The sequence below is a fragment of the Streptomyces sp. NPDC007084 genome, from assembly GCF_040703595.1.
Taxonomy (GTDB): Bacteria; Actinomycetota; Actinomycetes; order Streptomycetales; family Streptomycetaceae; genus Streptomyces.
In genome coordinates this window covers 1-55,931 of sequence record NZ_JBEYFY010000001.1, presented here as the reverse complement: position 1 = coordinate 55,931, position 55,931 = coordinate 1, and the positions used below count along the sequence as shown (strand labels likewise).

Below are 55,931 nucleotides of genomic sequence, written 5' to 3'. Positions count from 1 at the left end.
ACGTCGGAGGCGATCACGCGAGGGCCCCCTCAGCCTCCCTGGCGTCGGCGTCCTCGGCGTCCAGCTCGTCTCCGAAGTCGTCCTGGCCGTCGGGCGTCTTGAACGCCAGAGAGCGGGCGGCCCGGTCGGCGTCCTGCTCCAGCATCCGCTCCATGCGGTCGATCTGTGTGGGCGTGTATCCGGCGTCCTCCATGAGCTGGCGCCACGGCACGCCGAGCGCCTTCTTCTTCAGCACCGCGTCGATGTGCTGGGCTTCGGTGCGGTACTCGACGTCCCGCCAGATCGTCTCGGCCAGCGGGTTCTTGCCGCGCCGCTCGTCACCCTTGACCAGGAACGCGAGCCGCATGACCTCTTCCCAGTCCTCGCCCAGGAACAGCGTCTTGTCCCAACATTTCGAGGCCAGGGCCGCATCCGCCACGGTCAGACCGTCCGCTGAGACGTTCTGGACCTTGCCCATGAAATAGGTGGGCGGCGTCCTCGACAGGGCGCTGATGTGCTCGGTCAGCAGGGTGATCCCGGCGACGAAGTTGCGCAGGTCGGCGGCCTCGAAGTTCCCGAACCGGGCCTGAGGGTTGGAGGCCCGCAGCATCTTGTTGACCGCGAGGCGCCACAGCTCCGGGTCGTCCATCTCCTCGCCCGTGAGCGGGTTTTTCGGCAGGTCGATACCGGTTCCCCACCGGGCCGGGAACGCGCCGGCCTCCGAGGCGGTGAGCATGTCCGCGATCAACTTGTTCAGGGCGCCCTGAATCGGGATGACCTGCCGGTGCTCCGGGGTCGGATCGTCCGTCAGCCGCGCCTTGTTCACCAGCTCGACCATCGGCACCCGGCCGAGCGGGTTGTCGATACGCACCTGGTCCGGATCATCGCCGCGCGGCTGCCAGCTGGACAGGTCCAGCGAACTGGGCAGGAGCAAGCCGGACGGAGAACGCGAGCGGCGCCACTTCCACAGCTCATCCGGCAGGTAAAGGGTGGCGTACTCGTAGCCGTCGTCCCCGGCGAAGCGCTTCAGCGCCGCTTTGCGCTTGCGTCGCGAGCCAGGCTCGTAGGCCACGATGCACTGCGTCGCGTCCTCCACGGTGATCTCGGGCTCGACCTCGACGGCGTCCGGATCCTCGGCCCACACCAGGACGAAGGCGCGCGCTTTCACGGAGGCTTCCGTGTGCGCGACGCGCGACCACGCGTCCATGCTGGAGGCCTGCCAGATTCGCTGAGCGTCCTTGTCGGCCGCCGGCGGATCGTCCTCGTCACCCGTGCCGAACCGGAAACCGACTGGGGTCAGCCGCTCGGCCGGGGCGTCGCACACCACCTCGCACCAGTTGTCCGCGAACCGCTCGAAGAGGCCGCCGAAGGCCTGCCGGAACCGCTCGGAGGCAAAGCCGAGGTTGTGCTCACCCTTGTAGAAGTTGTTCCACAAGGTGATGTCCGCCTGGCGCCGGTCCAGTTCCTGCTCCAGCACGGTCGTCATCCGGACGGCTTCCTGCGCGGTCACCCCCACGGGCCCACCTCCTATCCGTAGCCGCTGAACGAACTGGACCCCGCACTCGCGGCCAGCTTCAGAGCGTCCGCGCGGGCCTCGACAGCGAGAGCCGCGGTCACTGCGGTATCGATCTTCCGGTCATGGGACGGCTTCGTGATCGCGATGCCCGAAGGCCTGCGCTCGGGCTTGGCATTGCCGACGTGCTCGGCCATCGTCGGATTGCCGTCGTGCGTCAGCTCCCCGGCCAGGACGCTCGTCTTGAGCCGGTCCAGGGCCGGGCACATGCGGGTGGCCACCCGGGTCTCGAAGATGAGGAACGTCTCCTCGCCGAACTCACCGGCCCAGTCGTCGCACTCGTCCCGCCAGTCCGGCGGGTCCGCATACGCGCGCTCGACCCGGTACGTCTTGAAGACGTGCGACATGCCGGCCCGGACCTCGGCGCGTGGCACGCGCCAGTTGTCCGGGTCGCCGTCGTCCCACTTCGTCCAGATCATCGGACGGCCGTCCGGGAATCTGGGCGTGAACACGTAGCCGTCGCTGAGCCTGCACGCGGTGATCGCCGTGCAGTCGTCGTGGTCGGAGCCGTCGAAGCCGACCGCGATCCGCTCCCCCGGCGCCACTTCCTGCGCCAGCTCGCAGCGCTCCCACAGGTGTTTGGACAGCCACGTCTCGGAGAGGCTCACCGGCAGGTTCAGAAAGTACCGGCGAAATTTGGCACGGTCCTGGGTGGGCTTGTGCGCGAGCGTGACCATGCGGTCCAGGTCCATGTGGACCGCGAACGGCCCGTAGGCCTGCATCAGCCCGCGCTTCAGCTCGCCCGGGTCCTCGTAGGCCTCGTCCTCCAGCAGCCGCGCCGGCGCCTGAACGTGGTCGAAGTACGACCGCGGCGCCTTCCCCGACTTGTGGTTGCGGTGCGTGCGCTCGGCGATGGAATCCTCGCCGATCGCGTACATGGTCGACGTCTGGAGGAACCACGGCTCGGCCTCCTTGCGTTTCATCGTGTTGCGCTCGACCGTCTCGTACATGTCCCGCAGCTCGGGCAGCACGTACAGGTGCGTCTCGTCCGCGACGCTGAAGCTCTCCTTGCCGCCGTCCTTTGCCGCCGAGCTGGCCGTCGACGGGCGGATCTCGCCGCCGTCCGGCAGGAACACGCGCGTGCTGGTCTGCCAGTCGTTGCCGATGTCGACGCCCGGGTAGTCCTCGGCGAGCAGGTCCGAGTGGCTGAGCATGAACGTGACGTTGGCGTAGGTGTTACCGGCCTGCGTCTCCTCGGTCGCCAGGCACCGGATGAACGGATACGTCACCGGGCGGCCAACCGGCTCGCCCTTCTCGTACTCGTACCCCCAGTCCGAGACCTCCCCGGCCTCGGCCCAGTGATCGAAGCGGACCGGTGCCAGCGCCTCGCCGCAGACCAGCATCCCGGCGATCTCCGATTTCGCGCGGCCCTTCGCGCGGGACAGCATGACCTCGTCGAAGCGCCGCCGGCCCTTCGCGTCGATCGCGTAGCAGCAGACGATGAACCGGAGGATCTCCTCGTCCAGCTCGATGGGCTGGCCTTGCACGTCGCCAGGGCCGTGCAGCAGGTAGAACTCGATCCAGTCCACCAGCGCGTACCCGAGCGACCGTCGGACGCCCGGGGTGCGCACTACTCCTCACCGACCGCCCGAAGGCGGGACCGCACGTCGCCGCTCCTGCGAGCCGGGCGGGCCGCACGCTGCTCGGCCACCTGGTCCGGAGAGACCTCCCACCGCAGCCGCAGCATCGACAGCGGGTTCAGGCCGAGCCGGTCGGCCAGCATGCGGGCCTCCTTCGAGGCGTCCAGGTCGCCCATCTCCGCCTGGACCTTCCAGCGCACGTACTGCGCCACCTCGCGGACCCAGCCGAGCCGCTCCCACATCACAGCCTGGGGAAGGTGCCACAGGCCGCCCCAGATCTCCGTCTCGATGCCCTGCTGTGCCTCCAGCTTCTTCTCCAGGATGTTCGCCTCGGTCAGCGCGGCGTCGTACTTCTTCTGGGACGCGGCCCGCTGGCGTCCGGTCAGCTCCGGTTCGAGCAGCTTCAACTCCAGATCGTCACGCAGGCGCCGGGCGGCATCGCACCGCGCCGTCATCGTGACGTCATCGAGGAGCGGCCAGGCCGGAGGGTCGCCCTCGCGTCCGTTGGCCGGCAGCATCGTCATCGGGAGCGTCGCGTTGCGGCGGCGCGAATTCGCACTCGGCGGCGGTCCGTTACCGGCCATGCCTCATCACTCCTTCGTGCCATCGCGGCACGTCAGCGCCCCTGCCGTCGCGGCGGGGCGGAGCTACTCAGGGTCACTCTTGACGCGTGGTCGCTGGCCCTCCAGACCCGTACACACAGCGAGTCACCTCCCCGGCGGTCCTCGTCGTGATCTTGGAGGGGGTCTCCCCCCGGGGGTTCGGTGACGGGGAGTGATCAGCTCCCGAACTGGCCGGCATCCAGACCGTGGGCCTCCAGGGGGCTGACCAACCGCGTGACGTGCCGGGCGGTCAGGACTCGGTCCGTGCCGTGGGGGTCGACCTGGCGCCGGCCCTCCTCGTCCAGGACGAAGGCCACGTATTCGATCTTGGGGCTGTCCACGGCGAAGCAGACGGTGATCGGCTCGACGGCGACGCCCTTCGGGTCGATGCCGTTGGCCTCGGCCCATGCGCACAGCGCCGGCCTGAGCCGCTCCATGTCCTTCGGTGTGATCACGATGTGCTTCACCTGTTCCACCCTCCTGGCTGCTCTGCTGCGGTGTGGCTGCTGTGGCAGGGCTGGCACAGGCCGCGTCCGTGGGCTGGGTCGTCCGGGTCGAGGCCGGCGGCGGCCAGCGCCCGGCGGTCCAGTGGCCAGTGGTCGGCGTGGACGCTGGCCCGCGCGCACCTGCCGGAGCCGGTGGGCGTGCAGCTCCCGCACCCCCCGCACATGCAGAGGGGATCGCGGGCCAGGACGCCGGGTCGGAAACGCTGCTCGTGCTCCCTGCCGTACCCGCGCTGCCGTGCGCTGCCGCGCTGCTGCTCCGCCTCGCTGCGGTGCTGGGGGCAGCGGCCCTGGGGAGTGAGGCGGGGGCAGCCGGGGACCGAGCAGACGGTGAGTGCGTGGCGTCTGGCCGTGGTGACCACCTCCGTGGGTGACGTGGCACGGCGGCGGCCCGGGGTTCAGGTCGCCGGGCCGCCGCCGTGAGTGTGTGTCAGCTCAGAGCCGGTTGATACCGATACTCAGCGACAGCCGGATGAGCCGCGCTCGCTCCCGCACGGTCGAGGGCAGTTCGACGGGCACGGGCCCGCACGCACCCTTCAGGCAGTGACTCTCGCCCTCGGAGACGAGGTGGACGTGGCGGCCCTCGCGGGCGAGCAGGTGGGCGGCCTCGTCGGCGCTCCGGGGCGCCTCGACGGTGGTTGGCATGACGCCTCCGGGTACGACAAAGGCCCCGCCATTGGCGGGGCCTCGGGTGTCTGTGGTGCCCGTGTGCGGGCATGGCTGTACGCGGAAAGCGTGACAGGTCGCTGACCTGCGGTCAAGCAGTGTTGGTGGTTCGGCGTTTGAGGACGAGTGCTGTGACGTCCTGGACGGCGTACCAGGGCTGTCCGGTGGTGCCGCCGGAGCGGGTCAAGTGGCCGCGTTGGACCAGTTTGCGGACGCCTCCGAGGCTGATGCCCAGGGCGCCCGCGGCCTGGTGGGCGGTGAGGTAGCCGGGGCGGATGATCTGCGACTCCATGGCCCTATGGTGCGGCATGGTCATGCAGCGTGTCGCCGGCCGCCTCGCTGGCTGATTCTCTGATGGCATGACAATGCCCCCGACCACATCGGTCGGGGGCATTGTCAGCGGCCCGGGGTGCATGTCGTCGTTCACGGCCGCCATTCCTCGCGGTAACCAGGGCGGTCCGCATAGGGGGCAGCCAGCAGGCGCAACAGGTCACCGTGTACCTCGTCCCACCCCATCATCGTGGCGTGGCTGTTGATCCTGCCGATCATGCGCCGCTTGGCGTCGATCTCGCGCAGTACCCGGGCCGGATCATGCTCGGCCACATGCGGCGCAAGCGCCGGCGCGCCCACCCTCGGATACCTCCACTCGATCGCCGTCACCGGGGTCGACTGCCGCCCGGATACGGTCAGGCGGCGGCAAAACACCACGTTTCTCGCCGCGTCCAGCCGCCATTCGGCATCGACGTGATCAAGGGCACGCGACACGATCCGCTGGTCTTCGTCGAGCTGCGCGCCGAGCCACTGCGCTAGGTCGTCCATGGGGTCATCCTCTCGTAGCGGTTTCGGATGTCGGACCGGTTCGGGGAGAGAGCCAGCGTCGGAGAGAAACGGGACCCGGACCCAGCCTGTGACGCGTCCTCGGCAAGATCAGGATTGATCACCATGTCCAATCAGGTGGTGAGGTCGGGCGCCATGCCCGCCGTGTAGGCGGGGAGGTCGGGGCGGATCTTCCGCAGGTCGGCCTCGGTGTACTCCAGGCGGCGGGTGGAGATGGCGACGAAGAGGGCGCCGCAGGGCCGGTCACTGCGCGGGCCAGGTGTGCTCCATCCGTCCGCGATGCGGTTGTGGTGGGTGTCCTGGGTGAAGGCGCCGCGGCGGCACCGGCTGCATGTGCTGGTGTAGTCATCAACCAGCAGGACGGCGGTGTGCTCGGTGGTCATGACGGTCATCCTCTCGTGGTGGTGTCGTCGCCGGGGGCAGTTCGGGTGATCTGTGCAGGGGGCGGATGCGGGGCGGTGCTGAAGGGGCCGAAACTCGAAACTGTGCAGCTCACGGCCGATATCGGGGGTGAAACCGGTTTCGGATCATGGTGAAACCGTGGGCGTGATCCGAAACCGGCTTCGGGGCCCTACTCGGCGTCGTCGGCGGGCGCGATGTCGGTCCAGCGCAGGCCCTTGGCGCCGCCGCAGCACTCGCGGATGGTGAGCTGGCGGGTGGACACCCTGAACGGCTTCAGGGCTGCGCTCAGCGCCGTGGACGCCCCGGCGGCGTCCATCTCGGTCCACGGCCGGTACAGGTCGGCCCGGTAGGCGGCGAGGGCCTCCACCAGGCGGTGCGAGTGGACCGTCTCGACTCCGTCCGGCCAGATGGCGTGCAGGTGGTCGAGGACGGTCTCGACGTCCTGCTCCTCGACCCGGGCGCCGACGGCCTGCCCGGTGAGGGTGCCGGCGGCCGTGCGGAGCGCGAGGGCACGCTTGCCGATCTCTTCGGCTTCGGTCTGCTTGATGAATGCGGCCCGCACGGTGAGACCCTCGCGGCCCCGGGCGAGGATGCCGGTTCCCTGCTCATCGATGCTGATGTCGGTGGCGCGCAGGCCTCGGTCGTAGGCGCCGGTGCCGAGCACGTTGTTGTTGGCCCGCCAGTCCATGACGGCCAGGCACAGGCGGGTGCCGACGCTGCTGGACACGGAGGACGGCAGGGAGGGGGCGTCGGGGTTCTGGGTGAGCAGGATGAGGATGATCCCGTAGGCGCGCCCTTTCTTGATGAGGCGGGTGGCCAGGGCGGCGGCCTCGTCCTTGTACTCGGGGTGGGTGAACAGCTCCTGCACCTCATCGATGACGATGACGCGGGGGCCGAGCTGCTGCTCCGGGTAGCGCTCGGCGAGGGTGCGGGTGACGCGCCGGCCGTCGGGGACCTCGGAGGCGGGCAGGTCCTTGATGAACTTCGCGCGCCGCTGGTACTCGGCGATCCCGGAGCGCATCCCGGCGAGGGCGGCCTCCAGGTCCTCGTCCTCGTCGCCGGACACGTAGCGGTGGCAGACGGGCTTGACCGAGTCGAGGTCGCCGGAGCCCTTGAGTTCGTAGATCCACAGTTCGGCGGTGGGGTCGAGGGCGACGCCGAGGACGATGGCGAGCGCGCACGAGGTCTTGCCGGAGCCGGGGATACCGCCGACCAGCAGGTTCGAGTACATGAGGGTGATCTCGATGAGGTTGCCGCGCGGGTCGAAGCCGTAGGGCAGCGGCTCGTACACGTCGGCGGTGCCCTGCTTCATGAGCGGCCATAGCTTGCGGCCCGCTTTTGCCGGGTCGCGCTGGGCGACCCACAGGACGAGGCGGCCGGGGTGGGCGGTGCGGTCGACGGAGGGCCACACGGTGCTGATGGGGCGGCGCATGGCGGCGGCGAGCGCGGCGCGCTTCTCCAGGACGGCGGTGGCCTCGACGCCGGGCGGGAGGTCGACCTCGGCGCGCCAGCCGGGGCCGTCGCGCATGACCTCGGAGGCGAATTCGGCGCCGCGCTTGCCCTTCTTGCCCTCGATGCCGATGGCGGCGAGGGCGTCGAGGACCTCGGTGGAGTCGAGGCGGCGCAGGATGTTGGTGGCGACGTAGCGGGTGACCAGCGGCTTCCCGTCGCTCTTCTTGCCGCCTAGGCCGATGAGGGTGGCGGCGGCGAGGGTGGCGGTGAGGGTCCAGCCGGGGGCGAGGAAGCAGCCGGCGAGGGTGGTGATGCCGGTCATCGTGGCGACGGCGAGGGAGGCGAGGCGGCGCGGGCGGACGCGGCGGGAGTGCTCGCGGGACAGGGTGAGCCAGGCGTCGATGTCGGCGTGCGCGGCGGCTCGGGCCTCGACGGGGCGGGCCTCGGTGTCGGCGACCCAGCGGCCCCAGCGCAGGACCATGCGGGCGAGGCCGCGGGGCGCGCGGGTGAGCAGGCGCAGGGCGTAGACGGGCAGGCGGATGGCGTGGAAGGCGGTGACGTGCCCGTAGTAGGACGCGGTCCAGCGGGCGGCCGTGGCGAACTCGGCGGCGTTACGCAGGAAGGTTGGCAGGACGGGCGGGGCGTCGGCGAGGTAGGCCTGACGTTCGGCGACCCAGGTGCCGGCGGGGGCCTGCTCGGCGGGCGGGTCGACGGGGCGCGGGGCGGCGTCCTGGACGACGTCGATCACGGTCTCGGTCAGGGTGTCCTTGGCCTCCTCGGTGAAGGCGTAGACGTCGGGCTGGGCGGGGTCCTTGTGGAGCTGGATCACGTTCTCGGTCATGCTGTTCGGGTCCTGCCTCTCGATGAGGTGTGGGATGCCCGGGACGGCCGTCGCCCGGCCAGGTTGAGCGGCCGTCCCGGGGCGTGGCTACTTGAGGCGGCGCAGCTCTCGTTCGAGGCGGCGGCCGGCCTGCTCGTGCTCCTGCATCTGCCGCCGGGCGGCGGCCCGTTCGGCGCCGGAGCTGGTGCGCATGGTGACCTTGGCGCTCGCCGCAGCCCGGCGGCTCTCGGCGAGGCGGCGCTCCAGCTCGGCGACCTCGGCCTTGCCGCGCTCCTCGGCGCGCTCCTGGATGCGGTCGACCTCGCGCTTCAGCCGGTCGTCGATCGTGTCCTGGTCGCGGTCCCCCGCGAGGGACTGCTTGCCGGCCTTGATGACGAGCCAGGCCATACGGCGCTTCTCGGCTGCGGTGTACGACGTGGGCATGGTGACCTCCTGGTCAGTTGCTACTGCGGACGCTGCGCCACATGGAGCGCAGGACGAGCAGGCAGGCGGTGGCGCAGCACGCGCCGATGGCGATGGCGATGGAGGCCAGGGCGAGAGCGAGCGAGCAGACGCACGCCACTCCGCCGATGACCAGCCACTTCTTCGCGTTGAACTCCGGGGCGGGCGGCGCCTGGTGCTGACAGGCCGGCCGATGCGGCTGGGCGCTGGCCACCTTGGCCAGTTCCACGGCGGCGAGGGCGACCTGTACGGCGGCGCTGTTGACCGCGGCCTCGGAGGCGGCGGCCTCCGCCTTGGCGAGGGCGTCGCTCACTTCGCCCACCGCCGGACGCGCCGGACGAGGTGGGGCCAGGCGACGACTCCGCCGGCGAAGGCGAGGAGCGGGGGCTGGGAGGCGACCGCGGTGGCGCCGAACAGGACGATGCCGAACAGGGGCGGCCAGATGACGAGGAGCGCCAGGACGATGCCGAACAGGATGCGCATCATGCGTATCCACCCTCCATCGGGTCGGGCTGCTGGGTGGGCGGGGCCTTCTTCGCGGCCCGCGACAGGGCGGTGCGGATGTACGGCTCACCGACGACGAGGCGGCGGTGCTCGGCGATGTGGGCGGCGATGTCGCGGGGTGATGCGCTCTCGCCGAGGGCGGATGCGGCCTCGGCGACGGCGCCCGCCACGTCGAGGGGCTCCAGCTCCCTGACCTGCGGCGCATCAGGTGCATCAGGTCGATGCGCTTCGTACTCGGGGGGCTTGTGGCCGAGGACCAGGGCGACCACCACGGCATCGACGTGCACGCCGTAGGTGCCGAGGATGGAGGCGAGTTCGGCGGGCGGCGCATCAGGTCGCGCATCAGCTGCGAGGCGCACGGCGTCGGCCGGGTCCATCTCGGCGAACCGGGCGCGCAGGGCCTCGGTCGCGGAGACGGGCCGGGGCGGTTTTGCTGCGGACGATCTGTCCGCAGCAACCGTGCCGCCGTACATGGATGCGAGGGCCGCATCAGCTCCGTCGCGGACGCGGGTCCGCTGGACGTCGACCAGGCCTGCGCCGAGTTCGGCGTCACCGACACCGACGTGCTTCGCGAGGCGCCAGTACCTGCGGACCGCGGCGTCCTTCTTGTCCTCGTCGGGGTGGCCGGCCGCGACGGCCCGGTTGAATGCGATCTTCCGAGCGACGTCCGCGTTGCGGCGCATCGTCTCGGCGTCCAGGCCCGAGCGGTAGACGACGATGCTGCGGGCGACGAACCCGAGGCCCTCGGCGGCGCCGGACATGGCGAGCGGGGTGACCGCGTACACGGCGGCCTCGCGGGGGCTGCCCGCGATGGAGATGCCGACCGAGCTGGCGGAGATGGGGGCGGCCCACATGCCGGCCCGGACGACGGCGGGCGAGGCCATGTTGAGCATGGTCCGGCCGAGCATCACCAGGGCGAGGATCAGGGTCAGGCCCTCGCCGGCGGCGACGACACCGGCCGCGGTCGCCTGCCGGTGGAACTCGGCGACGGCGTTGCTGTACGTGCCCCAGGCGCCGAACGATCCGACGACGACCATGGCGACGGCCGCGGTGCCGAGGACGAGGCCCTGGCCCCAGGTCAGTTCTCTGCGGGTGCTCACTGGGTCTCACCTCGCTCGGCGTCGAGGGAGGCGAGCAGGGCGCGGACGCGGCAGTCGAGCGCGACGGCGGCGCGCAGCATGTCCGTGTAGCTGTGGATGTTGAGGGGCGCGGTTTCGGCGAGGATTTTTCGGGTGACCGCGATCTCGATGTCGAGCGGGTACACGTCGGTGGTGACGTGGTCGGGCTCGCGGAGCGGGTCGAAGGGATGGTCTGCGGGGGTGGTGGGCGGGTTGGTGGTCATCGGCCCTCGCCCTGGTGTGCGGTGAAGTAGCGGAGGGTTGCGGCGGCCGTGAAGACGCGGGAGGCGGTGCCCTCGGGCGCGTCGGGGAGGGCGACGGGCCTGCCGTTCTTAATGACGGCGAGGAGCCGGGCGCCGTGGTGCTCGCAGGCCTCGGCGCCCCGGCTGTTCGGGTCGAGGATGAGGACGACGGGCGAGCCGTCGCACGGGGCCGCGTCGTCGGTGAACGCGGCCGGGCAGCGTTCACCCAGGTCGCTCAGCTTCTCCGATCGGGGGACCTCGGTGTCGAGTGCGCGGAGGATCAGGCGCAGCGCCTCGCGGAGGGCGACGGGGTTGCCGCTGCCGAGGACGCGGCGGCCGAGGTCGACGGCGACAGCCAGGTCGCTGGGCTCGGCGGCCGGAACGAACGCGGTGTAGGCGCCGACGGCGGCGGCGCGCTGCGCCTTGCCCTTGGCGTAGTCGGCGGCGGCGAGGCGGTGGAGTTCGGCGACGCGCTCGCGCCGCATGCTGCTGCCAGTGACGCCGGCCTCAGTGACGCGCACGGTGGTGACGCGGTCGGCGGTGTGGCGGATGGATCCCGCGGCGATGATGCGCCGGCCGGGGGCGATAGGGTTCCGCTGGGTCATGAGGAGCTTCCGTCTCTCTCGTGATCAAGTGGTGCCCCGGCGGCCGGTAGGGTCGGCTTGCCGGGGTTGCCCGCTTTCCGGGCCTATTCAGATGTGGTCGAGGTCCGACGCGGGCGTAGGGTGCCCGTTCCGTACCGGAGGATCGATCTTCGGACTGCGCTGGAGTCGATGCCGAGGTCTGAGGCGACTGCCTCCCTGGTTCCCAGCTCGCGCACCCCGTCTTCGAGCGCTGCCGCTCGTCTCCGGGCACTGGCTGAGATCTGGGTCAGCAGTCGCTTTTGCTCTCGGTCCTCGGCCGCAACTCGTTCGCGCCAATCAGGTGTTGGCACGTCCATCATTCTAGCGTGACCCTAGTGTCACGGCAAGTAGGTCACGTAAGTCGCGCGGACGTCCGGTCCTGGAAGTGCGCGAGCAGCAGCAACTGCGGCTCCGTCCCGTAGTCCGTGCCACACCACCGGCACCGCAGGCGCTCACCAGGCAGACGCGAGAGCACGGCCCCGCATACGCCTCCCTGTTCATCGACCTGAGCCACGCAGTTGCCGAGCCGCTGGGGCCGCGGGCGCGGGTCCCCAACCACGGAGCGGGCCTGAGTGTCGAGCGTCCACACCTCGCGGGCGAGGTCGCCGGCGGCCGGGTACGCAGTGGCAATCCAGTCGACCTGGCCGGCCAGCCAGGCACAGTCTTCTCCGAGGGTCCCGAGCGGCCCCGCCCCACGGTGCGGCCAGCGGACGCGCCGGACGTCGGTACGCCACAGGCGGATGACCTCGGCGGCACGCCCCCAGGTCACCGTGTCGATGACGTCCTCGTTCACGGGCGACCGCGGGCCAGCCGCGCTGCGGGTGGAGACGATCTCCCCCCAGGCGGCGCGGCTCGGCACCAGGTGCTCCCCGACCTCGGCGTACAGATCGGGCAGTTCTCGCAGCGCCTCGACCAGCTCCGCCGTGTGCCGGGTGCACAGGTAGAGGCTGGTTGAGGTGCCGCACAGTTCGCAGGTCACGGGGTGGTGCTCTCCTTCGGTCCGTCGAGTGCGGCGAGGATGGTTCGCACGTGCTTGCAGGGCAGGCCGTGGCAGGCCACCTGGACGCGCTCGGCAGCGGTCTCGGCCGCCAGCGCGCGCTTCTTCCACTCGTCGCCGCGCCGCCAGCCGCGCGAGGCGTTGTCGTACAGATCGTCAAGGTCGTCGTCGGTGATGCTGTCGGCGGTCTTCCGAGGCTTGCTCATGAGGCACCGCCCCGGTGCTTGAACTCCTTGCGCATGATCCGGTCGAACGCGATCAGTTCATCGGCGCTGATCGGCTCGCGGGTGCCCGCCGGGGAGATCAGGTCCGCCGGCCGAGCCGCGCGCTCCAGGAGCGCCCGGTACCGGCGGTCCTCGTCGGCACGGCTGCACTCCCGGAGCCCGGCGTCGACCGGCGCGAGCGACGCGGCGACCATCGTGATGCTGGTCCAGAGGGGAACGTGCCCCCAGGTCTGGACGGCACAGAAGGCGAGCCAGAGGAAGACGGCGCCGTACAGGGCGCACAGGATGCGGGCGAACCAGGTCATGAGACCTCCTTGGGCTTGGCGTGACGGCCGTGCTTCGGGGTGACGGTGTGGGGCGGGGGCGCGTGCCCGTGCCGGGCCCAGTGCGGGAGGTGCTGGCGCCTCAAGCGATGGGCGAGGTGGTCGAGCAGGTCGGGCAGGTCGAACGCCAGGAAGGCGAGGAACAGGGCACAGCAGACCGCGAACCAGAGGAGCCATTCGATGGGCGAGGCTGGCATCACAGGACCGCAGCGACGCGGGCGCCGAGCCACTGGGCGACGTTGACCGAGACAGCGTTCCCGGCCTGCATGGTCTGCTCGCCCTTGTTCCCGAGGACGATGTACTGCTCGGGGAAGCGCTGCGCGAGGAGCTGTTCACGCGGCTGGATCATCCGGTAGTGGCAGTCCTCCAGTGCGGGCGCCGGCGAGGCGATCGCGGCGGAGTCGACCGTGCCCAGGGTGTGCAGCGGCTCGGCCGTGGTCTTCGTGGCTGCGTTGCGGTACGGGATGACGAGCCAGTGGTGACGGCCCTTCGCCGTGACCGTGTCCACGGGGCGGGTGACGGGCTGCGCGGTGGAGTTGCGGCGCAGGGTGACGATGAACGAGTCGTCGGCCTGCGGGGGCACGGCGAGCGCGTGGCCGTCCCGTGCGGTGACGGTCCCAAAGGGCTCCGCGACGCTGCGCACCATGTCGACCGGGCGGGCGCCACCGCCGTAGTTCTTCACGTAGAACGCGCCGTTCGGCACCAGGACCGCGTCACCGATCTTCGCTGTGCGCGCGGCCAGCGGCGCCGCGTCCGCCGGGTACGCGCGGCCGTCGTGGCCGCCGTGATTGACGGTGAGGACCATGCGCTGGTCCCCGATGCGCTCCAGCCCAGCCTTGATCCGCTTGACCGTGTTCGCGGCCAGCGGCGGCAGCTTGTGCTGCGGACGGTCGGCGATGCGCACGCCGAGGTTCGACCAGTCGATGATCGACGCGGCCGGGCGCACGTAGGGCTCGACGATCGTGTGGCGGCAGCGGGACCCGTTGGGGCACCGGTACACGTACTGCTGGCCGTACTTGCCCAGCGGCCGGCCGCCCTGCTTCTTCCAGGACTGGACCGCGTTCACGGTCTCCTCGCACACCGGGCACCAGGCCCGCGGGCGGGGCTGCACGTCCGGCAGCGGGATGCCCACTCGGGTGCAGACGATGTAGATCCGGTCCCGCCACTGCGGCGCCGGGTCGTTGCCGTCCTCGTCCCCGGCGTGCGCCGAGGACAGAGACACGAATTGGATGTTGTAGCCCAGGGTCTTCATCCCGGCGAGCCACACGTCGAACAGCTCCCAGTCCGCGGCCTCCATCACGTTCTCCACGAGGACGGCCTTGTACCGGTGGACCTCGGTCGCGCGGATGACGTCCCAGAACGTGGCCCGGGTCCGCTCGAACGCGGCGCTGGCAACCGGCCCGAACTCCTCCAGGGCGAGCTGTCCGGCCCCGGGGGCGGTACGGCGGCGGCGCCCGCCGGCCGGGGACAACTCGGTGCAGATCGGGGAGGCCCACAGGATGTCCGTCTTGGGCAGGCGCCGCATGTCGTAGTTGTTGACGTCGGCGCACAGGTGGTCGGCGTCGGTGTGGTTCGCGGCATGGGTCTCGATGGCCCGCTGCCAGTGGTTCGCGGCCAGCTTGAGTTCCAGGCCCGCGGCGACGAGACCGGTGGACGAGCCGCCGGCGCCGCAGAAGATGTCGGTGAAGGTGAGGGACATGTCTGCCTCCGTGGTGTGATGGGTGGAGGGCCGGGCCTGATAGCGACAGGCCCGGCTCGTTACGCAGCGGGAGCGAGCAGGGAGTCGAGAACCGACGTCACGTGGTCGGTGTCGATCAGGTCGGCGATGTCCCCGGCGGTGGCCTGCCGAGGGACGGCGATCCCGCGGCGGCGGCAGAGTCCGATCTGCTTCGGGCTGGGCTTGCCCGAGCGCCAGCGGGCCCGGCGGTCGACGAACGCGCCCGGGGTCAGGACTCGTGCCTGCTGCTCCAGCCAGGCGAGGGCCTCGCCGAGCGGGCGGGCGGTGTCCTCGCGCGGCGGCTGCACGCCGGCCTCAGCTGTCCAGCGGCGCATCCGGTAGAGGCGTGAGCCCGGGTCCCGGACGAGGAACAGGACCATGGCGTTCGAGACGCGGATGAACCAGGTGCCAGCGGGCGTGCGCAGCCAGCGGATGGACGAGCCACCGAAGAGGTTGATCTCCTCGGCCGTGATCTGCGCGGCCAGCGCCCGGCGCTTCTCCGTGGCGGTGTGCTCCTCGGCGACCTGCCGCAGGCTCTTGCCCTCCTCCGCCTGGCCGATCTCCCGCTCGGTGAGGTCGACCATGCTGGCCAGCTTGTGGCGGGACGCGGCGCCCATGACGTCGAGCAGCAGAGCGTCCGTCTTGCCAGGCGCCGGGCGGAGACCGCGACCGACCATCTGCACGTACAGGCCGGGCGACTTGGTCGGGCGGGCGACGACGATGCACGACGTGTGCGGCGCGTCGAACCCCTCGGTCAGCACCATGCAGTTGGTGAGCACCTGGACGTCGCCAGCCACGTACCGGGCGAGGGTGGCGCGGCGCTCGTCACGGCCCATGTCGCCCCACACCGGGGCCGCGCTGATCCCGGCGACGGTGAGGGCGGCGGCGGCCTGCTGCGCGGTCGCCACGGTCGGCGTGAAGACGACACCCGCCCGATCGGCAGCGTGCTCGACGTACGCCTTGGCGATGGCGTCGAGCGCGCCCGAGTCCTCCAGCGCTTTGCCGAGCTGGCCGTCGACCAGATCGCCACCCCGGGTGCGCACCTTGTTCAGGTCGAGGGTGTCGACCGTGATGGCCTTGCCACGGACGTCGCAGAGGTAGCCGTCGCTGATCATGTCAAGGATGTCGAGGCGGAACACGACGTCCTGCCACACCTCAGCGAGGCCGCCGTCGGTACGCGTCATGGTCGCGGTGAAGCCGGCCACCGGGACCCCGTCGTAAGCCCCGAAGTGCCTGAGCACCTCCATGTAGCTCGCGGCGGCGGCGTGGTGGCACTCGTCCACGATGATCAGGCCGATGTCGCGGATGGCCTCGCGGCGCCGCTGTACGGCCAGGGTCTGGACGCTCGCCACGATCACGTCCGCGTCCTGGTGGTCGTTGCGCTTCGCCTTGACGATGCCGACCCGCAGCATCGGGTCGACTGCGAGCAGCTTGGAAGCGGCCTGCTCGATCAGCTCCTCACGGTGGGCGATGACGAGGACTCGTCGGCCGCCGAGGGCGTCGAGCATCTGGTGAGCCAGGTGGGAGAACACGACGGTTTTGCCAGCGCCGGTGGGCAGTACGACGGCCAACCGGTTCTGGCCGTCGGCCCATCCCTTGCGCAGGGCCTCGATGGCGTCGAGCTGGTAGGGGCGGGGGGTGAAGGACATGGAGCACCTCGATCCGGTGGAGAGGGGAGAGAGGGGGTACGCACTGCGTACCGGCTGCGTACCGGCTGCGTACCGGGGCAAAAGCGGGTCTGACCTGCCGTTATCTCTCTCTGGAGAGCTAGTGGTACGCAGGTACGCAGAAACAGACAGGGGTCTATGTGTGCGCGCTCGCACGCACGCGCCCGCACACACGCACACGCCTGAGGGGTGCCATTTCCGGGCGAGTGCGTACCGCCCCGAAAGCGGCATCCGGAATGCCTCTGACCTGCGGAGACTCGGGCAACGAGGTGGTACGCACTCGGTGCGTACCACCTCCGTGGCGGCCGTCATGCCGCCTCGTCCTCGTCGCCGAAGCTGACGCCCTTGGGCGTGAAGGCGAGGCACTTTGCGCGGACGCCGTCGAAACGGCGGGGCACGAGGTGCGCTGGCCGCTGGCTCTTCAGCGTCTTCAGGTACTCGGCATCGACCCAGCTACCGACCACCGCGTCGAGCGAGTAGCCGGCCGCTGCCAGGATCTGGCGGACCCGCTCAGGCAGGAGTGCGACCTCGGTGACGCTGTCCTTGGTGGACAGGACGCCGAGCCAACCGGAGTACGGGGGCTTGTCGTTCATAGCCGCGCGGGTGGCGCTGAACAGCTCGTGCGCGTGACCCGCCACGTACTCCCGCAGGACGTCGAGCGCCATGTCGGGCCGGTTGTCGGTCGGGCTGTGGGCGGTGAACAGGCTGCGCCACACGTCGTGTGAGAGCGGCTCGTACGGCAGGAGACCGGTTCGGCAGGCGAGCGTCTCGGCGAGCACCAGGGCGGCCACCATGGGCGCGCGCCGGTTGGTCATGTCGCCGCTGCCGCGGAACTCGTTGACCAGCGTGCGGTGGTGCTCCTTGAGCTTCTCCCTGCCGTTCGGCTGGGCGAGGCCGCTGAGGATGTACCGGATGAACTCCGGTCCTGCGTGCCCGTGGTTGGCGAGAACGCCCTCCCGGGCGGCTGCCGCCGTTGGGCCGCCTCCGTCACCGAATGGGGCGATCGTCGTCCCGAGGATGCGGGCCGCCGCGCCCTGGCTGGTGGTGAAGCTGAGCGCGGGCCGCTCGCCGGATGACAGGAGGATGGTCTCCCAGGGCAGCATGTTGCCGAACGCCCCGCCCGACCTGGCCTTGCCGTGGTTCATCGGGAGTTGGTAGAGCACCTCGTCAATGAGCGTGTCGTCGGTGACGGCCATCGTCTCGTCGAAGACCGTGAGCAGGCCACGCACGAGGTTGAGCCGTTTCTCGATCGCGTACAGCGTGGTGCGCCAGTTGGACATGGCGGAGGCGTGCTCGGACGGGTCGGCCCAGACGCTGAGCGCAACCTGGAGCGCGGTGGTCTTGCCCTTGGTCGAGCGGCTGGAGATGTCGAGGGTGAAGCTGTTGAGGCCGAGCGGCTTGAGCAGGGGGGCGGCGAGCGCGGCGGCGACGGCGACGCGCGGCACCGGGAATCCGGCGAGCGCGGCAACGGTGGCCTGCCAGTCCTCCAGCGTCCCTTTCCTGGCGTGTGCTCGGGCCGGGCCGCGCTGCTCCTCGAACGCGGTGTCGACCTTGATGCCGTCCTCGGGGGAGCTGACGAACGTGCCGTCGTCCTGCCAGCCGAGCCAGCGGGCCAACTGCTCGGACGGGATGCGGTGGACGTTCTCGGCCTCGAACTCGGCGAGCCACTTCTCGACGGCCCGAGCGTCGCCCTCGACTGCCGGGAGTCCGGCGGAGCCGAGGGTCTCGATCAGCTTCCGTCCGCGCTTGGCGGTCTCGCGGCTGACGATGCGGGAGATGCGGCGGGGCCGGCCGAGGCTGCGGTCGATCCAGGACAGCTCTACGTACTGGTCGCCCTCGGGGTCCTCGAAGGTGGCTGTCACCACCAGCGGGGCGAACGTCACGCGGTTCCAGTTCTCACCGCCCTGGCTGAGCACCTCGACGCCCCGCCCAGTGACCCGGTAGTCGTACGGCGTACGGACCGCGGGCGGGAGGCCGAACGTGTCGGCGTAGTCGAAGCCTTCTGAGTCACCAGCAGGCGCGTCGCCCTGCGGCCCCTGCTCCTCGTCCGCCCTGGCGTGCTCGTCCTCGGCCTCGTCCGGCGCCGAGGCAGGGGCAGGGTTCGCCGGGGCAGGGGCCGGACTCACGGCGTGCGCGGTGCTGGGCGCGCCGACGGTGGCCAGGTGCCGACTGCCGTAGCCCAGGCGGGCCAGCTCGCGGGCTGCGGCCTTGTGGTCGCCGCCGTGGTTGAGCAGGGCGTACGCGCCGAATTTCGAGTAGGGCGTCTCGCTCTGGAATTCAGAGCCGGTGGCGAAGACGAACAGGCGGTCGTGCTCGTCCTTGCCGGTCGTCGCCTTCACACCGCCTACGCCGTCCGCCCAACCCCAGTACGTCTCGCTGCCACGGGTGTGCATCGGCCGGAAGACGCCACGGAGGATGTCCTCCCAGGACCCGCGGACCTCGAAGTCGTCGCCGGGGCGCAGGCTTCCGTCGGGCCGGGGCGGCGCGGGGCGCGGCGCCGTCTTCGCCACCTCGGGCTGGGGGAGCTTGTCGACCATCCGGCAGACCTGCCGGATGGCGCCGACGGTCTCGGCGTCGAGGGTCGGGATGGAGCCGGGCCCGCCGGCCAGCCGGACGTACGGGCGCCCGGAGGCGTGGACCGTCCCGCCGGACGGTTCGACCAGGCCGTACCCGCCCTCACCGCGCGTCTCGATCAGGACGCGGACGATGCGAGCGTTCGGCTTCTCGCGGAGCCGCTGCCTCTCCTCGTCGGTGTACTCGTCCTCCTCGGCGAGCCGCGAAGCCAGCTTGGTGTTGCCGGGGACGTCGCCGCCCTCGACACGGAAGCGGAAGTGCCGGCCGCCGGACGGGGACTCGGTGACCCAGCCCGTGAGGATCGCCGCCCATGCCTCGCTGATCCGAGATCCGGACGCTTCCATGATCTCGGTGACGTCCTTGAGCAGGCCCTCGCGGATGGCGAGGCCCTCGAACTCGATCAGCTCCACGCCGCCGGACACCTGGCCGTAGACGACGGCGATGCCGCGGGGGCGGTCGCCTCCGAACCATCCGTCGTGCTGTTCGGGCGTGGTCCTGGTGACCTTGTGTTCGAGCCAGGAGACGGCCGGCTTCTTGGTGCCGTCCGCCTTGATGGGCAGGACGCAGAGGCCTGCGTCGTGCAGGTCGCGGGCAGCCGCCCGGAGTTCGGTGATCTGCGAGTCGGTCAAGGCTGCTCCCCCTGGTGGTACCGGGCGAGGTGCTCGGCCTTGACGGTCTTGGACCAGTCCGGGATAGCGGCGCCGTATACGGGGCCCTCGCGGCGCTGGAGGCAGTTGGGCCGGTGGCAGTCGTAGCGGGCGCGGCCGTGGTCCGCGTCGATGACGAGCAGGCCGACGACCTCGGGGGCGGCCGTGCGGCCCGGGGTGTCCCGGGCCTGCACGGCGGAGCTGGTCAACGTGCCACCGAGGAGGTGCGCGCGTGCCAGGCATCGACGGTCTCGACGTGTCCAGCAGTGGCGGAGGCTTGGAAGCTGGCGGCGAGCTGCTTCTCTTCCGCGCGCCGGGCAACGTCCTCGCGCATCTGAAGGAGGGAGACCGCGGGGTGCTGCCCCTCAGGGACGATCGCCATGGCGTCGCCGTTCGCGGCCCAGATGACGAAGGTCTTCGACGGCTGGTCCTCGGCCCCGGCGCGCGAGACGTGGAGTCGGATGTGCTGGAGCGCGGCGTACTGCCGCAGGGTCTCGCCGGCGAGGAGGTGCTGAACCCAGTCGAAGATGGACTCGGGCGCCCCGGTGATCCTGATCAGTTCGCCGATGGCGTCGAGGCACTCGGCGACGTCCGGCTCGGCGAGCAGCTTGCTCGCCTCGATGGCGGCCAGGGCGCGCGCGGCCTCGGGCGTGGTGGACGGCGTGACAGCCGTGGGAAGCTCAGCCATGAGCGGACCCCGTTCTCTACTTGCTGGCGCTTGTGGGTGCGGACTGCTCTGCTGACGGCGCCCCCGGCTGGACCCCGGGGGCGCCGTCGTTTTCGGTGGCGGGTGCCGACTGGACCTCGGCATCCGCGCGCTCGGTCAGTCCGAGGAAGGCGACGAGGTCGGCGCGGCGCACGCGGAACGCGCGGCCGAACGGGATGACCTCGATGGGGAACTGGCCGTCCTTGATGAGGGCGTAGCCGTTGGTTGGCCCGATGTTCATTGCGGCGAACGCGTCCTTCACGGACGGCATCGCGGGCAGGGCCAACACCTGCTCGGGGGAGTACGCGGCGGTCGTCATGCCGTCGCCTGTGCGGGGATGAACACGCGGCCATCCCGCTCCTGGCGGATCCACAGGACAAGCAACTTGACGCCGAGGGCGTCGGCGATGGCCTGTGCCTTGTGCTCCGGGACGATGCGCTGCGTCCCCGCCATCAGGCCGCCGATCGTGCCGTGTGCGACGCCAGCCTTGGCGGCGAGTTCGCGGCTCTTGATGGCCTCGCCATCGCCGGTGCGCTCCATGAGCGTCTTGAGTCGGTCACTGCTGACGACCGCGTACATCGTGGGTTCTTCGCTCACGTTCACTCCACGGGACAAAGCGTCCAGATTTCTGGACGACGTGAGTGTGAGCATCCCATTGCCTGAACGGATTGTCCAGCTTTCTGGATAGGGGGCGCGTGTCCGTAATCGGCCAATGACTCTTCGCTACCTAGCGGAGTCGTCCAGAATGCTGAACACTTCATCCAGGGGTTGCGATGGACGCCGCGCGTGACCTGCCCGTACGCCTACGTGAACCAGGTAAGGCCTGAACGACGCATGATTACCTCAGTCCACAGGAGTGGCAGGATGAGCCCCATGGCGGCCAATGACGACTCGGTCCAGAACCCTGAACGACGCACAGCGCTGGCGGATCTCATCCGCCGACGCCGGGAACAGTTGAAGCTGGGCATCGCGAGTTTCGCTGACAGGGCGGTCGACCCGGAGACCGGGACGGTCGTGAAGCGTGGCTGGATCCACCGCCTGGAGACCGGCGAGCCGGTGAAGAGTCCTGAGTTCGAGGAGCTGCGCGCCCTCGCGGTCGCCGCCGAGTTGCCGGTCGAACAGTTGCAGGACGCGGCCGGATCGCAGTTCCACGGACGTGACCCATTGAGGCACGGGACCGGCTCGTCCGCTTCGGTCGCGTACGTGAAGAAGATCGACCGGCTACCCGCAGAGCAGCGCGATCGACTGTTCGCCTTCATCGACAGCCTCGTGCCGCCGGACGACGCTGACGGATCGGTTCCGTCGAGCAAGGGTGAAGATCAATAACGCATGCGTTCCCCTCGGAATCACTCTGAGTGACTAATTCGTGCGGGGAGTACACAACCGGGTCGCGTGGTGCGATCATGTCCGAACACCCCGTACCTGGAGGGGTGCAGCTCTAAGTCCAAAATCGAACGCGCTTGCGGGAGATGGGGGAGACTGCATGGAGTCACCGGAGTCGCCTGAGGGCGAGCAGACCGATCCCAGCGGGCCGCAGGATGACGAACGGCCCGCTCGTCCCGCCCGAGCCTGGTACGTCTTCAGCGACGACCTCCCGGACGGCGAGATCCTCATGCCGATCTTCACTCAGCACGGAACGTTCATGGCCGTGCGACGAGGACACATGACTCAGGAACTCATGGACGAACTCAATGCGTCGTTGAGGCACCTGATCGGCACGGGTCTCTGGCAGCCTGGCGACGAGGGCAAGCCGCCCGAGCGAGAGGAGTAAGCGCCATGCCGTCTGCACGCCGGTCCGGAGGCATCACGAGACGATGCGAATGCCGCAATGCAGACGGAAAACTGCTGGGCAAGTCGTGCCCGCAGCTCAGCAAGAAGAACCACGGTTCCCTATCTCTGCGCCAGGAGTTGCCACCCGACGCAGACGGAAAGCGCCGCACCTTCCGGCGCACTGGCTACAGCAAGACGACGGACGCCTCGGCCGACCTCTCCCGGCTACAGGCGATCCTCGACCTCCCCAGCGACGACGACGCTGACGAGCAGCGTCGCGTCGGGGACTTCCTCGCGGACATCGCCCGCCGGCGCGAGAAGGTGCCCGACGTCGCCGAGGTGTCCCGCAAGTTGGGCATCGGCATCCCCCTGGACGGGCGGACAACGATCGGCGACTGGCTCGACAAGGTCATGGCCACCAAGGCGACCCGGGTCACGACGAACCACGGCTACGACAGCCACATCCGCGTCCACCTCAAGCCAGCCATCGGGCACCTCCGCCTGGACCGCTTGAACGTCGGCCACCTTGAGGACATGTTCGCGGCGATCGAGGATCGCAACGACGTGATCCGCGCTGAGAACGCGGCCCGCCGCGAGCAGGTCGAGCGCTGCAAGCGGGGCAAGCCTGGTGCGCCCAAGGCGGCCGAGCGCGCCCAGCTCGCGAAGGAGCGGGCCAAGCTCGCTGAGATGCCACCGTTCCGCCGGATCACCGGGCCGGCCACCAAGCAGGCCATCCGCCGCACGCTTCGCATGGCGCTGAACAAGGCCATGTCCAAGCAGCTCATCACCTTCAACGCGGCGGCCCACGTCGAGCTGGCCGCCGCCTCCCGCCCCAAGGGCAAGCTGTGGACCGAGGAGCGCGTAGAACGCTGGCGGGAGACCGGGGTCAAGCCCGGACCGGTCATGGTGTGGACGCCTGCCCAGCTTGGCGCCTTCCTCGACGCGGCCGAGACGGACCGGCTCTACGCCTTCTTCCATCTGATCTCCCACCACGGCCTGCGCCGCGGTGAAGGCGTAGGCCAGAGCTGGGCGGACTTCTCCCCGACGCGGAAGACCATCACCGTGGCGACCGAGATCGTGGTCGACGGATGGACGCCGATCGAGACGGAGCCCAAGACCGACGGGTCAGCCGGCGTGGTGAAGCTCGACGCGGGCACCGTGCGCGTTCTCCAGGAGCACCGCGAGCGGCAGCAGCGCGAGCGCGCGGCGTGGAACGCCCGGGCGGCGGAGCGCCGGGCCGCAGGCGAGGACGTCGCGGACTGGGCGGACACCGGGAAGATGTTCACGGCGGAGGACGGTTCCTGGCTGCACCCGGACGTCGTGTCCAAGGCGTTCCGTCGGATCGCGGATGGGGCCGGCCTTCCGCCCATCAACCTCCGCGACCTGCGCCACGGAGCGGCAGCCCTGGTGAAGGCTGGCGGCGGCGACATCGACGACGCGAGCAAGAAGCTGCGGCACTCCACGATCGTGCTCACGGCCGACACGTACATGGAGCTGTTCGAGGAGTACGAGGACGAGCTGACGGAGAAGGCGGCTGCTGTCGTGCCGCGCGCTCGGCGGGGACAGAGCGAGGCCCCGCCCTCGGTCGCTGTACCGGGGGCGGGGCCTGCCGCGTCGCAGCCAGCGAGCGCGGATGTGGATGGCTCCGACAGTACGGGCCAGCACTGACAACGGGGCCGCTGCCACGTAGACTTGGGCACCAGTGAAAGGGCTTCTGACCTGCGGGTCAGGGGCCCTTACTGCTGGCCCCGTGCTGGCCCGAAGGCCACGCAACGGCGCGATATGAGGCGATACGAGGCGACGTGAAGCCGTCGCGGTGAACGAACGCTAAACGCCTCTGACCAGCACGAAACGGCATGGCGCGAGTCTCGACAACACAGGGCGATACGGGGCGCGATGGGGAGACGGCAGACTTTTAATCCATTGGTTGTGGGTTCGAGTCCCACAGGGTCTACGGAAGGGCCCCCAGCTCAGAGGCGATCTGAGGTGGGGGCCTTGTTCGTTTTCGGGGTCAGAGTGATCGCGGGCTCGGCCAATGCTCGGCCGAAGTGCAGGCGATCAAGACATGGAGCGGCCCCGGCCAGGGACACGCTCCGGCCGGGGCCTGGTCCCGCTCACCCCCGATTCAGCCTGCGTACGGGGCGAGCGGGAACTGTCCTCCCGCTACCGATGATCCGCCGAACGCACCGGTAGCGGGAATCCTCAGCGGCGCCGGGGCTGTGAGTGGGTCGACCACCCGTAGGCGCTCGTGCCGCGCTCGGGCGCCGCCTGCACCGGCACGCGAACGCACGGGTTGCGGTGCAGGTAGGCGGTCTCTCCGGGGCCCGAGCCCGCGTGGATGGGCTCGGCGTCGTAGGGCTGGCCCGGGCGGATCGTCTTGTCGCAGCGTGCGCAGATCATCGGCGTCCGTCCTTCGCGGTAGGGGCCGGGGTGGCGAAGGCACCGTGGCAGCGGCACGTGCACGTCACGGTCAGGATCGGCGCCTCCCACGAGGGAGCGCCCTTCCGGCGGACGACTGCCGGGCCGCGACACCAGTCGTGCTCACCGAAGCCGCACTCCGGGGTCACGACAGCTCCGACAGCGGGATCAGGCCACGCTGCTCGCGGCACGGAGCGCACGCGTACAGAGCTATGGGCGGCGCACTGTTCCGCTCGATCGCGTCCACCAGGACCGCGGTCCCCGACGGGCCCTTGTGCCAGTGGCACCAGGTGGGGGCCTGCGGGCCGTCGGTGGGGCCTGCGGCTTGCGTAGGCTGCGGCATGTCGACTCCAACCAGTCGGCCGTCCCCGGGGCCGTTCGCGCGGTCGCCGGGCTTTTCTCTGCCTCCCGAGGCTAGGGACGCGGTGTACGCCACAGCCAGTAATGTTCACCAATGTTCATAGCAATCCGATCAACCAGTTCAGTGGCGCATTTGCTCTCTTGACCCCCTACCTCAGACGGCTGACTGTGGTGAACATCTGCGAACGCCCAGAGCGCCGGAGGAAGCGATGACGCTACGGTTCATCGGGATCGACCCCAACACGGGAACGGGCGAAAGCCCGACCGTCTGGGTCGACGACACCAAGAACGAGCTGGTCATCCAGGGATGGACGGCCGGCCCGGAACTCACGGCGGTATGTGCCGCGTTCGAGGTACCGGGTCACGCCGTCGGCATCCCCGAGCACGAGGCAGTAGTCCGCATCCCGGCCCGCATGGTGTCGATCCTGAGGAAGGCGTGCGATGACGCAGAGCGTGCCGAGCTTCGCTGATCTACTGGACAGCGCGGAGCGCACCGCCGTCCACCTGGAGATGCGCGACGCCTACGGAGTCGCGGGCGAGGCCGACGACTTCGAGCACTGGCGGCGCACGGGCGAGCGGGACACCGATCCAACCTCGCCGTACTGGGGGCCCTGGGTGGAACTCATCCGACGGACCGTCAGCCGCGGGGTCGTGGTCCGCCGGGCCCGCATCGTGTCCGAGCCCGTCAGCGACTACATCCGTTACGAGCACGCCGCTACCGAGGTCAACGTCCAGGCCGGCGAACAAGTCCGCTGGCTGCCCCGCCGCCGAGCCTCGGACATCGCGTTGCCCGGCAACGACTTCTGGCTCATCGACGGCCAGCTCATCCGGTGGAACCACTTCACCGGAGCCGGGGCATCGGGCGGTGGCGAGATGAGCAGTGATCCGGCCACGGCGAAGCTGTGCGCGGACGCATTCGAAACCGTGTGGGATCGGGCGATCCCGCACGAGCACTACGAGATCAGCTAGTACGAAAGGCGCCCTGGCCGGCTCATGCCTATCTCCCCGTCATCCTCCGCTCAGGCTGCGCGCGAGCGGGTCGCGGCACGGCTGCGTGACCTCCGCGCCGACGCGGGCATCACAGGTACTGAGCTGGCCAAGCGCTGCGGGTGGACGCACCCGAAGACGTCGCGCATCGAGAACGCGCGGACCCCGCCCACCCCGGAGGACATCCGCCGCTGGTGCCGTGCCTGCGACGCCGAGGGCGACGCCGCGGACATCATCGTCCAGTCGCGCGAGGCCGAGTCGCAGTACGTCGAGTGGCAGCGCAAGGTCCGGGCTGGGCTCGCCCGTCTCCAGGGCGGCTACGTGCAGCTGTACCAGTCGACCAGCCTGTTCCGGGTCTACTCGCCCACCCTCGTCCCCGGCCTGCTCCAGACCGAGGGCTACGCGCGGGCCCTGCTGTCCACGAACGCCCGCATCCTCGACATCCCCGACGATGCCGAGCAGGCTGCAGCTGCCCGACTTGAACGGTCGAAGATCATTCATGAGCCTGGGCGCCGGTTCGTCCTGCTGATCGAAGAGGGCGTCCTGCGCTTCCAGCTCGGCGACTCCGAGGCGATGGCCGCCCAGCTCGGGCACTTGTTGACTGCTGGCGCGCTGCCCGCCGTGTCGCTGGGCATCATCCCGAGCGCGACCCAGGAGCGCCGGCTGTGGCCGCAGGAGCTGTTCCACATGTACGACGACACCCTCGTCTCGGTGGAACTCCTCTCCGCTCAGGTCCGCGTCACCCAGCCCGGCGAGATCGCCCTGTACCTGAAGGCCTTCGAGGAACTCCGCGCCATGGCGGTGTACGGAGCCGACGCCCGGGCCCTGATCGTGAAGGCCATCGACGCCCTCCGCTGACCCGGGACGCGCCTGAGTTCGCGACGGGGTCAGCCCGCCGTCAGCTCGGTCAGTTCGGTCACGTCCGGCAGGGCCGGCAGGGGCAGGGTGTGCTGGGTCTGGAGGACCTTGGCTCGGAGGTAGTGGACGTTGTGGGCCGTGGTGAAGACGCCCGTCGGTACCCGGCGGGACACCGTGATGCCGAGGTCGCGGAGCTGCTCGGCCTTGTCGGGGTTGTTGGAGAGCAGGTCGAGCGTGCCGATGCCGAGCGCCCGGAGCATCTGCGCGGCGGCGGTGTAGTCACGGTCGTCCTCCGGCAGACCGAGCGCGGCGTTGGCGGCGTACGTGTCGAGCCCCTCGTCCTGGAGGGCGTACGCGTCGAGCTTGTTGTAGAGGCCGATGCCCCGCCCCTCCTGCCGCAGGTACAGCAGCACACCGCCCCGCTCGGCGATCCGCTCCACCGCCTCCCGGAGCTGCGGCCCGCAGTCACAGCGGGCCGAGCCGAAGACATCGCCGGTCAGGCACTCGGAGTGCAGCCGGACCAGCGGGTCGGTGCCCGGCTCGCCGATCACGACGGCCAGGTGTTCCCTGCCGTCGGCCAGCCCGTGGAAGGTGACGAGGTCCGCGTCGACGGAGTAACCGTCACCGAAGCGCAGGGGCACCCGGACGCGGGTGCGCACCGTGGCGATGGGGTGGTCGCGCATGTTGTCTCTCCGTCCGGCGGGGATGTGTGCGTACGGGACGGCGTCCCGGCCTGGGTGTGCCGAGGGTCTGCCTGCTTCAGATTTGAAGCAACCCGTCCGGAGTCAGACACTACATCCGCTTTAAAGTTCAAGCAATGGATTACAGGATGGGCGGCAGAGCAGCCCCCGACCCTGTCCCCGCCGCCCTCATGACGAGCAGGAACGCCGCCGCCACGGCAGATCCTCCCCGCCCGCCGCCGCGTCCTCGCCCTGGATGCCCCGCGTGATGACCCCGCAGATCTCCTCCAACTGGCCCACCTGCTCGGGGGTCAGTCGGTCGAAGACGGCGGCCCGGACCGTCGCGACGTGACCCGGCGCCACCTGCTCGACCAAGGCCAGCCCCGCGTCGGTGAGTACGGCCACGTGACCGCGCCGGTCGGTCGGACAGCCCTCACGGCGCACCGAGCCGTCCTTCTCCAGCCGCGTCACGGCGTACGTCAGCCGGCTGCGGGTGATCTTCAGCGTCTCGGCGAGGTCCGTCATCCGCAGCCGCCGCTCGGGCGCCTCGGACAGCCGGGCCAGGATGGAGTAGTAAAGGTGGGGCATGCCCGCCTCGGCCTGGAGCCCGCGGTCGATGGTGTCCTCCAGGAGGGAACTCGCGGAGACGTACGCGCGCCAGGCGCGCTGTTCGGCGGGGGAGAGCCAGCGGGTCGTCATGACCCCAGTCTAGGTATTGTTTAAAACTTGAACCACTGAACCACCGAGCCGCCGCATGAGCCGTCAGCGAATGTCCCCGGAGGAAACATCCCGATGCCCCGTCCCCACGTCCTGTTGTCCGCCGCCGTCTCCCTCGACGGCTTCCTGGACGACACCGGCCCCGAACGGCTGCTGCTCTCCGGCGCGGCCGACTTCGACCGGGTCGACGAGGTGCGGGCGTCCTGCGACGCGATCCTGATCGGCGCCGGCACCCTGCGCACCGACAACCCCCGCCTCCTGGTCAACTCCGCCGAGCGCCGCGCGGCCCGCGTCGCCGACGGGCGGCCCGCCTACCCGCTGAAGGTCACCGTCAGCGGCTCCGGCGACCTCGACCCCGAGGCGCTGTTCTGGCGCACGGGCGGGGAGAAGGTCCTCTACACGACCGACGAGGGCGCCCGGCGCGCCGCCGAACTGCTGAACGGCCTGCCCGGCGTCGACATCGTCCCGACCGGACCGGGACTCGACTGGCGGAAGCTGCTGGAACACCTGCGCGACGTGCGGGGTGTACGCCGGCTGATGGTCGAGGGCGGCGGACGCGTCCACACCCAGCTCGTCACGGAGGGCCTCGCCGACGAACTCCAGCTCGCCGTGGCGCCCCTGTTCGTCGGGCAGCCGGACGCGCCCCGGCTGTTCGGGCCCGGGGCCTATCCCCCCGGGCGGATGCGGCTCGTCGAGACCCGGCCGGTCGGGGACGTCGTCCTCATCCGCTACGTCCCCACCGCCCCCGGCACCGGCCGGACCGCCTCCGCCGCCGACGGCCGGTGGCTGGCCCTCGCCTGCGAGCTGGCGGCGGACTGCCCGCCCTCGGAGACCGCGTTCAGCGTGGGCGCGGTGGTGGTCGCGGCGGACGGCACCGAACTGGCCCGCGGCCACTCCCGCGAGGGCGCCGATCCCCTCGTACACGCCGAGGAGGCCGCCCTCGCCAAGATCGACCCGGCCGACCCGCGGCTGCCCGGTGCCACCGTCTACAGCAGCCTGGAGCCGTGCGCCCGCCGTGCCTCCCGGCCGGCCCCCTGCGCCCGGCTCATCCTCGACGCCGGTGTCCGCCGGGTCGTCACGGCCTGGCGCGAGCCCGACACCTTCGTCCCGGACGCCGACGGCAGCGCCCTCCTCACCTCCGCGGGCGCGGACGTCCTCCTCCTCCCCGAACACGAACACACCGCCAAGGCACCCAACCGGCACCTTCTGGCACCCCGGTAACCACGTGCGCCCCCCCGCCCCCGGGATGCCGTACACTGGTTCTTACGACGCGGGGTGGAGCAGCTCGGTAGCTCGCTGGGCTCATAACCCAGAGGTCGCAGGTTCAAATCCTGTCCCCGCTACTGAAGGCCAAGGGCCGGAACTCGGATTCACGAGTTCCGGCCCTTGGTGTTGGTACCTCTAGTCGGTCCCTCTAGTCGGTCCCTCTAGTCGGTCCCCCTTGTCGGTCCCCCTGCTGGTCCCCGCCGCCTGGTGGCCCGGAATCCCTCGGTCGGGCCACACCGGTCGCCCGGCGAGCGGGCTGCGGGTCTGCTGGACGGGTGGGTCAGCCAGGAGGTGAGGAGCGGGCCGGAGAACTCGACGACCGGGCCGACCGCCCGTCCCCCGGTGATCCGCGGGCGACGCGCGCATCCGCCCCCTCGGGCGACTCCGGGCACGGTCCGGCGGGCAGCCGCCCGGGCCGTATCTCCGTCGTGCGCGCGCTCGTCCGGGTGCTGCCCGTCCTGCTGGTCATCGCCGGGACCTGCTACGACTACTTCACCCCGGCCGGTTTCCCCGCCGCCCCCCTCTTCACCGCCGCCACACTGATCGCCGCACCCCTGTACTCGCTGCGCGGCACCGTCCTCACCGGCGTCGCCGCCGTCGGCGCGCTGCTCTTCGCGCACCTGCGGCTCGGCGTCGCCCTGCGCAGCGACGCGGTCACCGAGGTCGTCACCGTCGCCACCGCGGCCGCCCTCGCCGTCGTCGTCAACGTCCTCGTGCGGCGCAGCGACCAGCAGCTCGCCTCCGTCCGGGAGATCGCCGAGCTGGCGCAGCGGGCCGTGCTGCCCGAACCGCAGGCGCGCATCGACGGTCTCGACGTGGCCGCGCGCTACGAGGCGGCCCAGGCGGACGCGTTCATCGGCGGGGACCTGTACGCCGTGCAGGACACCCCGTACGGCGTGCGGCTGGTCGTCGGAGACGTGCGCGGCAAGGGGATGACGGCGGTCGCCGCCGTCGCCGTGGTCATCGGCGCGTTCCGCGAGGCGGCGGAGCAGGAGAGCACCCTGGAGGCGGTCGCGCAGCGGCTGGAGCGGGCGCTGAAGCGCGAGGGCGCCCGGCGCGCCAACCTCGACGCCGTCGAGGGGTTCACCACCGCCGTGCTCGTGGAGATCCCGCACGACGAGGAGGTCGTCCGCGTCGTCAACCGCGGGCATCCGCCGCCCCTGCTGCTGCACCCCGACGGCACGCTCCTCCCGCTCGCCGGCGGGCCCGCCGCGCTGCCGCTCGGGATGAGCGACCTGGCCGTCACCGCCGACCGGGCGGTCCCGGCCCGCTTCCCGCGCGGGGCGACCCTGCTGCTGCACACCGACGGCCTGTCCGAGGCCCGCAACGCGCGCGGCGAGTTCTACGACCCGGCCGCGCGGCTCGCCGGCCGGATCTTCGCGGGCCCCGAGGCGCTGCTGAACGCCCTCGCCGACGACGTCCGCCGGCACACGGGCGGCGCCCTCACCGACGACATGGCGCTGCTCGCCGTACGGCGCGGCTGACGGGCCCCTACGGCGCGGCTGACGGGCACGTACGGCGCGGCTGACAGGCACGGACGAGTCCGCCCGTCGGGCACGTACGGGTCCGTCCGGCCGTTGTCACGAGGGGTGACCGAACCGTGCCCCTCCGCATAACAACTGACATACCGTCAGACCTGTGTGCTCCGGTGCGGCGCGGTCAACTCGCCCGTCTTTCACCGCCCCTGACCCCAAAGTCCTGGCCAAAAACCGTTAACGATCACTCAGAACAGCTTGGAAAGAGGTAGCCGGGTCTATTAACGTTCGATAACGCAGCGCGGTCGTCCCAGCCGTCACAAGAGACGGCTCCGTGCGCACGCGCCGAATCCCGCAAGGGAACCGGGGAACCACCAACTTGGGGTGAATCGAGCGGATCTCCGCCGTGGAGACACGGTGGGTATACGCGCGTAGGAGACCTTCCTGCTCCGAACCCGTCAGCTAACCCGGTAGGCGAGAAGGAAGGAAAGGAGTGCGCCCACGTGGCGTCCAACCGGCCTGCCCAGCCAACCTCGTTCGCACCGGATGACCCCCAGTCCTTCGGCTTCGCCTACGGCAAGGACGAGGGCCCCTGGGAGGAGTGGAACCCCACCGAGGATTCCGTCCGCCCGGTCCGTGGCCGGCACCGCGTGGGAAAGCAGCGCGGCGGAGGACTCGCCCGCAGCTCCACGGTCCTCGGCGTCGGAGTCATCGCCGCCGTCGGCGCCGGTGGCATGGCCACGGCCGCGCCCGGCAAGGCGCCCGTCTCCATCTCACTGCCCGACCTCTCCTCGGTCACCCACTCCGCCAAAGCGCTGATCAGCGACGGCGCGGACGCGGCACCCGAGGGTTCCACGACACCGCTCACCGGCGCCGGACTGACCACCGAGGACGCCGCCCAGGGCAGCACGGACGCCGGTGAGGCACTGCGCGCCCGCATCATGCAGCAGGCCGAGTCGCAGCAGAACCAGGTCGACAGCGCCGCCCAGAAGGCGGCCGAGGCCGCCGCCGCGAAGCAGGCCGTCGCCCTCGCCACCAAGCAGCAGGACGCCGCGAAGGCCAAGGCCGCCGCCGCGAAGGAGAAGGCGGAGGAGGAGGCCAAGGCGAAGGCCGAGGCCGAGCGGCTCGCCGAGCTGGCCAAGAGCTACACGCTGCCGACCTCCTCGTACACCCTGACCTCGCGCTTCGGCGAGGCCGGTGCCCTGTGGTCCTCCGGCTACCACACGGGTCTCGACTTCGCCGCGCCCACCGGCACGCTGATCAAGGCGATCCACAGCGCCACCGTCACCGAGGCGGGCTGGGCCGGCGCGTACGGCTACCGCACGATCCTCACCCTGGACGACGGCACCGAACTCTGGTTCTGCCACCAGTCGTCGATCAGCGTCACCGCCGGCCAGAAGGTCGCCACCGGTGACGTGATCGGGCGGGTGGGCGCGACCGGCAACGTGACCGGGCCGCACCTGCACCTGGAGGTCCACCCCGGCGGCGCCGCCACCGGCGTCGACCCGATGGCCTGGCTCCAGAGCAAGGGGCTCAATCCCTGATCCCCGGGGGCCTCGCCGGCTCTGACCTCCAGGGTTCCTGGATAGCCCGATAGCCCGATAGCCCGATCGCCGGATAGCCGGATAGCAGCCCCTGGTCCCCGGCGTGCCCGGATACGAGGGGCGTGCGGGGCGCGGGTGGAATACCGGCATCCCGTGCGGGCGTTGGACCCGGGCATGACTTCTCTTCGCAAGCTCGGCTCATCCGACCTCGAGGTCTTCCCGCTCTCCCTCGGCGGCAACGTCTTCGGCTGGACGGCGGACGAGACCCAGTCCTTCGCCGTGCTCGACGCCTACACGGCGGCCGGCGGCAACTTCCTCGACACCGCCGACGCGTACTCGGCGTGGGTCGACGGCAACGAGGGCGGCGAGTCCGAGACCATCATCGGCAAGTGGCTCAAGGCCCGCGGCAACCGCGCGGACGTCGTCATCGCGACGAAGGTCAGCCAGCACCCCGCCTACCCCGGCCTCTCCGGCGCCAACATCAAGGCCGCCGCCGACGCCTCGCTGCGCCGCCTCGGCACCGACCACATCGACCTCTACTACACGCACTACGACAAGACCGAGGTGCCGGTCGAGGAGATCATCGGGGCCCTGGACGAGCTGGTGAAGGCCGGCAAGGTGCGGCACATCGCCGCCTCCAACATCTCCCCGGAGCGGCTCCAGGAGTCCCTGGAGTTCTCCGACCGCGAGGGCCTCGCCCGCTACGTCGCCCTCCAGCCGCACTACAACCTGGTCGCGCGCGACACCTACGAGGGCCCCCTGCGCGAGGTCGCCTCCCGCGCGGGCCTCGCCGCGGTGCCCTACTACGCGCTGGCCTCCGGCTTCCTCACCGGCAAGTACCGTCCGGGTACGACCGTCGACTCGGCCCGCGCCGCGGGCGCCTCCAAGCACCTGGAGACGGAGCGCGGGCAGCGGGTCCTCACCGCGCTGGACGAGATCGCCGAGGCGCACAACACCGCCGTACCGACCGTGGCCCTCGCCTGGCTCGCCGCCCAGCCGACCGTCGCCGCGCCGATCGCCTCCGCCCGCACGGTGGAGCAGCTCCCGGCCCTGCTGGGCGTCGCGGACCTGTCCCTGACGGACGCCGAGCTGTCCCGGCTGACCGAGGCGTCGGCGTAACGCCCGGCATAGCACCTGGCACACCGCCCGGCATGACGTCCGGCACGACGTCAGGCACACCGCCCGGCGCAACACCTGGGTGAGCCGAACCGAAGTCAGCCCAGCCAAGCCCCCGCCCTGCCCCGCCTCGCCCGTCACGGGTGCGGGGATCTAGGGCGTGTCGTTTGGATCATGTGGCGGGTCGCGGGGCAGGGCACGCACATCTGCGGCGTTGTCGTCGGTTGCCGACGCTCCGCGTCGTCGCCCTCCTCCGCCTTGCAGCTGCACGCACCCTGCCCCGCTCGGCCCAGCCGACAAGGCGCCGCACTCCGGCGCCACCTGATCCAAACGACACGCCCTAGGTGCGGTACGGGTGCGCGTCGTACGTCGGGTACGGATTCGGGTCGTACGCCGCGTACGGGGACGGGTGCGGATGCGGGAACGGCACCGGTGGCTGGTGGTACGGCTGTCCCGGCGGGGCGGCGTAGCCGTAGCCGTGCGCCGGCCAGGGCGGTGGCGCGGGTAGCGGGGCGGTCATGGCCGCCGCGTAGGCGAGGGACGGGCGGGCGACCTCCCGGCGGCGCCACAGCTCGTGCAGCAGCTCCCGCTCCCGTACGACGAAGTCGGCGCCCGCGCGGCCCCGCCGCCCCCGGTGCCGCAGGAACGCCAGCGAGGTCGCGTACGCCTCGTACTCGGCGACCGCGCGGGCCGCAGCCTTCCCCCAGCGCTGCCCGGCGTAGTCCCGCGCGAGCCGCCGGGCCCGCATCGAGCCGAGGACGTAGGGCTCGGCGGTGCCCAGCCAGCCGGCCGCGCTGTAGGCGGGCAGTTCGGTGCGGACGGTGCGCAGCTCGCGCTGCCGGGTCCAGACGACCAGCCAGGTCAGCAGCCCGAACGCGGGCACCATGAAGGCCGCGTAGACCGCGAAGAAGCCGTACTCCCCGAAGTCCGAGGAGCTGTTCCACACCGAGTGCATCCCCATCGCGAGCAGCAGTCCGGCGAGCGGGAACAGGGTGCGGCGCACGTGCTGGCGCTCGGCGGACAGGGCCGCGGCGCCGAAGCCGATGCCGGTCAGCACGGTGAACAGGGGGTGCGCGAAGGGTGACATCACCACGCGGACGAAGAAGGTCGCGGCGGTCACCGAGGTCAGACCGCTGCCGCCGCTGAGCCGGTCGGTGCCGAAGGCGGTGCCGAGGTAGAGGATGTTCTCGGTGAACGCGAAGCCGGTGGCGGTGATTCCGGCGATGACGACGCCGTCCACGATCCCGGTGAAGTCCCGTCTGCGGAAGAGGAACACCAGCAGGACGGCCGCCGCCTTCGCCGACTCCTCGACGACGGGCGCTATGACGGTCGCGCCGAGCGTGTCGGCGCTGGAGGGGTCCGCGGTCGCGGTGGCTATCCACCGGGTGGCGAAGCTGTTGGCGACGATCGCTATGAGCGCCGCCGCGCAGGCGCCCCAGGCGAAGGCGAACACCAGGTTGCGCCAGGGGCCCGGCTCGACCCGGTCCAGCCACCGGAAGGCGGCTGTCAGCAGCGGCACCGGGAACACGGCGAGGCCGAGCCCCACCAAAAAGCCCTCGGTGCCGGTCTGCTGCCGGACGAGCGCCAGGATGACGAGGCCGGACAGCGCGAGCAGGGTGGTCAGTGCTCCGTACCGCACCCAGCGCCGCTGCCACCAGTGCGGATGGCGCAGCGCATGCCCGGCGGGGCCGCCGGGCTGTGCGGGGTACGGAGGACTGGTGGCCACGGCATTGACCCTAACGAGGGAGGGCGTGGCCCGCGACGGTGCCCGGGGTCGTCCTGGTGTGCGAGAACCGGGGGACGCCGGACGGCTTCGCGCGGGTCAGGTGCCCGGAGTGTGCTGGTCTCGGCGCGGTACGCGGCGGAAGAGGAGGTCGTTCACGACATGACCCTTGTCCAGTCCCTGGCCCTCGAAACGGGTCAGCGGCCGGAACTCCGGACGCGGCGCGAAACCGCCGTCCGGCCGGGTGTTCTCGAAGTCGGGGTGCGCGCTCAGCACTTCGAGCATCTGTTCGGCGTACGGCTCCCAGTCGGTCGCGCAGTGCACGAGGGCACCCGGCTTGAGGCGGGTCGCGGCGAGGTCGAGGAACTCCGGCTGGATGAGCCGCCGCTTGTGGTGCCGCTTCTTGGGCCACGGGTCGGGGAAAAAGACCCGCAGTCCGTCCAGGGAGGCGGGCGCGAGCATCTCGCGGAGCAGGATGATCGCGTCGCCGTTCGCGACCCGGATGTTGGTCAGGCCGTTGCGCTCGGCGAGGCCCAGCAGGTTTCCCTGGCCGGGGGTGTGCACGTCCACGGCGAGGATTCCGGTGCCCGGGTCCTCGGCCGCCATCTGCGCGGTGGCCTCGCCCATGCCGAAGCCGATCTCCAGCACGACGGGCAGGTCGGCCCCGAACAGCTCCGCGAGGTCGAGCGTGCGCTGCCCGTCGATGTCCAGCCCCCACGTGGGCCACAGCCGCCGCAAGGCATCGCCCTGCCCGGTGGTGACCCGGCTCCGGCGCGGCTGGAAGCTGCGGATGCGCCGCTCGAAGTGCGATCCGGCGGGGTCGGCCCGCGGGCCGTCGGGGAACCGGGGCTCGCCCTTGGCGCGGGGGTGACGCGGCGAGCCGTCCTCGGCGGAGGCGGGCCGGGTCTCTTCGGAGGAGTCGAGGAAGTCAGACACAGTGCCGTCGATTTTACGGGGGCGGGTTCAGTCCGTCGTCAGGGCGGCCAGGGCCCGGCGGGCGACCTCGCGGCCGATCGGCAGGGACGCGGTCGCCGCGGGGGACGGCGCGTTCAGGACGTGGACCGTGCGGGGGCCCTCCTTGATCAGGAAGTCGTCGACCAGGGTGCCGTCCCGCAGGACCGCCTGGGCGCGGACGCCGGCCGCGGCGGGCAGCAGGTCGTCCGGGGTGACCGCGGGCAGCAGCCGGCGCACCGCCTCGGTGAACGCCGCCTTGGACACCGATCTCCGAAGCTCGCCCGCGCCGTACCGCCAGTGGCGGCGGGCTATCCGCCAGGAACCCGGCCAGGCCAGCGTGGCGCCCAGCTCGCGGGGGCGGATCACGCCCCACCCGTACCCCTCCCGGGCCAGCGCGGGCACCGCGTTCGGCCCGATGTGGACGCTGCCGTCGATGCCCCGGGTGAGATGGACGCCGAGGAAGGGGAAGGCCGGGTCGGGCACCGGATAGACCAGGCCGCGGACCAGCTCCGGCCGCGCCAGGGTGAAGTACTCACCCCGGAAGGGCACGATCCGCATCTCCGGGTCGTCCCCCGTGAGGCGGGCGGTCTCGTCGCAGTGCAGTCCCGCGCAGTTCACCAGGACCCGGCCGCGCACGATCGTGCCGTCGGCGGTGCGGACGGCGGCGCCGAGGCCGGGGCGCCGGTCGATCCGTACGACGTCCGCGCCGTACCGGATGTCGGCGCCGGAGGCCTCCGCGAGCCGGCGGGCCACCGCCCCGTAGTCGCAGACGCCGGTGGTGCCGACGTGGATGGCGGCGAGGCCGCGCACCTCGGGCTCGGCCTCGGCGATCTGGGCGGGGCCCAGCTCCCGGACCGGAATGCCGTTCTCCCTGCCGCGCTGGACCAGGGCGTGCAGGCGGGGCAGCTCGGCCTTCTCCGTCGCGACGATCAGCTTGCCGGTCACCGCGTGCGGGATGTCGTACTCCGCGCAGAACTTGACCATCTCGGCGGCGCCCCGCACCGCGTAGCGCGCCTTCAGGGAGCCGGGCCGGTAGTAGACGCCGCTGTGGATCACTCCGCTGTTGCGGCCCGTCTGGTGCCGGGCCGGGCCCTGCTCCTTCTCCAGGACCGTGACCCGGGTGCCAGGCGCCGCGCGCGTGACGGCATAGGCCGTCGACAGGCCGACGATTCCGCCGCCGATCACCAGCACATCGCAGTCGTAGGCACTCCGCACCCGCACCACCTCCCGGCTTCGATAGTGCACTGCGCCACTGACAATGCCCTCAAACCCGAGAATCACGCCCCGCCGCGTGCCGAGGCCGGGGCTCCGAGCCCGGCGCCCCCCGCGCCCCGCTGAGTCCTGGCGGATGGCTTCCGCCGTCCGGCTCGGGCCGCTCGGCTGCCGCCTGGCTTCCGCCGCCCGGCTTCCGCTGCTCGGCTGCCGCCGCCTGGTTCCCGCCGGCTGGCTTCCCTTGCGGGCCTTCCGGTGACGGGCTTCCGCCGCCCGGCTCCCGGCACGGCGCGGCTCCGCCGGCTCTCGCCGGGGCGCGGTGGCGGGGCGCGGTGGCGAGAGTGGCAGCGGGACGGGCCTCCCGTGGCTACGCCCTGCTCACGCCGGGGCCATCAGCAGTGGCCGGGCCCGCTCGCGCAGTTCCACCACCCGCGGCTCGTCCCCGTACGGCTCCAGGCGGTGCAGCAGGTCCTTCACGTACTCGGTGGTGCGCGCGGAGGAGATGCGCCCCGCGACCTCCACCGCGCGGACGCCCTGTTCGCAGGCCGCGTCGAGGTTGCCCGACTCCAGTTCGGCGACCGCGGACACCACCAGGCGCAGTCCGTGCGAGCGGACGAACTCCTCGGTCGGCTGGGAGAGCGCCTGCTCGGTGAAGCGGCGCACCTGGCGGGGCGCCTTCAGGTCGCGGTAGCACTCGGCGGCGTCGGCCGCGAAGCGGTCGTACGAGTAGAAGCCGAGCCAGGACGGGTCGTGGTCGCCGTCCCGGGCGCGCTCCAGCCAGCCCTCGGCCGCCTTCAGGGCCGCGCCGGCCGCCTGGGCGTCACCCGCGCGCGCGTGGGCGCGTGCCTCGACCAGCCGGAAGAAGCTCATCGTGCGCGCCGTGGCGAGGCCCCGGTTGCGCTCCAGGGCGGCCTGGGCGAGGTCGACGCCCTCGTCGCCGAAGCCCCGGTAGGTCGCCTGGAGGGACATGGAGGCCAGGACGTAGCCCCCGAGGGGGACGTCGGCGGCGGCGCGGGCCAGGCGCAGGGCCTGGATGTAGTAGCGCTGCGCCGCCTCCTGCTGGCCGGTGTCGAAGGCCATCCAGCCGGCGAGGCGGGTGAGTTCGGCGGAGGCGCCGAACAGGGCGCGGCCGACCTCGTCGGAATAGGAGCCGAGCAGCAGCGGAGCCGCCTCGACCCGCAGACATTCGGGCACCATGGACGAACGCCAGTCGCCGCCTCCGTACTTGGAGTCCCAGCGCCTGGCGTCCTCGGCTGCCTCCCGCAGCTTCAGCACATCGCTGTGGCCGACTTTCAGCGGTGCTCCGGAGTCCTCACCGGGACTCACGTCGCGCGCCACCGAACTGTCGGCCGGGGTTATCAGCCATCGGGACGCGGGGGTCGCATAGGCGCTCACGGCGAAGGAACCGGCCAGCGACTGCCAGATCCCGCCGCCGGCTCTGCGCCCGGCGAGGTCGAGACGGTACAGCTCGGTCGCCGACCGCACCGCCTGCCCGACGTCCCGGGGGAAGGCGAGACCCACCTCAGGCGCCGGGTCGGCGTCGGCCAGGCCGATCTCGTGCAGCGGCACCGGACGGCCGAGCTTCTGGCCGATGGCCGCCGCGATGAGGTGGGGCGCGGCACCCTGCGGCACCATGCCCTTTGACACCCAGCGCGCCACCGACGTCTTGTCGTAGCGAAGAGTCAACCCGCGTTGAGCGCCAAGGTCGTTGACGCGACGCGCGAGTCCTGCGTTGCTGATTCCCGCGAGGGCGAGAACGGCGCCGAGTTTTTCGTTCGGCCCGCGTTGCTCCCTGGACATGCGCCACCCCTCGACACAGACGGCTGCCGCACTGGCATAACCACGCGGCATTCGTAAACCCAGCGTAGTTCGCCCGATCCCCAGCGTTAAGGGGCGTAGGTCCGGTTGGCGGGATTGTGGTCCGTACGACTGTACGGACGGTCGCGGCGTGCTCCTGGTGTGTGGCCGTGCGCCCGTGCGTGCGCTCTTCTCCGGCCACCGGGGGAGCGCTTCCATGGATCGTGCGTGGGTCGGCCCGCTGTACTGGATCCAGTGGGCTGGGGGACACCGCCGCCTACATCCCCGCGGGCGGCGGACCGGTCCGGGAGGCGAACTCCGCCTCCCGGACTGTGCGTTGGGAAGCGGTGCGCAGGGCCTGTACGGAGCGTGTCCGAAGGTGTCCAGCCAGCGTCGATTTGGCCGAAAATCGACGGTCGCTTCCGCGGGTGATCAGCCCTCTCACTACCGCAGTTGAGGGCGCGAAGGGCGTCTTGGGGGAGCGTATCGGGGGCGCATTCACGTCGGCCCGTCGGGTGCGGGGTGGCCCGCCGGGAGCCGGGCCCCGGACAAGTGCGGTGCCCGCGCGGGCCGTTCGGCCGGGGTCCGGAGAAGCGCGTGGGGCGCGGCGCCCGTTCGGCCGGGCGTGGCGGTCCGGCCACGCGCCACCCCGTGAAGTCCCCCATGGAGGACGGCTTTTGTCGGAAGTGTGACACCCTGTGGCGGCGCGAGCGGATGCACGGGGGCGCACTTCGGGGAGCGCAAGCCGCCGCAGGGGCCCTCCCGCACGCTTCCTTCGTGGCAGCATGGTGCCGAGTTCGTACGTGCACTGGTTGTCCACAGCCTGTGGAGGCGGCGATGCGATGGTTGGTGGGGTGGAGCAGCACCGTCGCCAGAGCGCCTGAGATCGGCTCGGCGGGCGCCACCGGCAACGACGGCGAGACCGTGCACCCCGTGGGCTCCCACCTCCTGTGGGGCGACCCCGATCCGCTCTGGGCCGTCGGCGACTGGCGCCCTGACGAGGTACGGGTGGTCCAGGCCGACGCCGAGAACCGCATGGCCGTCCTCGGCACCTGCGGCGCCTCCGACGAAGAGCTGCGGGTCGGCCTGTTCGCCGCGCGCGGCGGAGCGCTGCGCCACCTCACCAACTGGCCCGGCAGCTACACCGCCGTCGTCCAGGCCGGCCGCCGCGTCACCGTCTGCGGCGATCTCGCGGGCGCCCGGCCGGTGTTCTACACCCCCTGGGCGGGCGGTACGGCGTACGCCACCGCCGCGCTGCCGCTCGCCGACCTCATCGAGGCCAACCTCGACTTCGGGCACCTCGCCGCCCTGCTCGCCGCCCCCGACGTACCGGCCGCCGTGCACGACTCCACCCCCTACGAAGGCGTCCGGCGCGTCCCTCCGGGGCACACCCTCATCCTGCGCGCCGGGGCCCGCGAGATCGCCGGCTACGAGCCTGTCGCCTCCCTCGCCGTGGCGGCGCCCGCTGCCGACCCCGACCGCGCGGTCGACGCCGTACGGGACGCCCTCGTGGAGGCCGTACGCACCCGGCTCTCCGCACCCCGCCATGTGCCCGGCGCCGACGTGGACCCCGGGCCCGTGCCCGGCATGGGACCCGCCGAACGGCGTGCCGCGCGCGGGATGCCCGTCCCCGGGATCGGCGCCGACCTCTCCGGAGGGCCCGCCTCGGCCACCCTCGCCCTGCTCGCCGCCGGGCTGCCCGGCGCGCCCGGCACCGTCCTCGGACACGGCACCGGCGCCGGTGAGCGGCTCCTCGCCGTGACCTTCAACGACCTCGCCGTCCCCGGCCGCGAAGCCGAGGTGGAGCGGGCCGGCGCGCTCGCCGCCAACCCCCGGCTGCACCACGTCGTCGTCGCCGGCGGCGAGGGGACGCTGCCCTACGCCGACCTGGACGGCCCCCTGACCGACGAGCCCGCCTCCTCCCTGGTGACGGCGGCCCGGCACCGCGCGCGGCTCGCCTCCGGCAGCGCGGACCACTTCACCGGCTACGGCGCGCGGCAGGTCCTCGACGCCCACCCCGCGCGGCTCGCCGATCTCCTCATGGACCGCAAAAGACGCCACCTGGTACGGCCCGTCGCCGCGCTGACCAAGGCCGACGGCTCCGTCATGGTCCCCGCGCGCGTGTACGGCGCCGCCCGCAAACTCGCCCGCACCCCGTACCGCACCGGCGTCGACGGCCTCGCCGACCGCCTGCTGCACCGGCGGTTCGACGAGCCCGGCGGCGCGGTGGGCGCCTCGCTCGCCGCCCTGAGCTGGGCGAGACCCGGGCCGGCCGCGCGGTGGCTGACCGGCGAGGCGCTGGCTGAAGTATCGGTTCGCCTGGGAGGTGTCGGAGGGCGCCTCAACGTCGGCCCCGGGCAGCGGCCCGGCGACTTCCGCGCCCGCGCCGCGCTCGCCCGGCACGCCGCGGACGTCCGCATCCTGGAGCAGGCCGCCGAGATCCGCTTCCAGCGGCTGCACACGCCGTTCCTCGACAACCAGGTCGTCCGGGCCTGCCGTGCGCTGCCCGAGGCGCTGCGGGTGCAGCCGGGGGCGCGGGCGGCGATCTTGCGTACGGTGCTGGAGGGGGCCGGGGTGGCGGATCTTCCCCCCGGGTGGGGTGCGCCCTCCCATGCCTCCGCCGCCGCGGCGGCGCGCACCGGGCTGCGGGTCGCCGTCGACTCCCTGGTCGACCTCTTCGACACGCCGCTGCTCGCGCAGGCGGGGCTCGTGGAGGCCCGCGTCGTCCGCAAGGCGCTGCGTTCCGCCGCCGAGGGGGCGCCGGTGCCGCTCGACGGGCTGGCCGACCTGGTGGCCCTCGAAGTCTGGCTCCGCCGCCTGCTCGCCCGGCGCGGCACCTGCTGGACGGGCACGCCGGCCCGCCAGCGGGCGGTCCCGGCGGGGATCGTGCGGGAGGGGCGGGCGCTGGAGCGCCGCTGAGGGTTCGCCGCACCGCGCCGCACCGCGCTGCGTCGGCCGTCGTGGGTTGGCTCCGGTGGGGGGGGGTCGGGGCCGTGCCAGTACATCCGTCCGTCGCCGTTGGATCAGACGTGGGTGAGGAACACCAGGCTGCTCGATCCGGCACGGCCCCTTACGCCGGATGCGGGCAGGAAATCCAGCCCCTCCGGCGTTTGAGGAGCGGGGGGCCGGGGGGGGCGGAGCCCCCCGGGTGCGGGACGGGTAGGGGCGGAGGGGGCGAAAGACGTTGTGGCGTGGCGGGGTACGGGCAGCGGGCCGGCGGGCTCGCCGGGGGAGGGCGTGACCCGGGAGCGCGGGGGCGGGGAGAATGGGCGTGTGCGGTACAGGATTCTGGGGGTCACCCAGGTGGAGGACGACCGGGGCACCCTGCTGACCCCCGGCGGCCCCCGCCTCCGCACCCTCCTCACAACCCTCGCCCGCCACCCCTCACGAACCACCGGCCAGGACACCCTGATCGACGCGGTGTGGGGCGACGACCCACCCCAGGACGCGCCGGCCGCCCTCCAGGCCCTGATCGGCCGCCTCCGCAGGGCGATCGGCAAGGACACGATCACCTCGGAACCCGGCGGCTACCGCCTCCACGCCACCCGCGAGGACGTCGACCTGTACGTGTTCGAGCGCCTCGTCGCCGAGGGCAGGACGGCGCTGGACCAGGGTGACGCCCCCGCCGCCGCCAGCCGCCTCCGCGAGGCCCTCGCCCTGTGGCGCGGCCCCGCCCTCGCGGACCTCCCCGACCGCACGGCGGCGACCCGCCCGGAGGCCCTCCGGCTGGAAGCGACCCGCAGCCGCGTCGAGGCGGACCTGCGGCTCGGCCGCGCCGCCGACCTCGTACCGGAGCTGAAGGAGCTGACCGCGGAGCACCCGTACGACGAGGCGCTGCACGTGCTGCACATCCGCGCCCTGTACGAGGCGGGCCGCGGGGCGGACGCGCTGGCCGCGTACGAGGAGGTGCGCCGCGCGCTGTCGGACGGACTCGGCGCCGACCCGGGGCCGGAACTCCGCGCTCTGCATGCGGCGTTGCTGGACCAGGGGGGTGCTCAGGGGCGGGAGGGCGCGGGTGCCGGTTCCGGAGGCAGGAGTTCCGGGCGTGCCGGCTCCGGAGGCCACGGTTCCGGGAGTGACGGTTCCGGAGGGCAGAGTTCCGCTGGTGCTGGTGCTGGTGCTGGTGCTGGTGCTGGTGCTGGTGCTGGTGCCGGTGCCGGTGCCGGTGCTGGTTCCGGAATCTATGGTTCCGAGGGCGGTGTGCGGTCCGGGGTGGCTGTCCCGCCGGGCTCCGCGGACCTGCCCCGCGACCGGCCGACCGGCAACATCCGTCCGCGCCTTAACTCGTTCGTGGGGCGGGAACCGGAGGTGGGCGCGATCCGTTCGGATGTGCAGAGGGCCCGCCTGGTCACGCTGACCGGACCAGGTGGTTCGGGAAAGACCCGCCTCGCCGAGGAAGCCGCCGCCGGGCTTCCGCAGGCGTGGCTGGTCGAGCTGGCCCCGCTCGACCGGCCCGAGGCGGTCCCGGGCGCGGTGGTCAGCGCCCTCGGTCTGCGCGAAACCGCGCTGATCACCAACGAGATGACGACGGCGCAGACCGACCCGGTCGCGCTCCTCGTCGAGTACTGCGCGACGCGCAGCCGACTCCTGGTCCTTGACAACTGCGAACACGTCATCGAAGCGGCGGCCGAACTCGCCGAGACACTGCTGACCCGTTGCCCCGGGCTCACGATCCTCGCCACCAGTCGTGAACCCCTGGGCGTGCCCGGCGAGTTGGTCCGTCCCGTCGAGCCGCTCCCGCCCGACTCCGCGCGCCGGCTGTTCATGGAGCGAGCCTCGGTCGTCCGTCCCGACGCCGCGGCCGCGCTCCCCGACCAGGCGGCCGTGGACGAGATCTGCCGCCGGCTCGACGGTCTGCCCCTGGCCATCGAGCTGGCCGCCGCCCGGCTGCGGCTGCTCACCCCGCGGCAGATCGCCGACCGCCTGGACGACCGCTTCCGCCTGCTCACCTCCGGAAGCCGCACGGTGCTGCCCCGCCAGCAGACCCTGCGAGCCGTCGTGGACTGGTCCTGGGACCTGCTGGACGAGCAGGAGCGGACCGTCCTCCGCGAGGTCTCGGTGTTCGCCGGCGGCTGGGACCTGGTGGCGGCGGAGGCCGTGTGCACCGGCCCGGCCGCCGATCTCGTCGGCGCGCTCGTCGACAAGTCCCTCGTCGTCGCCACCCCGCACGACACGGCCGACGGCGCGGCGGGCGGGATGCGGTACCGCCTGCTGGAGACCATCCACGAGTACGCCGGCGAGCGGGCGGCGGAGGTTCCCGAGCTGCGGGCCACGGCCGAGCGGCGGCACCGTGCCTGGGTGCGCTCCCTGGTGGAGGAGGCCGAGCCGAAGCTCCGCTCGGGACACCAACTCCCCTGGGTGAGGCGCCTGGAGACCGAGCTGGACAACATCAGGGCGGCCCTGCACCGCGCGCTCCTCACCGCGGACGAGGAGGAGGCAGGCGCCCTGGTCCTCGCCATGAGCTGGTTCTGGTGGCTGCGCAACTTCCGCCACGAGGGCATGGAGTGGATGGACCTCGTCCTGAGACTCGGCGCGTGGCGCGACACCCGGAAAGCCACCCCGTCGGCCGGGGACCACCCTCCCGGAACAGGCTGCGGCGGCCTCCTGTCCGAGCTGGCGGACGTCGACCCCGTCGCCTTCTTCCTCGACCACCGCGAGCCCGAGGAACACCCGCTATACCGCATGCGGATGCGGCTGCGGATGTTCCACCTGTTCATGAAGGTGGACGTGGTCCCGCTGGACGAGTGGGACGACGGCCGGACGCGGGAGTACGTGCAGGGCGTGCGGGCCGTCTTCGAGAAGGGCGGCCCGGACGCGGCGCGTATGCCCGGGATCATCTGGCCGCTCGCCGCGTTCTTCCTCGGCACCACGCAGGACATGCGGTCCGCGATGGACGCCGCTGTCGCCAACTGCCGTGCCTACGGCGGTGAGTGGGAGATCGGCGTCGCGCTGATGTTCCGTACGCATGTCGTGGTCGATGCCCCGGGCGGGATGACCGGAGTGGACGACGACCTGGCGGAGCTGCGCGTGCTCAGCCGGCGGGTCGGCGACCGCTGGATGCGCGCCCAGGTGTGCAGCGCGGCCGGTGAGGCGGCGATGGCCCGCAGCCGTTTCGCCGAGGCGCGCGAGGAGTACGCGGAGGCGCTGCGGCTCGCCTTCGAGGTGGGCGCGTACGCGGAGACACCGTTCCTCCTGGCCCGGCTCGCCGAGGTCGCCTACCGCTCGGGGGAACCGGCCAAGGCCCGGGCCATGCTCGACGAGGCGAGCACCGCGGCCGACCAGTACGGCGTCATGGACTCCCGCGCCTTCGTCAATCTGCTCCGTGCCCAGATCGCTCTGGACGAAGGGCAGATCGAGCCGGCCCGCGAGCTGTGGAGGAAGGCACGCGAGGACAGCTCCCGGGGCACCCCGCCACCGCAGTTCATGGCCGCGCTGAACTGGGTCGACGCGATCATCACGACCGCCGAGTCCGGCCCCGCGCTCGGCCTGCGGAAGCTGTGCGCGGCCGTGCGCGAGGCGGTGGAGGAGCGCTGCGCGGACGTGGTGGTCGCGGGACTGGTCGAAGCCGGGGCGGCCTTCCTCGCCGAGCTGGGCGCCCACGCGGCGGCGACCCGGTTGCTGGCCGCGGGCACCTGCTGGCGCGCCGGCCACCCCCGCCCCGACCGCGAGCGCGCCGAGGCGGATCGCATCCAAGCGAGGGCGCTGGCCGCTCTTGGCCCCGAACACTACGAGTCCGAGCGCGCCAGGGGAGCCGCGTACAGCAAGACGGAGGCGCAGAGGGATCTTGTCGGGGCGCTCGCGGAGTTTCCGTCCGGGTAGGGGAGTTGGCGGGTCCATGGGGGGGCGGGGCCGTGAGGCTGCGGTCCTACGGGAGTAGCCGGGCCTGCGGAACTTCCGGGACCCAGGGAATTGTTGGGCCCCCGGAGGCGCAGACCTGGCCGAACGGCTCGCGCAGGCCACCCCGAGTCCCGCCGAAGTCCCGTACGCGGCACGGGTGTTCAGCCGGGCTGCCCTCCCGCCCGTGCAGGTACGTTCCGGCACCCGGCGGGAAGGGCGGGGAGCCTACTGGCAGAGGAACTTCGACTCCGCCCAGTCGCCCAGGGCGGCCGAGGAAAACGGGCTGTGGGGCTCGACCACCAGGCGGATCGTCCGGTGGCCGGTGAGGTCGACATGGACGGGCACCGCCCGGTCGCCGCCCTCGATCACGGGTGAGCGCCAGAGGGGGACGCCGTCGGCATAGACGGCGAACCGCATCTTCCCGAGGCCCAGCGTCAGGTCGTCGACGCCGACCATCGCGTCGTACGCCGTGCAGGGGCGGTTGAGGTCGATGGTGACGGAGGACCTGCCGTGCACGGTCACCCCGTGCGCGTAGTCGGTGTTCGCGATCGACACCCCGCTGCGCTGCCACACCCAGCTGCTCTCGCCGAGCCGCATCTCGGGCTTGGTGTGGTCGCCGGTCACGCCGTAGTCCAGCTCGCTCCACTGGTAGACGACCGGAGCGGGCGGCGGCGGGGGCGGCTCGGGAGCCGGGGGCGGTGTGGGCGTCGGGGTGGGTTTCGGCGGGGCGGGGGTCGGCGTGGGCTCGGGCGCCGGGGCCGGGGCCGGGGGCGGCGTGCGGGACGGCTTCGGCTTCGGGGCGGGCTTCGGCCGCGCCGAGTGCGGCGGGACCGGCGTGGGCACGGGCGCTCGCAGGACGGGCGGGGCGGGCGGCGCGGGCGCGTCGGCCTTCTTGGGCGGCGTGGGGGAGGGCAGCGGAGCTTCGACGGCGGGCGAGGCGGCCGGCCGCGCCTCGGGCCGCTTGGCCGCGGTCTCGTTGCCGACCAGGGCGAGCGCCACCGCCGCGGCGGCCACCGCGACGACACCGGCGGCGATCCCGGCCTTGACCGGGGCGCCGACCCCCTCGGAGGCGGCCGCACCGCCCCCGGCGCTCGCGCCCCCCGAGCCGCCGCTCGCGGCGGAGGCCGCGCCCGCCGCTCCGGCCGCGCCCGCTCCGGCGCCCCCGGCGACCAGAGCCATGACCTTGGCGTATCCGGCGGCGCCGAACCAGCCGATGACCGCGACCGGCACGACCGCCGGGATACCGTTCGCGACTTCCTTGATCTGGCCCGCGGCCAGCCGGCACTTGGCGCACTCCTCCAGGTGCTTGCGCAGGCCCCGTTCGGCGCGGGTGCGCAGGCCGCCGCGGGCGTAGGCGCCGAGCCGGTCGGCGTAGCGCGCGCACTCCTCGTCCATCGTCAGCGTGGTGCTGACGTGCGCCTGGAGGTAGGCCTGCTTGAGGCCCTCGCGGGCGCGGCTGGCGAGGACGCGGGTGCCGTTCGCGTCGAGCCCGAAGAGCGTGGCGACCTCGCTGGGGGACTCGTCCTCGACCTCCGTGTGCCACAGCACGGCCTGCCAGCGCTCCGGCAGCGAGCGGAAGGCCTGCATGGCCATCGACTGCTCGGCCTCGTGCATGGCCCGTACGTCCGCGCCGAGGTCGAGGGTGTCGTCGTCGGAGACCTCCGAGCCGCGGGCGGCCTGCGCGGCGAACACCGCGAAGTCGTCCACGAGTTGCTCGCGCTTGGCGGTCTTGGTCCAGTTCGCGGCGACCCGTCGCACGGTGGTGAGGAGATAGGCGCGGACGGCGTGCTCGGGCCCGCTGCCGCCGCGTACGGCCTGGAGCATGCGGGCGAAGACCTCGGCCGTGAGGTCGTCGGCGGTGTGCGCGTCACGGCAGCAGGTGCGGGCGTAGCGGCGGACGGCGTCGGAGTGCCGGTGGTACAGCTCCTCGTAGGCGGTGTCGTCGCCCGCGCGCATCCGCTCGATCAGGTCGGCGTCGGAGGGCGGCGTGTCCACCGGCGGCGGCAGCACACCGGGGTCGCGGCGGTCGAACCGGTCGCGCTGGGGAGGAACACTCGGGTCGGGCGCGTCGGCCCCGGACGGGCCGGACCCGGGCGAGGCGTCGGCACCGGATACGGCACCGGATACCGCTCCGGACCCGGCGCTCGTGGCAGGCCCGGTGGCTTCGGAAGGCCCGGCCGATCCGGTGCCCGTGCCGGGAGCGGGCGCGGCGTCGGCCGGCGGGCCGGGCGACGGGATGTGGGCGGAGCCGCCGCCGCGCGGGCGGCCCTGGCTCGGCACCTGTCGCGGCGCTGCACCGTCGGATTCCGTGCCGCCGTCGGCGCCACTCTCGCCGAGGGACTCGTCCCGCCCGTCAACGCTCATCGCGGAAAGCCCCCGCCTGCACACTCGGACCCGAATACCGGGACAGAGTGCCACAGGTGCCCGAAGCGGTGCCGGTTCGTCCGGACCAACCACTCGTCCGAGGGGATTTGCCGTTCGGCAGTACTAATCCTCACCCGTTCGGGGAAAGGTCAACGGCCTCCTTGCCGAAGCGAGTTGACCTCCCGCCCGGGATGACCCGGATAAGGCGAAGGCTCCCGGTACGTGCGAGGAGTCCATATACGTACGGAAAGCGCGACCGTACGAGACGTTCGCCCCGCCCCTCATGTGAGGCGCATGTCCGAGGCGCCCGTGCGGAATGCCCACCTGAGCCGCCCGCGCGAGGTGCCCGTGTGAGACGTCCGCGCGAGGCGCCCGCGTGAGGTGGCCGCGCGAGGTGGCCGCGCGAGGTGGCCGGGAACGCGGACGGCGTGGGTTCGCCGGGGCGGTGCGCCCGGTGAACCCACGCCGGATGGAGATGCCGGGGCGACCTGCCCCGGCGCCGGTCACGCCGGACGGGAGCGGAGCCCCTCCAGCAGGATGTCCAGCAGCCGGGCCGAGGCAGCCGCCTGCTGGGCCGGGTCCGGCAGCGCGGGCGCCGCCGTCGCGATGACGAGCAGCACGTCCGCCACCGTCACGTCGGCACGCAACTCGCCCGCCGCGCGCGCCCGGTCGACCAGCCGGCCGACCACGTCGAGGAGGGCCGCCGCGCCGGCGTCGTCCACCTCCGCGATCACCTCGTCCTCCGGAGCGGGCCGCTGCTCGACCAGCCGCAGGTCGGGCGCGAGCTGGGACCGCTGCTGCGGCACCCGCGCCCCGTCCGCCTCCGAACCGTCCTCCGCGACGCCGACCCGCAGCACCTGCGGCGGCAGCAGCCGTCCGGCACCCGAGGCCACGGACGTCCGCAGGAAGCGCGAGAGCGCCGACCACGGCTCGTCCTCCTGGCCGAGCGCGGAGCGCGCCTGGTCGGTCAGCCGGGAGGTCTCCTCCTCGGCTATGCGGCGCACCAGGACGTCCTTGCTCGGGAAGCGCCGGTACACCGTGCCGACACCGACCCGGGCGCGGCGCGCGACGTCCTCCATCGGCGCGCCGTAGCCCAGCTCGCCGAAGACCTCGCGCGCGGCGCGCAGTACGTGTTCGAGATTGCGCTGTGCGTCCACGCGCAGCGGGGTCGTGCGCGGTCCGTCCACCGGCCCCCGTCCGTTCCCACCCGCCGCGCCGGCCCCGCCGCCCGGCGCGATGGCCGACGCGGTGGACCAATGAGAGTCCTGAATATGCATAAGCGTTCCCCCGGTAATGACGTCTCCCCCCGGAGACTCTCCCCGCCATCGACAGCCGGAGCGAGCGGAACAAGCTTGTGCGCGGGCCCTCGTGCGGACCCACCGAGCGCATCCCCCTACACCCCGTCGACAGACGAACATAGTTGAGTGGGAGTCAATTCAGAAGGGGCAGGTTCCGCACGGAGCGCCCCCCGATCGGAGTACGGGCCGGGTACGTCCCGGTTGACCCCCCTCCGAGTACCCCCCTCGCCCACCGTGACCTGGCCTTCTCCCTTGGACTCGGGCAAACCGGCCAACTCCGTACGTTGTCCGCGACCGGTCACACAAATTGACGGGGCTGTGGACAAACTCCGGACAGGGGTGCGTCATGGGATGGTGAAGGAACGCGCGCGCATTCTCTTGGTCGGCGGCGGCTACGTCGGGATGTACACCGCTCTGCGTCTCCAGCGGAAGCTGAAGGCCGAGCTGAGACGGGGCGACGTGGAGATCGTCGTCGTCTCCCCCGACCCGTACATGACCTATCAGCCGTTCCTCCCCGAGGCCGCCGCGGGCTCCATCTCCCCGCGCCACGTGGTCGTCCCGCTGCGCCGGGTCCTCGACCAGTGCCGGATCGTCATCGGCGAGGCCCGCTCGATCGACCACGCCAAGCGCACCGCGACGCTCACCACCCTCGCCACCGAGGAGGAGGGCGCGGGCGAGGAGCGGATCACGTACGACGAACTCGTGCTGGCGCCCGGCTCGATCTCCCGCACCCTGCCGATCCCCGGACTCGCCGAGTACGCCATCGGCTTCAAGACCGTCGAAGAGGCCATCGGGCTGCGCAACCACGTCATCGAGCAGATGGACATCGCCTCCTCCACCCGCGACCCCGCGATCCGCGACGCCGCCCTGACGTTCGTCTTCGTGGGCGGCGGCTACGCGGGCGTCGAGGCCCTCGGCGAACTGGAGGACATGGCCCGCTACACGGCGCGGTACTACCACAACATCCAGCCCGAGGACATGAAGTGGATTCTCGTGGAGGCCTCGAACCGCATCCTCCCCGAGGTCGGCGAGGAGATGGGCAGGTACACCGTCTCCGAACTGCGCCGCCGCAACATCGACGTACGCATGGAGACCCGCCTCGACTCCTGCGCCGACCGGGTCGCCGTCCTCAGTGACGGCGCCCGCTTCCCCACCCGTACGGTCGTCTGGACGGCCGGGGTGAAACCGCACCCGATCCTCGCCGCCACCGACCTCCCGCTGAACGAGCGCGGCCGGCTCCTGTGTACCCCTCAGCTCACCGTCGACGGCGCCCCGCACGCGTGGGCGGCCGGAGACGCGGCGGCCGTCCCCGACGTGACCGCCGGGCCCGGCAAGGAGACCGCGCCCAACGCCCAGCACGCCGTACGCCAGGCGAAGGTCCTCGGCGACAACCTCGCGCACACCCTGCGCGGCGAACCCCTGGACACGTACTCCCACGCCTACGTCGGCTCGGTCGCCTCCCTGGGCCTGCACAAGGGCGTCGCACACGTCTACGGGCGCAAACTGAAGGGCTATCCTGCCTGGTTCATGCACCGCGTCTACCACCTCAGCAGGGTGCCCACCTTCAACCGCAAGGCCCGTGTGCTCGCCGAATGGACCCTGGCGGGTCTCTTCAAGCGGGAGATCGTCTCCCTCGGCTCACTCGAACATCCCCGTGCGGAGTTCGAACTCGCGGCCGGTGGAAAGCCTCCTACCGACCCGAAGGGGTCGTCCTGACCGGACGCAGGAACTCCACCGGCTGGGGCGGCGTCTGAAGGATGTCGGCCCGGTCGGTCAGACTGCCAGACTGGTCCACGACTTTGGGCGGGCGCACCGCTCGCCCTTCTACCACGAGGCTTTCCCCACTGTGAACTTCACGCGCTGGAGCGCCCGGCTCCCCGGAACGCAGCGCCGCGCCGCAGCGCGGACCGAGCACACAGCCGTCCCGGACCGGCGCGGGGAAAGCTCCGTGCCCGCGGCCCGCGCCGAGCGGCTCACCGACGACACGCCGGCCGGACTCGGCGTCGACGAACTGCCGGCGCGCCAGGTCCTCGACCGCGTCCCCGCGCTCGTGGCCCTCGTGCACGGCCCGGACCACCGCGTCGCCTACGTCAACGACGCGTACACCGCAGCCTTCGGCGCCCGGCCGGTCGGCGCGCCCGCCCGCGAGGCCCTGCCCGAGCTGGACGCGCTCGGCCTGCTCCCGCTCCTCGACCAGGTGCTGCGCAGCGCCAAGCCCCGCACGGTCAAGTCCCGCAAGGTGTCCACCGGCCGCTCGTACACGTTCACGTGCACGCCCGTCGAAGGCACCCCGGGGGACCACGGCGGCGGCGTCCTGATCTTCGCGACCGACGTCACCGACCACGCCGAGGCCGCCGAGCGGCTGCGCGCCAGCGAGCGCCGCCAGCGCGAGACCGCCGTCACCCTCCAGCGCTCCCTGCTCCCCCAGGAGCTGGAGGAGCCCGACGACCTGCGCATCGCCGCCACCTACCTGCCCGGCGGCACGGAGGCCGCGGTCGGCGGCGACTGGTACGACGTCATCACCCTCGGCGGCGGCCGCACCGCGCTCGTCATCGGCGACGTCATGGGCCGCGGGGTGCGCGCCGCGGCGGTCATGGGCCAACTGCGCACGGCCGTCCGCGCCTACGCGCGCCTCGACCTGCCGCCCCACGAGGTGCTCCAGCTCCTCGACGGCCTCGCCACCGAGATCGACGCCAACCAGATCGCCACCTGCGTCTACGCCGTCCACGACCCGAACGAGGGACGGCTGGTCTACGCCTCCGCCGGGCACCTGCCCATCCTGGTGCGCAACGAGGACGGCACCACCGCGCGGGGTGACGAGCCGACCGGCCCGCCGCTCGGCACCGGCGGCTGGATCCACACCTCCGGCTCGGTCCCCCTCGGCCCCGGCTCCACCGCCGTCCTCTACACGGACGGCCTGGTCGAGCGCCGCGACGAGGACCTTGACGAGGGCATCGCCTCCCTGGAGCGCGCCCTGGCCGGCGCCACGGGCACGCCCCAGGTGATCTGCGACCGCCTGGTCCGCGCGGCCGGCGTCACCGCCGAGCACGACGACGACGTGGCCGTCCTCGTCCTTCAGCACCCCTCCCGCACCGGCCACGACGGCGAGCTGTTCCGCAACGCGGCCCTGGAGCTGCTCGGCGGAGTCGAAGCCACCCCACGCGCGCGTGCCTTCGCCTCCGGCGTGCTGACGAGCTGGCGCTTCCCGGCCGAGCTGCACGACCTCGGCGTGCTGGCCGCCAGCGAACTCGTCGCCAACTCCCTCCAGCACGGCACCCCGCCCATGCGGCTGCGGCTGCGCCGCACCGACCGCCGCCTGATCGTCGAGGTGACCGACGGCGACGACCACCTGCCGCGCCGCCGCCGCGCCGAACCGGCGGACGAGGCCGGCCGGGGCATCGCCATCGTCGCCACGATCGCCTCCAGCTGGGGCACGCGCCGCACACCGGGCGGCGGCAAGGCGGTGTGGTGCGAGTTCGCCCTGCCCCGCCCGAAGAAGAACTGACGGCACCCGGCCCCTGAGGCAGTCGCCTGCCAGGGACCGGGTGCTTGCCGGGCCGGGTGCCCGAGGAGTCGGATGCGAGACGGTTCAGGCGCCGAGAGTTGAGGCGCCGAGGGGTCGGGGCCGACGGTTCATGCGGCGATGGCTCGGCTGCCGACGATTCATGCGCCGATGGGTCAGGCGTTCGCCCTCGCCGGTTCCGCCGGTTCCGTCGGTTCCGTCGGAGCCCCGCCCTGCGCGACCACCCGGCTCTTCGCGAGCCAGGGCTGGTTCTGCACCGGGGTGAGCTGCCGCCCGAGCCGCACGGCGAGGAACGTGATGCCGAGCGAGAACAGCAGGAACACCGCGACGTACGGGCCGTGCAGCGACGCCCCCATCGGACCGCCCACCGCGGGACCGATCGCCAGCGCGAGCTGCTTCACCAGGGCGAACGCCGAGTTGTACTGGCCCGCCATGCCCGTCGGCGCCAGATCGGCCACCAGCGGAGCGACCGTCGGCGACAGCATCGCCTCACCGAGCCCGAAGAGCGCGTACGTCGAGACGAAGGCCGCCGTCGCCATGGTCTGGCTGCCGTGCCCGAGGCCCGCGTAACCGGCGGCCAGCCACGCGACCGCCCAGATCAGGCCGACCGCGGCGATCACCCGGGACCGCTTGCGGCGCTCCACGAACTTCAGCACCGCGAACTGCGCGACCACGATCATCGCCGTGTTCGCCGCCATCGCCGTACCGAGCGCGGACGTGGAGATGCCGGCCGCCTCGACACCGTAGGCCGAGAGCCCGGACTCGAACTGGCCGTAGCAGGCGAAGAACAGCACGAAGCCCAGCACGGACAGCTGCACCATGGCCCGGTTGCCCAGCAACTGCTTCCAGTCGCCACCCTTGCCCCGCGGGGCGCTCTCCCCGATCCGCGGCGCGCGCGGCATCCGCACCGTCGCCATGATCACGACGAGCAGCAGGAACATCGCCGCCTCGATCGCGAACAGCAGCGTGAACGAGCCGGCGCGGCTGGTGTCGACGATGTGGCCGCCGATGAGACCACCGACGCCGAGCCCGAGGTTCTGCAGGAAGAACTGCATCGCGAACGCCCGGGACCGGGTCTCCGCCGTCGAGCAGTCCACGATCATCGTCGCGAGCGCCGGCTGCATCACGGCCTGACCGGCACCGAGCGCCGCCGCCGACAGCAGTACGGTCGTCGCGCCGCTCGCCAGACCGAGGCTCAGCGCACCGAGCGCGGCCGTGAGCAGGGCGACGAGAAGGACCGGCAGCGGGCCGCGCCGGACGATCGCCCGCCCGGCGAAGGGCAGCACGACGAGAGCGGCCACGGCGAAGACGGCGAGCACGATGCCCGCCGTCATGGAGCCGAGTCCCCGCACCTGCGCCACATAGACGTAGAGGAAGGGGACGGTAAAGCCGAGCCCGAACGCGCTGAGTGCGTTGCCCACGTGGATCCGGCGCATCGCCGCGCCCATCGCCCTGGTCACTTTCACCTGCCTTGGTCGTGAAGCCGCAGTGGCCCGCTCCGGCGGGGCGGCGTCCTGACGACACGTTCCCCCGCATGGATGCAGGCCTGAAGACTTCGAAGCTAAAGTTCGAAGTTGAACTCTACACCTCGAAGGACTTCGACGCCAAGCGGTGCCGTGCCATACTCGGGCCATGGGCGACACCCCCGGCGTCAGCGAGCCGACCCTCGAAGAACAGATCGCCGCGTACCAGCGCGAGTTCCAGGACCTCGACCCCCAGGTCGAGAAGATCGTCTCGGCGCTGTCCCGCCTGAACCGGCGGATGAACGTCGCCTACGGCCGCCAGACCGCCGCCCTCGGCATCAGCAACGCCGAGTGGGAGGTCCTCAAGGCCCTCGTACTGGCCGGCGCCCCCTACCGGCTGGGCCCGAGCGAGCTGGCCAAGCGCCTCGGCCTGACCCCGGCCGCCATGACCCACCGCATCGACCGCATGGTCGGCGAGGGCCTGGTCACCCGGGAGCGGGACGAGTCGAACCGGGTCCGCGTCATCGTCGAGCTGACGGACGAGGGGCGGGAGAAGTGGCTGGAGGCGATGCGGATGGCCACGGTCTTCGAGGAGGAGCTGCTCCAGGACCTCTCCGCCGACGAGCGCGGTGTCCTGGGAGAGGTGCTGACCCGGCTGCTGCGCCGCGTCGAGGACGCCCAGCCGGACGCCGGCGGCCGGCTCAGCGACCTGGATTAAAGATCTTGACAGGCAGGGGTTGACACTGCCTCTCCAGATCCGTAGGGTTCTTCGAGTTGCCACGGGGCCGGAACGGTTCTGCGACAGCACATCCGCCGCGGACGCGGCACCCAAACCACCAGTACGATCTCCCACTCGGGTTGAATTCGGCGTGCCCGAATTGAATTCGATTTGGACCTGGCAGCCCGATTAGGAACTGCCGGCAGGATCCGCTAAAGTTTGGGACGTCGGAACGGCCCAACAGCCGGGAAGGCAAACCCCGCTGACTGGGAATCAGGCCCGAAAGGATCTGATAGAGTCGGACTCGCCGGAAAGGGAAACGCGAAAGCGGAAACCTGGAAAGCGCCGAGGAAATCGGATACGGAAACGGTCTGATAGAGTCGGAAACGCAAGACCGAAGGGAAGCGCCCGGAGGAAAGCCCGAGAGGGTGAGTACAAAGGAAGCGTCCGTTCCTTGAGAACTCAACAGCGTGCCAAAAATCAACGCCAGATATGTTGATACCCCGTCTCCGGCCGATCGGCTGGGACGAGGTTCCTTTGAAAAAGTCCTGCTCCTTCATTGGGGCAGGCGCACAGCGAGGACGCTGTGAACCGAGGGATTATTCCTCCCTCTGGTTCCGCTCTCGTGGTGTC

The 55,931-nt window shown here is 71.8% G+C and carries 53 protein-coding genes, 1 tRNA gene and 1 riboswitch (1 of these 55 running past the window's edge); of the genes, 16 read left to right on the top strand and 38 right to left on the bottom strand.

The genetic code is table 11. From position 1 onward, the window contains the following. The 27 genes from AB0912_RS00270 to AB0912_RS00140 all read right to left on the bottom strand — a co-directional run. A protein-coding gene (locus AB0912_RS00270; protein WP_366695132.1) for a hypothetical protein crosses the window boundary here: on the bottom strand, positions 1-17 show its beginning. Its footprint begins 1,066 nt before the window's first position; the window shows 17 of its 1,083 coding nt (coding positions 1-17); it begins with the start codon at positions 15-17; its stop codon lies off the left edge, out of view. Then, positions 14-1,489 (bottom strand): phage portal protein, encoded by a 1,476-nt coding sequence (locus AB0912_RS00265; RefSeq protein ID WP_366695130.1) that lies wholly within the window; start codon positions 1,487-1,489, stop codon positions 14-16. The genes AB0912_RS00270 and AB0912_RS00265 overlap by 4 nt, the downstream gene beginning before the upstream one ends. A 17-nt stretch (positions 1,490-1,506) precedes the next feature. Further along, positions 1,507-3,123, bottom strand: coding sequence for a Terminase (locus tag AB0912_RS00260; RefSeq protein ID WP_366695128.1), 1,617 nt, complete (start codon positions 3,121-3,123; stop codon positions 1,507-1,509). Continuing rightward, positions 3,123-3,716 (bottom strand): hypothetical protein, encoded by a 594-nt coding sequence (locus tag AB0912_RS00255; RefSeq protein WP_366695126.1) that lies wholly within the window; start codon positions 3,714-3,716, stop codon positions 3,123-3,125. Before AB0912_RS00255 ends, AB0912_RS00260 begins: the two co-directional genes overlap by 1 nt. A gap of 194 nt (positions 3,717-3,910) precedes the next feature. Beyond that, entirely contained in the window at positions 3,911-4,201 is a 291-nt protein-coding gene (locus AB0912_RS00250) for a hypothetical protein (RefSeq protein ID WP_366695124.1), read from the bottom strand. A 471-nt stretch (positions 4,202-4,672) separates the two neighbouring features. Next, a complete protein-coding gene (locus tag AB0912_RS00245) occupies positions 4,673-4,882 on the bottom strand; it encodes a hypothetical protein (RefSeq protein WP_366695122.1) in 210 nt (69 codons plus the stop codon). Between the two features lie 112 nt (positions 4,883-4,994). Continuing rightward, complete coding sequence (locus AB0912_RS00240; RefSeq protein WP_366695120.1) at positions 4,995-5,195, bottom strand: hypothetical protein; 201 nt, start codon at positions 5,193-5,195, stop codon at positions 4,995-4,997. Between the two features lie 131 nt (positions 5,196-5,326). After that, complete coding sequence (locus AB0912_RS00235; protein ID WP_366695118.1) at positions 5,327-5,722, bottom strand: DUF6221 family protein; 396 nt, start codon at positions 5,720-5,722, stop codon at positions 5,327-5,329. Positions 5,723-5,853: 131 nt separating this feature from the next. Then, positions 5,854-6,123, bottom strand: coding sequence for a hypothetical protein (locus AB0912_RS00230; protein WP_366695116.1), 270 nt, complete (start codon positions 6,121-6,123; stop codon positions 5,854-5,856). Positions 6,124-6,311: 188 nt separating this feature from the next. Then, on the bottom strand, positions 6,312-8,435 hold the full coding sequence (locus tag AB0912_RS00225) for an FtsK/SpoIIIE domain-containing protein (protein ID WP_366695114.1): 2,124 nt from the start codon (positions 8,433-8,435) through the stop codon (positions 6,312-6,314). Positions 8,436-8,522: 87 nt separating this feature from the next. Continuing rightward, positions 8,523-8,858 carry a DUF6257 family protein gene (locus AB0912_RS00220; RefSeq protein WP_366695112.1) on the bottom strand — a complete coding sequence of 112 codons (336 nt, stop codon included), beginning with the start codon at positions 8,856-8,858 and terminating at the stop codon, positions 8,523-8,525. Between the two features lie 13 nt (positions 8,859-8,871). Further along, positions 8,872-9,189, bottom strand: coding sequence for a hypothetical protein (locus tag AB0912_RS00215; protein ID WP_366695110.1), 318 nt, complete (start codon positions 9,187-9,189; stop codon positions 8,872-8,874). Then, on the bottom strand, positions 9,186-9,362 hold the full coding sequence (locus AB0912_RS00210) for a hypothetical protein (RefSeq protein ID WP_366695108.1): 177 nt from the start codon (positions 9,360-9,362) through the stop codon (positions 9,186-9,188). Before AB0912_RS00210 ends, AB0912_RS00215 begins: the two co-directional genes overlap by 4 nt. Then, entirely contained in the window at positions 9,359-10,480 is a 1,122-nt protein-coding gene (locus AB0912_RS00205) for a hypothetical protein (RefSeq protein WP_366695106.1), read from the bottom strand. Before AB0912_RS00205 ends, AB0912_RS00210 begins: the two co-directional genes overlap by 4 nt. Next, positions 10,477-10,722 (bottom strand): hypothetical protein, encoded by a 246-nt coding sequence (locus AB0912_RS00200; RefSeq protein WP_366695104.1) that lies wholly within the window; start codon positions 10,720-10,722, stop codon positions 10,477-10,479. Before AB0912_RS00200 ends, AB0912_RS00205 begins: the two co-directional genes overlap by 4 nt. Next, positions 10,719-11,345, bottom strand: a complete 627-nt coding sequence (locus AB0912_RS00195) for a hypothetical protein (RefSeq protein ID WP_366695102.1) — start codon at positions 11,343-11,345, stop codon at positions 10,719-10,721. Before AB0912_RS00195 ends, AB0912_RS00200 begins: the two co-directional genes overlap by 4 nt. A gap of 370 nt (positions 11,346-11,715) precedes the next feature. Then, complete coding sequence (locus AB0912_RS00190) at positions 11,716-12,342, bottom strand: hypothetical protein (protein WP_366695100.1); 627 nt, start codon at positions 12,340-12,342, stop codon at positions 11,716-11,718. After that, on the bottom strand, positions 12,339-12,566 hold the full coding sequence (locus AB0912_RS00185; RefSeq protein WP_366695098.1) for a hypothetical protein: 228 nt from the start codon (positions 12,564-12,566) through the stop codon (positions 12,339-12,341). The genes AB0912_RS00190 and AB0912_RS00185 overlap by 4 nt, the downstream gene beginning before the upstream one ends. Continuing rightward, entirely contained in the window at positions 12,563-12,889 is a 327-nt protein-coding gene (locus tag AB0912_RS00180) for a hypothetical protein (protein WP_366695096.1), read from the bottom strand. The genes AB0912_RS00185 and AB0912_RS00180 overlap by 4 nt, the downstream gene beginning before the upstream one ends. Beyond that, positions 12,886-13,104 (bottom strand): hypothetical protein, encoded by a 219-nt coding sequence (locus tag AB0912_RS00175; protein ID WP_366695094.1) that lies wholly within the window; start codon positions 13,102-13,104, stop codon positions 12,886-12,888. Before AB0912_RS00175 ends, AB0912_RS00180 begins: the two co-directional genes overlap by 4 nt. After that, positions 13,104-14,606: a DNA cytosine methyltransferase gene (locus AB0912_RS00170; protein WP_366695092.1), complete on the bottom strand. Its 1,503-nt coding sequence runs from the start codon at positions 14,604-14,606 to the stop codon at positions 13,104-13,106. Before AB0912_RS00170 ends, AB0912_RS00175 begins: the two co-directional genes overlap by 1 nt. A gap of 59 nt (positions 14,607-14,665) precedes the next feature. Then, positions 14,666-16,273: a DEAD/DEAH box helicase gene (locus AB0912_RS00165; protein WP_366695090.1), complete on the bottom strand. Its 1,608-nt coding sequence runs from the start codon at positions 16,271-16,273 to the stop codon at positions 14,666-14,668. 326 nt (positions 16,274-16,599) lie between these two features. After that, positions 16,600-19,494: a DUF927 domain-containing protein gene (locus AB0912_RS00160; RefSeq protein WP_366695088.1), complete on the bottom strand. Its 2,895-nt coding sequence runs from the start codon at positions 19,492-19,494 to the stop codon at positions 16,600-16,602. After that, positions 19,491-19,721 (bottom strand): hypothetical protein, encoded by a 231-nt coding sequence (locus AB0912_RS00155; RefSeq protein ID WP_366695086.1) that lies wholly within the window; start codon positions 19,719-19,721, stop codon positions 19,491-19,493. The genes AB0912_RS00160 and AB0912_RS00155 overlap by 4 nt, the downstream gene beginning before the upstream one ends. Continuing rightward, positions 19,718-20,200 (bottom strand): hypothetical protein, encoded by a 483-nt coding sequence (locus AB0912_RS00150; RefSeq protein ID WP_366695084.1) that lies wholly within the window; start codon positions 20,198-20,200, stop codon positions 19,718-19,720. The genes AB0912_RS00155 and AB0912_RS00150 overlap by 4 nt, the downstream gene beginning before the upstream one ends. Positions 20,201-20,216: 16 nt before the next feature. Then, positions 20,217-20,537, bottom strand: coding sequence for a hypothetical protein (locus AB0912_RS00145; RefSeq protein ID WP_366695082.1), 321 nt, complete (start codon positions 20,535-20,537; stop codon positions 20,217-20,219). Beyond that, positions 20,534-20,815, bottom strand: coding sequence for a helix-turn-helix transcriptional regulator (locus AB0912_RS00140; RefSeq protein WP_366695080.1), 282 nt, complete (start codon positions 20,813-20,815; stop codon positions 20,534-20,536). Before AB0912_RS00140 ends, AB0912_RS00145 begins: the two co-directional genes overlap by 4 nt. Positions 20,816-21,091: 276 nt before the next feature. On the opposite strand from AB0912_RS00140, the gene AB0912_RS00135 reads away from it, so the two are divergent. From AB0912_RS00135 to AB0912_RS00125, 3 genes are all read left to right on the top strand, one after another. Continuing rightward, positions 21,092-21,544 (top strand): helix-turn-helix transcriptional regulator, encoded by a 453-nt coding sequence (locus tag AB0912_RS00135; protein ID WP_366695078.1) that lies wholly within the window; start codon positions 21,092-21,094, stop codon positions 21,542-21,544. 157 nt (positions 21,545-21,701) lie between these two features. After that, on the top strand, positions 21,702-21,989 hold the full coding sequence (locus tag AB0912_RS00130) for a hypothetical protein (RefSeq protein ID WP_366695076.1): 288 nt from the start codon (positions 21,702-21,704) through the stop codon (positions 21,987-21,989). Positions 21,990-21,994: 5 nt separating this feature from the next. Continuing rightward, positions 21,995-23,656, top strand: coding sequence for a site-specific integrase (locus tag AB0912_RS00125; protein ID WP_366695074.1), 1,662 nt, complete (start codon positions 21,995-21,997; stop codon positions 23,654-23,656). A gap of 534 nt (positions 23,657-24,190) precedes the next feature. Here AB0912_RS00125 and AB0912_RS00120 read toward each other — a convergent pair. After that, complete coding sequence (locus AB0912_RS00120; protein ID WP_366695072.1) at positions 24,191-24,388, bottom strand: hypothetical protein; 198 nt, start codon at positions 24,386-24,388, stop codon at positions 24,191-24,193. A 163-nt stretch (positions 24,389-24,551) separates the two neighbouring features. Beyond that, positions 24,552-24,749, bottom strand: coding sequence for a hypothetical protein (locus AB0912_RS00115; RefSeq protein ID WP_366695070.1), 198 nt, complete (start codon positions 24,747-24,749; stop codon positions 24,552-24,554). A gap of 226 nt (positions 24,750-24,975) precedes the next feature. Between AB0912_RS00115 and AB0912_RS00110 the strand changes: the two genes are divergently transcribed. Genes AB0912_RS00110 through AB0912_RS00100 form a run of 3 tightly spaced genes read left to right on the top strand, consistent with a single transcriptional unit; the run spans position 24,976 to position 26,611 of the window. Then, positions 24,976-25,236, top strand: a complete 261-nt coding sequence (locus AB0912_RS00110; protein ID WP_366695068.1) for a hypothetical protein — start codon at positions 24,976-24,978, stop codon at positions 25,234-25,236. After that, a complete protein-coding gene (locus AB0912_RS00105; protein WP_366695066.1) occupies positions 25,208-25,735 on the top strand; it encodes a DUF6879 family protein in 528 nt (175 codons plus the stop codon). Before AB0912_RS00110 ends, AB0912_RS00105 begins: the two co-directional genes overlap by 29 nt. Before the next feature lie 24 nt (positions 25,736-25,759). Then, positions 25,760-26,611, top strand: coding sequence for a helix-turn-helix transcriptional regulator (locus tag AB0912_RS00100; RefSeq protein WP_366695064.1), 852 nt, complete (start codon positions 25,760-25,762; stop codon positions 26,609-26,611). 29 nt (positions 26,612-26,640) lie between these two features. Here the strand turns inward: AB0912_RS00100 and ribA are convergent, their stop codons facing one another. Both ribA and AB0912_RS00090 read right to left on the bottom strand, forming a co-directional pair. Next, entirely contained in the window at positions 26,641-27,294 is a 654-nt protein-coding gene (ribA, locus tag AB0912_RS00095; protein WP_366695062.1) for a GTP cyclohydrolase II, read from the bottom strand. A gap of 186 nt (positions 27,295-27,480) precedes the next feature. Further along, the gene (locus AB0912_RS00090) at positions 27,481-27,990 is read right to left on the bottom strand and encodes a MarR family transcriptional regulator (RefSeq protein ID WP_366695061.1); all 510 of its coding nucleotides are present in this window, start codon (positions 27,988-27,990) and stop codon (positions 27,481-27,483) included. A 93-nt stretch (positions 27,991-28,083) separates the two neighbouring features. Here AB0912_RS00090 and AB0912_RS00085 point away from each other — a divergent pair, with 93 nt between their 5' ends. The 5 genes from AB0912_RS00085 to AB0912_RS00065 all read left to right on the top strand — a co-directional run bounded on the left by AB0912_RS00085 (position 28,084) and on the right by AB0912_RS00065 (position 33,412). Then, entirely contained in the window at positions 28,084-29,229 is a 1,146-nt protein-coding gene (locus AB0912_RS00085; protein WP_366695060.1) for a dihydrofolate reductase family protein, read from the top strand. Between the two features lie 48 nt (positions 29,230-29,277). Beyond that, a tRNA-Met gene (locus AB0912_RS00080) sits at positions 29,278-29,351 on the top strand. A 342-nt stretch (positions 29,352-29,693) separates the two neighbouring features. After that, positions 29,694-30,758, top strand: a complete 1,065-nt coding sequence (locus AB0912_RS00075; protein ID WP_366695667.1) for a PP2C family protein-serine/threonine phosphatase — start codon at positions 29,694-29,696, stop codon at positions 30,756-30,758. Positions 30,759-31,082: 324 nt separating this feature from the next. Continuing rightward, a riboswitch (cyclic di-AMP (ydaO/yuaA leader) is annotated at positions 31,083-31,241 on the top strand. An 11-nt stretch (positions 31,242-31,252) separates the two neighbouring features. Then, positions 31,253-32,293, top strand: coding sequence for a M23 family metallopeptidase (locus AB0912_RS00070; RefSeq protein WP_366695058.1), 1,041 nt, complete (start codon positions 31,253-31,255; stop codon positions 32,291-32,293). A gap of 174 nt (positions 32,294-32,467) precedes the next feature. Next, a complete protein-coding gene (locus AB0912_RS00065) occupies positions 32,468-33,412 on the top strand; it encodes an aldo/keto reductase (protein ID WP_366695056.1) in 945 nt (314 codons plus the stop codon). A 337-nt stretch (positions 33,413-33,749) separates the two neighbouring features. On the opposite strand, the gene AB0912_RS00060 is transcribed toward AB0912_RS00065, so the two are convergent. The 4 genes from AB0912_RS00060 to AB0912_RS00045 form a co-directional block, all read right to left on the bottom strand. Continuing rightward, the gene (locus tag AB0912_RS00060; protein WP_366695054.1) at positions 33,750-35,135 is read right to left on the bottom strand and encodes a PrsW family intramembrane metalloprotease; all 1,386 of its coding nucleotides are present in this window, start codon (positions 35,133-35,135) and stop codon (positions 33,750-33,752) included. A gap of 96 nt (positions 35,136-35,231) precedes the next feature. Next, positions 35,232-36,068, bottom strand: coding sequence for a tRNA (guanosine(46)-N7)-methyltransferase TrmB (gene trmB / locus AB0912_RS00055; protein ID WP_366695052.1), 837 nt, complete (start codon positions 36,066-36,068; stop codon positions 35,232-35,234). Between the two features lie 27 nt (positions 36,069-36,095). Continuing rightward, entirely contained in the window at positions 36,096-37,331 is a 1,236-nt protein-coding gene (gene lhgO / locus AB0912_RS00050; protein ID WP_366695050.1) for an L-2-hydroxyglutarate oxidase, read from the bottom strand. Positions 37,332-37,676: 345 nt separating this feature from the next. Further along, complete coding sequence (locus AB0912_RS00045) at positions 37,677-39,098, bottom strand: MFS transporter (protein WP_366695048.1); 1,422 nt, start codon at positions 39,096-39,098, stop codon at positions 37,677-37,679. Positions 39,099-39,932: 834 nt separating this feature from the next. Between AB0912_RS00045 and AB0912_RS00040 the strand changes: the two genes are divergently transcribed. Beyond that, positions 39,933-42,014, top strand: a complete 2,082-nt coding sequence (locus AB0912_RS00040) for an asparagine synthase-related protein (RefSeq protein ID WP_366695046.1) — start codon at positions 39,933-39,935, stop codon at positions 42,012-42,014. Positions 42,015-42,368: 354 nt separating this feature from the next. Then, a complete protein-coding gene (locus AB0912_RS00035; RefSeq protein ID WP_366695044.1) occupies positions 42,369-45,914 on the top strand; it encodes a BTAD domain-containing putative transcriptional regulator in 3,546 nt (1,181 codons plus the stop codon). A gap of 243 nt (positions 45,915-46,157) precedes the next feature. Here the strand turns inward: AB0912_RS00035 and AB0912_RS00030 are convergent, their stop codons facing one another. Both AB0912_RS00030 and AB0912_RS00025 read right to left on the bottom strand, forming a co-directional pair. Beyond that, entirely contained in the window at positions 46,158-48,296 is a 2,139-nt protein-coding gene (locus tag AB0912_RS00030; protein WP_366695042.1) for a sigma-70 family RNA polymerase sigma factor, read from the bottom strand. A gap of 503 nt (positions 48,297-48,799) precedes the next feature. Continuing rightward, positions 48,800-49,573, bottom strand: coding sequence for a helix-turn-helix domain-containing protein (locus AB0912_RS00025; RefSeq protein WP_366695040.1), 774 nt, complete (start codon positions 49,571-49,573; stop codon positions 48,800-48,802). Positions 49,574-49,945: 372 nt separating this feature from the next. Between AB0912_RS00025 and AB0912_RS00020 the strand changes: the two genes are divergently transcribed. Together AB0912_RS00020 and AB0912_RS00015 are read left to right on the top strand one after the other, a co-directional pair. Continuing rightward, on the top strand, positions 49,946-51,310 hold the full coding sequence (locus tag AB0912_RS00020; RefSeq protein WP_366695038.1) for an NAD(P)/FAD-dependent oxidoreductase: 1,365 nt from the start codon (positions 49,946-49,948) through the stop codon (positions 51,308-51,310). Positions 51,311-51,440: 130 nt separating this feature from the next. Beyond that, entirely contained in the window at positions 51,441-53,099 is a 1,659-nt protein-coding gene (locus AB0912_RS00015; RefSeq protein ID WP_366695036.1) for a SpoIIE family protein phosphatase, read from the top strand. A gap of 173 nt (positions 53,100-53,272) precedes the next feature. On the opposite strand, the gene AB0912_RS00010 is transcribed toward AB0912_RS00015, so the two are convergent. Further along, positions 53,273-54,565 carry an MFS transporter gene (locus AB0912_RS00010; protein ID WP_366695665.1) on the bottom strand — a complete coding sequence of 431 codons (1,293 nt, stop codon included), beginning with the start codon at positions 54,563-54,565 and terminating at the stop codon, positions 53,273-53,275. 184 nt (positions 54,566-54,749) lie between these two features. Here AB0912_RS00010 and AB0912_RS00005 point away from each other — a divergent pair, with 184 nt between their 5' ends. Continuing rightward, positions 54,750-55,298 (top strand): MarR family transcriptional regulator, encoded by a 549-nt coding sequence (locus AB0912_RS00005; RefSeq protein ID WP_366695033.1) that lies wholly within the window; start codon positions 54,750-54,752, stop codon positions 55,296-55,298. The last annotated feature ends 633 nt before the right edge of the window (positions 55,299-55,931 follow it).

What these genes read in the sequence shown, in the direction of transcription:
- AB0912_RS00255 (WP_366695126.1), bottom strand. Translation starts at nt 3,716, where the DNA reads ATGGCCGGTAACGGACCGCCGCCGAGTGCGAATTCGCGCCGCCGCAAC.
- AB0912_RS00245 (WP_366695122.1), bottom strand. Translation starts at nt 4,882, where the DNA reads ATGCCAACCACCGTCGAGGCGCCCCGGAGCGCCGACGAGGCCGCCCAC.
- AB0912_RS00240 (WP_366695120.1), bottom strand. Translation starts at nt 5,195, where the DNA reads ATGGAGTCGCAGATCATCCGCCCCGGCTACCTCACCGCCCACCAGGCC.
- AB0912_RS00235 (WP_366695118.1), bottom strand. Translation starts at nt 5,722, where the DNA reads ATGGACGACCTAGCGCAGTGGCTCGGCGCGCAGCTCGACGAAGACCAG.
- AB0912_RS00230 (WP_366695116.1), bottom strand. Translation starts at nt 6,123, where the DNA reads ATGACCACCGAGCACACCGCCGTCCTGCTGGTTGATGACTACACCAGC.
- AB0912_RS00225 (WP_366695114.1), bottom strand. Translation starts at nt 8,435, where the DNA reads ATGACCGAGAACGTGATCCAGCTCCACAAGGACCCCGCCCAGCCCGAC.
- AB0912_RS00220 (WP_366695112.1), bottom strand. Translation starts at nt 8,858, where the DNA reads ATGCCCACGTCGTACACCGCAGCCGAGAAGCGCCGTATGGCCTGGCTC.
- AB0912_RS00210 (WP_366695108.1), bottom strand. Translation starts at nt 9,362, where the DNA reads ATGATGCGCATCCTGTTCGGCATCGTCCTGGCGCTCCTCGTCATCTGG.
- AB0912_RS00200 (WP_366695104.1), bottom strand. Translation starts at nt 10,722, where the DNA reads ATGACCACCAACCCGCCCACCACCCCCGCAGACCATCCCTTCGACCCG.
- AB0912_RS00195 (WP_366695102.1), bottom strand. Translation starts at nt 11,345, where the DNA reads ATGACCCAGCGGAACCCTATCGCCCCCGGCCGGCGCATCATCGCCGCG.
- AB0912_RS00185 (WP_366695098.1), bottom strand. Translation starts at nt 12,566, where the DNA reads ATGAGCAAGCCTCGGAAGACCGCCGACAGCATCACCGACGACGACCTT.
- AB0912_RS00180 (WP_366695096.1), bottom strand. Translation starts at nt 12,889, where the DNA reads ATGACCTGGTTCGCCCGCATCCTGTGCGCCCTGTACGGCGCCGTCTTC.
- AB0912_RS00175 (WP_366695094.1), bottom strand. Translation starts at nt 13,104, where the DNA reads ATGCCAGCCTCGCCCATCGAATGGCTCCTCTGGTTCGCGGTCTGCTGT.
- AB0912_RS00170 (WP_366695092.1), bottom strand. Translation starts at nt 14,606, where the DNA reads ATGTCCCTCACCTTCACCGACATCTTCTGCGGCGCCGGCGGCTCGTCC.
- AB0912_RS00165 (WP_366695090.1), bottom strand. Translation starts at nt 16,273, where the DNA reads ATGTCCTTCACCCCCCGCCCCTACCAGCTCGACGCCATCGAGGCCCTG.
- AB0912_RS00150 (WP_366695084.1), bottom strand. Translation starts at nt 20,200, where the DNA reads ATGGCTGAGCTTCCCACGGCTGTCACGCCGTCCACCACGCCCGAGGCC.
- AB0912_RS00145 (WP_366695082.1), bottom strand. Translation starts at nt 20,537, where the DNA reads ATGACGACCGCCGCGTACTCCCCCGAGCAGGTGTTGGCCCTGCCCGCG.
- AB0912_RS00135 (WP_366695078.1), top strand. Translation starts at nt 21,092, where the DNA reads ATGGCGGCCAATGACGACTCGGTCCAGAACCCTGAACGACGCACAGCG.
- AB0912_RS00130 (WP_366695076.1), top strand. Translation starts at nt 21,702, where the DNA reads ATGGAGTCACCGGAGTCGCCTGAGGGCGAGCAGACCGATCCCAGCGGG.
- AB0912_RS00125 (WP_366695074.1), top strand. Translation starts at nt 21,995, where the DNA reads ATGCCGTCTGCACGCCGGTCCGGAGGCATCACGAGACGATGCGAATGC.
- AB0912_RS00120 (WP_366695072.1), bottom strand. Translation starts at nt 24,388, where the DNA reads ATGATCTGCGCACGCTGCGACAAGACGATCCGCCCGGGCCAGCCCTAC.
- AB0912_RS00115 (WP_366695070.1), bottom strand. Translation starts at nt 24,749, where the DNA reads ATGCCGCAGCCTACGCAAGCCGCAGGCCCCACCGACGGCCCGCAGGCC.
- AB0912_RS00110 (WP_366695068.1), top strand. Translation starts at nt 24,976, where the DNA reads ATGACGCTACGGTTCATCGGGATCGACCCCAACACGGGAACGGGCGAA.
- AB0912_RS00105 (WP_366695066.1), top strand. Translation starts at nt 25,208, where the DNA reads ATGACGCAGAGCGTGCCGAGCTTCGCTGATCTACTGGACAGCGCGGAG.
- AB0912_RS00100 (WP_366695064.1), top strand. Translation starts at nt 25,760, where the DNA reads ATGCCTATCTCCCCGTCATCCTCCGCTCAGGCTGCGCGCGAGCGGGTC.
- ribA (WP_366695062.1), bottom strand. Translation starts at nt 27,294, where the DNA reads ATGCGCGACCACCCCATCGCCACGGTGCGCACCCGCGTCCGGGTGCCC.
- AB0912_RS00090 (WP_366695061.1), bottom strand. Translation starts at nt 27,990, where the DNA reads ATGACGACCCGCTGGCTCTCCCCCGCCGAACAGCGCGCCTGGCGCGCG.
- AB0912_RS00085 (WP_366695060.1), top strand. Translation starts at nt 28,084, where the DNA reads ATGCCCCGTCCCCACGTCCTGTTGTCCGCCGCCGTCTCCCTCGACGGC.
- AB0912_RS00065 (WP_366695056.1), top strand. Translation starts at nt 32,468, where the DNA reads ATGACTTCTCTTCGCAAGCTCGGCTCATCCGACCTCGAGGTCTTCCCG.
- AB0912_RS00045 (WP_366695048.1), bottom strand. Translation starts at nt 39,098, where the DNA reads ATGTCCAGGGAGCAACGCGGGCCGAACGAAAAACTCGGCGCCGTTCTC.
- AB0912_RS00040 (WP_366695046.1), top strand. Translation starts at nt 39,933, where the DNA reads ATGCGATGGTTGGTGGGGTGGAGCAGCACCGTCGCCAGAGCGCCTGAG.
- AB0912_RS00030 (WP_366695042.1), bottom strand. Translation starts at nt 48,296, where the DNA reads ATGAGCGTTGACGGGCGGGACGAGTCCCTCGGCGAGAGTGGCGCCGAC.
- AB0912_RS00025 (WP_366695040.1), bottom strand. Translation starts at nt 49,573, where the DNA reads ATGCATATTCAGGACTCTCATTGGTCCACCGCGTCGGCCATCGCGCCG.
- AB0912_RS00020 (WP_366695038.1), top strand. Translation starts at nt 49,946, where the DNA reads ATGGTGAAGGAACGCGCGCGCATTCTCTTGGTCGGCGGCGGCTACGTC.
- AB0912_RS00010 (WP_366695665.1), bottom strand. Translation starts at nt 54,565, where the DNA reads ATGGGCGCGGCGATGCGCCGGATCCACGTGGGCAACGCACTCAGCGCG.
- AB0912_RS00005 (WP_366695033.1), top strand. Translation starts at nt 54,750, where the DNA reads ATGGGCGACACCCCCGGCGTCAGCGAGCCGACCCTCGAAGAACAGATC.